Below are 57671 nucleotides of genomic sequence, written 5' to 3' on the forward strand. Positions count from 1 at the left end.
CGATGCAATGAAAGGGATAATCATGATGGCTAAAATCAAAGCAGCGGTGAATAAGCCAATGCCCATTGGCGCACCTTGGAATAAAGTGCCAATCACTGGTACATCACCTAAATATTGAATCATGTGTGGTTGGACGTGTTCACCAAACCAAGGTGCGAAGACAAATAAACCCCACATGCCATAAATGATAGAAGGTACACCTGCCAATAATTCTACCGCTACGCCTAATGGGCGTTTTAACCAAGAAGGACTTAATTCGGTTAAAAAAATGGCAATACCAAAACTCACAGGAACGGCAACCAATAAAGCAATCACAGATGTGACAAGTGTGCCAAATACGGGTGCTAAAGCACCATAATCAGCGGCAACTGGATCCCAATTTTTGCTGGTTAAAAAGCCCCAGCCAAATTTTTCCATACTTGGCATCGCACCTACAATCAATGTGATCATGATGCCAACCAAGCTTGCCAAGACCAAGAAGGCAAACAGTTTGGTCACATTAACAAAGAGCCAATCCAATTTACGCTGTGTTGCCAGCTTTTGCTGTAAATTACTCATAATGTTTTCGTTCTTTATGAATCAATCATGTTTGTTGCTAAAAAACACAGCCCTTCCTTCAGTTTTTTTGAAGAAAGGGTGTGGTTTTCATGAAGTTTGATTACAAGACAGGTTTGCCATTGGCATCCACAACTTGTTTCCAGCTTTCACGAATCAATGCCTTGGTTTCAGCTGGCAAAGGTACATAGTCCAACTTCACAGAAGCATCATCGCCAGTGTTGTAAGCCCAATCAAAGAAACTCAACGCTGCTTTGGTTTTTTCAGCATCAGCTGGCTTGGTGTGCACCAAGATAAAAGTCGCTGCTGCGATAGGCCATGCATTGGCATCGGCTTGGTCAGTCAAAATCAAACCAAAGCCAGGAACTGAGTTCCAATCCGCTTTGGCCGCAGCTGAGAATGTTTCCAAAGAAGGTTGTACGAAGTTGCCTGCTTTGTTTTTCAAAGACACATGTGACATGTTGTTTTGTTTGGCGTAAGCAAACTCAACATAACCAATCGAGTTTTTCACAGTACGAACAAAATTCGCTACACCTTCATTACCTTTGCCTGCTGTACCCGAATTGCTAGAAGCCGTTGGCCATTTCACGGCATTGGCTGCGCCCACAGTGGTCTTCCACTCAGCTGAGACAGCACTTAAATAATTGGTAAAGTTAAAGCTGGTGCCTGAACCATCAGAACGGAATACTGTGGTGATAGTAGCGTCTGGCAAGTTGATATCAGGATTCAAAGCTTTGATTGCGGCATCGTTCCAATTGGTAATTTGACCCAAATAGATTTTTGCCAAAGTATTGCCATCTAATTTCAATTGACCAGGTTGTATGCCTTCGATGTTCACAATAGGCACAACGCCGCCAATCACAGTTGGAAATTGAATCAAACCATTGTGATCCAAATCTTCTTTGGATAAAGGTGCATCGGTGGCGCCAAAATCGACAGTTTTAGAGTTGATTTGTTTGACACCGCCACTAGAGCCAATAGATTGGTAATTGACTTTGACGCCTGTGGCTGCGTTATAGTCTTGCGCCCATTGCGCGTAAATAGGCTGAGGGAATGAAGCACCCGCGCCTGTGATTGTCACATTGCTGGTAGTGCTAGGAGGTGTTGCACCACCTGCTGATTTCGGTGTCACCGGACCTGAAGATTCCCCGCCGCAAGCTGCCAAGCTCAAAGCACCCAATACAACTGCAGTAGATAACATCAAACGCATGGTTTACCCCGTATTTAATCAATAAATGAATGAAGAAAAATTTTGGTGATTCGCATCAGCTATATTTCAGAATGCTCGCAGTTTACAAAGCAAATGTTTCAGCAGTGTGACAATCGATATAAATGAATAAAAAAGTTACAGGCCGCTTGTAACAAGACGTTTTTGATACATAAGTTGTTTTGGGTCATTTTTCATCATGATTGTGCTAGACGGGCTAGAAGCCACTTGCGTACAATGCGGTCGAAATCTTTTGTGGGGGCAGGATATGACAATTCAAAAATGGGTTTTGGGTAACTGGAAAATGAATGGCCGCTTGGCAACAAATGAAGCATTGTTGTCACAATTGGGTCAAATTGACACGGATGAAAAAGTGGCAGTGGGCGTAGCAGTGCCATCTGTTTATTTGTTACCAAGTTTACAGGCCGCTCAAAATGTTTTAGTAGGCGCAGAAGATGTCAGCCGTTTTGCGGCAGATGGTGCTTATACTGGTGAAGTATCGGCTGCGATATTGGCGGATATTGGTGCACAATTTACCTTGATTGGTCATTCTGAGCGTCGTCAATACTTTGCAGAAGATGAAGCCGTTTTGGCGCAAAAATATGCCAATGCGGTGGCAGCTGGAGTATTGCCCGTGTTGTGTGTGGGTGAAACCTTAGAACAGCGTGAAGCCAATCAAGCTCAAGCGGTTGTTGCTGAGCAATTGTCTTGGTTAAAAGATGCTGTTTTGTTGAATCAAACGGTTTTGGTGGCGTATGAACCTGTGTGGGCAATTGGTACTGGTGTGGTTGCAAGCATCGAACAAATTGCACAAATGCATGCTTTTATTCAAGAGCATGTCTTGTCACTGGTTGGCAATGCTGCTAATATTCGCCTCCTTTACGGCGGTAGTGTGAATGCAGACAATTGTGCCGCCATTTTTGCTGTTGCGCATGTAGACGGTGCCTTAGTAGGTGGCGCGTCTTTGAAAGCCGACAGTTTTGCGAACATTATTACAGCGGCCATTAGTGCTGCGAATTGATGCCATGGAAGCCTTTAAAACCATTATCTTTTTGGTGAACATTTTTTCAGCCTTGGCTGTGATTGTATTGGTATTATTACAACACGGTAAGGGCGCGGATGCTGGTGCTGCGTTTGGTTCTGGCAGTGCACAAGGTGTATTCGGTGCAGCTGGCTCAGCCAACTTTTTAAGTCGTGGTACAGCATTGGCAGCAGTTTTATTTTTTGCTTCTTGCTTGGGTTTAGGCTATTTTTCTGCCAACCAAAGCAGCGGCTTGAATTTTGACCAGCCAGCGCCAACAACGCAAAGCGTGCCAGCGCCTGCTGCGGCACCTGCGACTGGTCAAGTCGTACCAGATTAAACAATTATTGCCGACGTGGTGGAATTGGTAGACACGCCATCTTGAGGGGGTGGTGACCGTAAGGTTGTATGAGTTCGAGTCTCATCGTCGGCACCAAAAATAAAAAAAGACAGCTTTTGAGCTGTCTTTTTTTATTTTTAATTTATGTTTATCTAAATGAAGTGATCTTCAATGAAGTGTGGTTTCCTGTGTATATTACAGGACGCTTTTTAAAAAAATCTAAAAAAATCATAATAGTAATTCAAATAATAATCATTATCAACAACTTATTAACAATATGAATTTATTTGAATTTTTTTAAACCGTTATGGGTTGCTTTTCTGCGATTGCTTAAAATTTAAGCAATAAATGTTAGCATAGGTAAATACCATCAAAATACAAGACTTTAAATCACTGATTTAATTAGATACAATAGATAGGATTATCTTGATTTTCGTTTAGGTCGTACAGCCATGCTAGCGAATTACTTTCCAGTATTACTGTTTATAGTCATCGGCCTTGTTGCTGGTGGCGCGTTCATTACTTTGGGTTCTTTATTGGCCCCAAGTCGTCCATATGAAGAAAAACTCTCTCCTTATGAGTGTGGTTTTGAGGCGTTCGAGAACGCCCGTATGCGATTTGATGTGCGTTATTACCTTGTTGCCATCCTGTTTATTTTGTTCGATTTGGAAGTGGCATTCATGTTCCCTTGGGCTGTTGTGTTCAAGGAATTGGGTGCATTTGGCTTTTGGTCAATGTTGGTCTTCCTTGTCATCCTAACAGTTGGCTTTGTTTATGAGTGGAAAAAAGGCGCTTTGGAATGGGAATAGATGGCGTTTTAGAAAAAGGTTTCATCACCACCAGTGCTGATACCGTTTTGAATTACATGCGTACTGGCTCTATGTGGCCAGTTACTTTTGGTTTGGCTTGTTGTGCCGTTGAAATGATGCATGCCGGTATGGCACGTTATGACTTGGACCGTTTCGGTATTATTTTCCGTCCAAGTCCTCGTCAAGCTGACTTGATGATTGTTGCAGGTACTTTGTGCAACAAAATGGCCCCAGCATTGCGCAAAGTATACGACCAAATGACCGAGCCTCGTTGGGTGGTGTCTATGGGTTCTTGCGCCAATGGTGGTGGTTACTACCATTATTCATACTCTGTGGTGCGCGGTTGTGATCGAGTGGTACCTGTGGACGTTTATGTACCAGGTTGCCCTCCGACATCAGAAGCGTTGATTTATGGTTTATTGCAATTGCAAAACAAAATCAAACGTACGCAAACCATTGCGCGTAACTAAGAGGCAGACGTATGACGAAATTAGAAACTTTACAGGCCGCCTTAAAAGAAGCGTTGGGCGAAAAAATCAGCCACATGAAGGCTGATTTGGGTCGTGTGACGATTGAATGTCGTGCTGCTGATTATTTGGATGTGATGCAAATTTTGCGTGACCATCCAAAATTGCAATTTGAGCAATTGATTGATTTGTGCGGTATGGATTACAGCCAATACCGTGAAGAAGCTTGGGATGGTTTCCGCTTTGCAGCGGTGTCTCAATTATTGTCTGTGGCTTTGAATCAGCGTTTGTGCGTGAAAGTCTTTGCTGAAGACGATGATTTGCCTATCGTGGATTCGGTGACTGCCATTTACAACTCAGCAGATTGGTATGAACGTGAAGCCTTCGATTTGTATGGCATTTTGTTCAACAACCATCCTGACTTGCGTCGCATTTTGACCGATTATGGTTTTGTGGGTCATCCATTCCGCAAAGATTTCCCTATCTCAGGTTACGTAGAAGTGATTTACGATCAAGAACAAGAACGTGTGGTTTACCAACCTGTAACCATTGAGCCGCGTGAGATTACCCCACGCATCGTTCGAGAGGAGCAGTACGGTGGCTAAACTTAGAAATTACACCATTAACTTCGGCCCACAACACCCGTCTGCGCACGGTGTGTTGCGTTTGATTTTGGAACTAGAAGGTGAAACGATCGTTCGTGCGGATCCGCACATCGGTTTGTTGCACCGTGGTACTGAAAAATTAGCCGAAACCCGCACTTTCATTCAAAACTTACCATACATGGACCGCTTGGACTATGTATCGATGATGTGTAATGAACAAGCTTATTGCTTGGCGATTGAAAAAATGGCTGGCATTGAAGTGCCAATTCGTGCGCAATACATCCGTGTGATGTTTGCTGAAATCACCCGTATCTTGAACCATTTGATGAATATTGGTGCACAAGGTTTGGACGTGGGCGCGATGACGGTGATTTTGTATTGCTTCCGTGAACGCGAAGATTTGATGGACATGTACGAGGCTGTTTCTGGCGCACGTTTACATGCCGCTTATTTCCGTCCAGGTGGTGTGTACCGTGATTTGCCTGATTTCATGCCTAAGTATGAAAGCAACAAATTCCACAGTGCCAAGCAATTGAAACAAATGAACCAAGCGCGTGAAGGCTCTTTGTTAGATTTCATCGAAGACTTTACCAACCGTTTCCCAGCGTGTGTGGACGAGTATGAAAACTTGTTGACCGACAACCGTATTTGGAAGCAGCGTTTGGTGAATATTGGTGTGGTAACGCCTGAACGTGCTTTGAACAAAGGTTTCACGGGCGTGATGTTGCGTGGTTCTGGCATTGAATGGGATGTGCGTAAAACGCAACCTTACGATGTTTATGCCAATATGGATTTCGACATTCCTGTAGGTGTTAATGGTGATTGTTACGACCGTTACTTGTGCCGTATCCAAGAAATGCGCGAATCTAACAAAATCATCAAACAGTGTATCCAATGGTTGCGTGCAAACCCAGGTCCTGTGATTACCCAAGACCATAAATTTGCGCCGCCTAGCCGTGTTTCGATGAAAGAAAACATGGAAGAGTTGATTCACCACTTTAAATTCTTTACCGAAGGCATGCACATTCCTGAAGGCGAGATTTATGTGGGTACTGAACATCCTAAAGGTGAGTTTGGTGTGTATGTGGTGTCTGATGGCGCTAACAAACCATACCGTTTAAAAATCCGTGCACCTGGTTTTGCACACTTGCAAGGTATTGATGAGATGTCACGCGGTCACATGATTTCTGACGTGGTGGCGATTATCGGTACCCAAGACATCGTATTTGGGGAGGTTGACCGATAATGTTGTCAGCTGAATCGTTAAAACAAATTGACTTTGAATTGGCCAAATACCCGAAAGAACGCAATCGTTCTGCCATTATGGGTGCATTGCGCATTGCGCAAGTAGAATTGGGCTATTTGTCTGTTGAAACCATCGACTACGTGGCTGAATATGTAGGCATTCCTGCAGCTCAGGCTTTGGAAGTGGCGACTTTCTACAATATGTACGACCTGAAACCTGTTGGCGCACAAAAAATTACTGTGTGTACCAATTTGCCGTGCGCTTTGCGTGGCGGTATGGCTGCTGGTGAGTATTTGAAAGAGAAATTGGGCATTGGCTATGGTGAAACCTCAGCTGATGGCAAATTCACTTTGGTAGAAGGCGAATGCATGGGTGCTTGCGGTGATGCGCCAGTGTTGATTGTAAACAATCACAAAATGTGCAGCTTCATGACCAAAGACGCAATTGATGCAAAATTGGCAGAGTGGGGTGTGAAGTAATGGCTATTTTTAAATCTGGTGTGATTTTCAATGGCGTTGATACTCAAGATCCTAACTGTTGGACTTTGGAATCATATGTTGCTCGCGGTGGTTATGAGGGCTTGAAAAAATTGTTGAGTACCGGCATGACTCAAGACGACGTGATTTCTGAAGTGAAAGCTTCAGGTTTACGTGGTCGTGGTGGTGCAGGTTTCCCAACCGGCCTGAAATGGAGTTTCATGCCGCGTTCGTTCCCTGGTGAAAAATACGTCGTTTGTAATACAGACGAAGGTGAGCCAGGTACGTTCAAAGACCGTGATATCATGAAATACAACCCACATGCCTTGATTGAAGGCATGATCATTGCCGGTTTTGCAATGGGTGCGGTTGCAGGTTACAACTATGTTCACGGTGAAATCTTTGAAGACTATGAGCGCTTTGAAGAAGCCTTGGAGCAAGCACGCGTTGCGGGTTTCTTAGGCAAAAACATTTTGGGTTCAGAGTTCAGCTTTGAATTGTATGCTCACCATGGTTATGGCGCTTACATTTGTGGTGAAGAAACGGCATTGTTGGAATCTTTAGAAGGTAAAAAAGGCCAACCACGTTTCAAACCACCATTCCCTGCTTCATTTGGTTTGTATGGCAAACCAACCACCATCAACAATACCGAAACATTTGCTTCTGTGCCATTCATCGTTCGTGATGGTTCAGGCAGCTTCAATCAATTTGGTTTGGAAAACAACTTCGGTACCAAATTGTTCTCGGTTTCAGGCCACGTTGAGCGTCCAGGCAACTATGAAGTGCCATTGGGTACACCATTTTCTGTGTTGTTAGAGATGTGTGGTGGCATGAAAGATGGTCGCAAATTGAAAGCTGTGATTCCGGGCGGTTCATCTTCTCCTGTGATTCCAGGTGATGTGATGATGCAAACCAATATGGATTACGATTCGATTGCCAAAGCAGGCTCGATGTTGGGTTCTGGTGCCGTGATTGTGATGGGTGAAGACGTTTGCATGGTGAAGGCTTTGGAACGTTTGTCTTATTTTTATTTTGAAGAATCTTGTGGTCAATGTACCCCTTGCCGTGAAGGCACAGGTTGGTTGTATCGCATTGTTCATCGAATTGAAAATGGTGAAGGCCGTCCTGAAGATTTGGCTTTGTTGGATTCAGTGGGTAATCAAATGGCGGGTAAAACCATTTGTGCTTTGGCGGATGCTGCTGTGATGCCAGTTCAAGGCATGATGAAGCATTTCCGTGATGAGTTTGAATACCACATTGAACACAAAAAGTGTAAATGCAACCACGAATGGTGCTAAGGCCCGTGTGAAATAGGATTACCTAATATATGTTACAGATTGAAATTGATGGTAAGGAATTATCGGTAGAGCAGGGCAGCACAGTTATTGAAGCTGCTTTGAAATCCGGTACCTATATTCCGCATTTTTGCTACCACAAAAAATTATCAGTTGCTGCCAACTGCCGCATGTGCTTGGTAGAAGTTGAAAAACAACGCAAACCGTTGCCAGCTTGTGCAACGCCAGTGACCGATGGCATGAAAGTATTCACGCAATCGAAAGTGGCGAAAGATGCGCAAAAAGGCGTGATGGAATTCTTGTTGATTAACCACCCATTGGATTGCCCAATTTGCGACCAAGGTGGTGAGTGTCAATTACAAGACTTGTCTGTAGGCTATGGTAAAACCAGCAGTCGCTACGAAGAAGACAAACGTTCTGTTGTTGGCAAAGACATGGGTCCATTGGTGTCTGCTGCTGAGATGTCACGTTGTATTCACTGTACCCGTTGTGTGCGCTTTACTGATGAAGTGGCAGGCTGGCAAGAATTGGCAATGACCAATCGCGGTGAGTTCTCAACGATTGAGCCGATGCGTGGCGCGACTTTGGAAACAGAGTTGTCAGGCAACGTCATTGATTTGTGCCCAGTAGGCGCTTTGACCAGCAAACCATTCCGTTATGACGCTCGTTCTTGGGAATTGTCACGTCGTAAATCGATTTCGGCACATGACGCTTTGGGTTCTAACTTGATTGTTCAAGTGAAATCTCATGTGGTACGTCGTGTCTTGCCTTTGGAAAATGAAGCTGTGAACGAATGCTGGTTGTCAGACCGTGACCGCTTTGCTTACGAAGGCTTGAATCATGCTGATCGTTTGGGTGTTCCAATGATTAAACATGGTGGTGAATGGCATGAAACCGATTGGTCAACTGCGTTGGAATACGTTGCCAAAGGTTTGCGTGGCGTTTCTGCCGATCATGGTGCTGATGCAATATCGATTTTCGCCAATGCCAATAGCACAGTAGAAGATTTGTATTTGGCCAAACAATTGGCGCAAGGCTTAGGTGTGAACAGTATTGACACACGCATGCGTCAACAAGACTTCAATTTAGATGCTGCCCAACAAGGCGCATTGTGGTTGGGTCAAAGCTTGGTTGATTTTGCAGCCAGCGATGCCGTATTGGTAGTCGGTGCAGATTTGCGTCAAGAGCAACCTTTATTGACAGCTCGCATTCGTGCAGCGGTTAAAGAAGGTATGAGCTTGAGCGTGTTGGGTTCGGCAGAGCAAGTATTGCGCATGCCAGCTGCTCAACAAGTATCGCATCCTTACGCTTGGGTGGATGTTTTGGCTCAATTGGCGGCACCAGCTGCAGATGCTTCAGAATTCATTTTGAGTACAGCCAAACAATTGTTGGATGGTGAAAAAGTCAGCATCGTTTTGGGTGCTGAAGCCATGAACCATCCACAGTTTGCGCAAATCTATGCCGCAGCTCAAAGCTTGGCACAAGCAACAGGTGCTACTTTGGGTTTATTGCCACAAGCTGCAAACAGCGTGGGTGCTGACTTGTTAGGCTTTAAAGCCAAAGCAGGTGCAGTGAATCCTGTTAGTGCTTTGAATGGCAGCCAAAAAGCGGTGATGTTGCTCAACATCGAACCTGATATGGATTGGGCTGGTAGTGAGGCGACTCGCCAAGCATTGTTAAAAGCACAAACTGTGATTGCTTTGACACCTTATCAAAGTGAAGCTTTGCGTGAAGTGGCTGATGTGATGTTACCTGTGGCGCCATCAACAGAAACTTCAGGCAGCTTTGTTAGCATGGAAGGTCGTTTGCAAAGTTTCCATGGTGTGGTGAAAGCTTACGCACAATCTCGTCCAACTTGGAAAGTCTTGCGTGTATTGGGCAATCAGTTGGGTTTAAAAGGTTTTGATTACACCTCTAGCGAAGAAGTTTTGGTACGTTCTGGTTTGAACAGCGATACTATCGCCAGTCAATTGAACAACCAAGTGAAACAAGTGAATCCTGTACAAACTTTACAGGCCGCTTCTTTGGTTCGTGTGGGTGGTGTGGGCATTTACCAAACTGATTCTGTGGTACGTCGCTCATTGCCATTGCAAGCAACAGTGCACGCACAAGTGCCAACGGCTTTGGTTCATCCAAATACTTTGGCGGCATTGCAATTGAGTGATGCTGCACAAGCTGTGGTGAAATCGGCTCAAGCACAAGTGATTGTGGCATTGCAAGCAGATGCAAGCGTGGCTGAAAATGTGGTGTCTTTGACATTACATCCACAAAACAAAGCGTTGGGTGCCATGATGAACACAATTGAATTGGTTAGAGGATAATCATGGAAGCTTGGTTTATTGGTTTATTAGGTCCAACTTGGGGCTTTGTGGTTTCATCGTTGGCTAAAATCGTCATCATTTTGGCACCGCTGATTTTGTGCGTTGCCTATATGACGTATTTTGAACGTAAAGTCATTGGTTTCATGCAATTGCGCGTGGGTCCAAATGTGACTGGTCCGTTTGGTTTGATTCAGCCTTTTGCCGACGTGGTGAAATTGTTGATGAAAGAAATCATTCGCCCAACTTTGGCTAATAAAGGTTTGTTCTTGTTGGCGCCAGTGTTGTCATTGATGCCAGCATTTGCCGCTTGGGCAGTGATTCCATTTTCACCAGATTGGTTTTTGACCAATGTAGATGCAGGTTTACTTTATATCATGGCTATCACCTCTTTCGGTGTCTATGGTGTGATTATCGCAGGTTGGGCATCTAACTCTAAATACGGTTTCTTGGGTGCAATGCGTTCTTCTGCGCAAATCATCTCTTATGAAATCGCAATGGGTTTTGCATTGGTTGGTGTGGTGATGGTTACAGGCAGCTTGAACTTTGTGGAGATTGTGAACCAACAAGGTCAAGGCATTGCAGGTGGTTCAGTATTGTCTTGGAACTGGTTGTCTTTATTCCCATTGTTTGTGGTGTATTTGATTTCAGGTGTCGCCGAGACCAACCGTGCACCATTTGACGTGGCCGAAGGTGAGTCTGAGATTGTGGCAGGTTTCCACGTTGAATACTCAGGCATGGCATTTGCCTTGTTCTTCTTGGCTGAATACATCAACATGATTTTGATTGCAGCTTTAACTGCTTTGTTGTTCTTAGGCGGTTGGTTGTCTCCATTCCCAGCAAGTTGGGGCATTATTGGTGCTGCCAGTCCTGTATGGATGTTCATCAAAATGGCGATGGTTTTGTACAGCTTCTTATGGTTCCGTGCAACCTTCCCGCGTTACCGTTACGACCAAATCATGCGTTTGGGTTGGAAAGTATTCATTCCTGTAACTTTAGTGGCGGTCATTTTGTTGGGCGCATGGATGATTTCTCCATGGTCACTGTGGTAAGGAATAAGAGAGTAGAGCAATGGCTAATTTAGTTAAATCATTTTTATTGACAGAGCTTCTCAAGGGTATGTCGATTACGTTGAAAAACTTCTTTTCACCGAAATTGACTTTGATGTTCCCTGAAGAAACCACGCCACAGTCAGTTCGTTTCCGTGGTTTGCATGCACAACGTCGTTATCCAAATGGTGAGGAACGTTGTATTGCATGTAAATTGTGTGAGGCGGTTTGTCCTGCCATGGCCATTTCGATTGAGTCAGAAAAACGTGAAGATGGTACACGCCGTACCACTCAATACGACATCGACTTGACCAAATGTATTTTCTGCGGTTTCTGTGAAGAAGCTTGTCCAGTGGATGCAATTGTTGAGACGCACATCCTTCAATACCATGGTGAAAAACGCGGTGATTTGTATTACACCAAACCGATGTTGTTAGCAGTAGGTGATCGCTATGAAGAAGAGATTGCCCAACGCAAAGCAGCTGACGCGCCATATCGTTAAGGGAAGATCATGTTTCAAACAGTCTTATTTTATATTTTTGCAGCTGTGGTTTTGTTCGGTGCGGTGCAAACTGTCACTACCAAAAGTCCAGTTCATGCAACCTTGTACTTGGTATTGACCTTCTGTACCAGTGCGTTGTTGTGGATGCTAATGCAGGCCGAATTCTTGGGCATTGTATTGGTATTGGTTTATGTCGGTGCGGTGATGGTGTTGTTCCTCTTTGTGGTGATGATGCTGAACATCGACGTCGAAGAAATGCGAGCGGGTTTTTGGAAAAACTTGCCAGTATCAGGTACGGTAGGTGCTTTATTGGCCATCGTGTTGATTTTGGCATTGATTGATCCTAAAACCAATTTGGCTGCATTTGGTGCGATGGAAACCATTCCTGCTGATTACAGCAATGTTCGTGAATTAGGCCGTGAAATGTACACCACTTACTTGTTGCCATTTGAATTGGCGGCGGTATTGTTGGTATTGGGTATGGTTGCTGCGATTGCATTGACCCATCGTCCAAACAAAAATCCACGTTATATTGATCCAGCTGATCAAGTTAAAGTACAAGCCAAAGATCGTATGCGTTTGGTTAAAATGAAGCCACAAGTCGAAGATGCGGCAGAAGCAGACGCAGACAACACAGAGGTGAAATCATGATTTCGATTACTCATTATCTAGTTTTAGGTGCCTTGTTGTTTGGCGTCAGCGCCATGGGTATTTTCATGAACCGTAAAAACGTCTTGGTCATCTTGATGTCGATTGAGTTGATGTTGTTGGCGGTGAATTTTAACTTTGTGGCTTTTTCACAGTATCTCGGCGACATTGCAGGTCAAGTGTTCGTATTTTTCATCTTGACTGTGGCTGCGGCAGAAGCTGCAATTGGTTTGGCTATTTTGGTATTGATTTACCGTAATCGTCAAAGCATTAACGTACGAGATTTGGACAGCCTGAAGGGCTAACATTCACCCAAGAAGAAATCAATCATTATGGATAAAATGAGTTTATATTTAGTGATTGCCCTTGCCCCGCTGGTAGGTTCGATACTGGCGGGTATCTTTGGCAAGGCAATCGGCCGCAAAGGTGCCCATATCGTGACGATTTTGGGCGTGGCCATTTCATTTGTGCTGTCTTGTGACGTCTTGTACGACTTCTGGACAGGCAAAGGTCAAGTCTTTGACCAAAACCTCTACACATGGTTGACCATGGGTGGTATTGATTTTGGCATTGGCTTTTTAGTAGACAGTTTGACTGCGTTGATGTTGGTGGTGGTAACGAGCGTATCTTTGATGGTACACATTTATACCATTGGCTATATGAGCGAAGATGATGGCTACCAACGCTTTTTCTCTTACATTTCATTGTTTACATTCTCAATGTTGATGTTGGTGATGAGTAACAACTTTGTACAGTTGTTCTTCGGTTGGGAAGCTGTAGGTTTGGTGTCTTATTTGTTGATTGGTTTTTACTTCAATCGTGATACGGCAATTTTCGCCAACTTGAAAGCATTCTTGGTTAACCGTGTTGGTGACTTTGGCTTTGTTTTGGGTATTGCTTTGGTATTGGCTTACTTCGGTGGCAGCTTGCACTACGGTGATGTGTTTGCCGCAGCGCCTGCATTGAAAGATGCAACTATTCAATTGATTCCAGGTGTGGAATGGTCTTTGATGACTGTGACTTGCTTGTTGTTATTTGTTGGTGCGATGGGTAAATCTGCACAGTTTCCATTGCATGTTTGGTTGCCAGACTCAATGGAAGGCCCAACGCCAATTTCGGCATTGATTCACGCGGCAACGATGGTAACGGCAGGCATCTTCATGGTGTCACGTATGTCACCATTGTATGAAATGTCGACTGTGGCATTGAATACCATCATTGTGATTGGTTCGATTACTGCGTTGTTCATGGGTTTCTTAGGTTTGATTCAAACCGATATCAAACGTGTAGTGGCTTACTCTACATTGTCACAATTGGGTTACATGACGGTTGCTTTGGGCGTTTCTGCTTATTCAATCGCAATGTTCCACGTGATGACGCATGCATTCTTTAAAGCATTGTTGTTCTTAGCGGCAGGTTCTGTGATCATTGGTATGCACCACGATCAAGACATGCGTAACATGGGTGGCTTGCGTAAATACATGCCAATTACCCACATTACCATGTTGCTAGGTTCATTGGCTTTGATTGGTACACCGTTTTTCTCAGGTTTCTATTCAAAAGATTCGATTATTGAAGCGGTGCATGCATCGACTTTGCCAGCAGCAGGTTTTGCTTATGTTGCGTTGATCATTTCTGTGTTTGTGACTGCTTTGTACTGTTTCCGTCAATATTTCATGGTTTTCTGGGGCAAAGAGCGTTGGCGCGAACACAAAGCTGACCACCATGATCATCATGATGACCACGGTCACCATCATGGTTTGACACCAGATCAAAACCCACACGAAAGCCCATGGGTTGTGACATTGCCATTGGTATTGTTAGCGATTCCATCTGTGTTGGCAGGTTACTTGATTGACCATTTTGTGTATGGCGATTTCTTTAAAGGTGTAATTTACAACAACTTGGAAGCACATCCTGCAATGGGTGTGATGGCAGAGCATTTCCACGGTTGGTGGGCAATGACTTTGCATGGTTTGTTGGCATTACCCGTGATTTTGTCAGCTTTGGGTGTTTTGACAGCTTGGTTCTTGTATATCAAAGCGCCACACATTCCTGCCAAAATTGTTAGCAATATTCAGCCAATTTACAAATTGTTGGAAAACAAATATTTCTTGGACGATATCTATTTTGCAGTGTTTGCCAAAGGTTCACGTGCTTTGGGTACTTTGTTCTGGAAAGTAGGCGACAGCTTCTTGATTGACAACTGCATCGTAAATGGCAGTGCCAAATTAGTGGGCTTGATTGCCAGCGGTGTACGTCGTTTCCAAACCGGTTTTGTTTATACCTACGCAACAGCCATGGTATTCGGTGTGTTGGTATTGGCTGTGTACTGGTTGAAACCATTGATTTTGGGTTAATCAATTTGAATTGGGTTATTTAGGCTAATAATATGTTAGATCATTTACTAAGTTTGGCAATTTGGGTTCCCATCATCGCTGGTATCATCGTGGCGTTGGTTGGCTCAAATGGCGCGCGCGCCAATATTGCGCGCTGGGTAGCCTTGGTGGGAGCCATTGCTGGTTTCTTGGTGACCTTGCCTCTATTCAGCGGTTTCGACCGTTTGAATGGTGGCATGCAGTTTGTCGAGTTTGCCAGCTGGATTCCAGCATTGGGTTTGAACTACCATTTGGGTGTTGATGGTATTTCTGTTTTGTTTGTGATTTTGAATGCGTTTACAACCATTTTGGTTGTAATGGCTGGCTGGCAGGTGATTCAAAAACAACCTGCACAGTATTTTGCTGCGTTCTTAATCATGTCTGGTTTGATTAACGGTGCGTTTGCAGCGTTGGATGCCATTTTATTCTATGTGTTCTTTGAGGGCATGTTGATTCCGATGTACTTAATCATCGGTGTATGGGGTGGTGCTCGTCGTGTTTACGCTTCGATCAAATTCTTCTTGTACACTTTGTTGGGTTCGTTGTTGATGTTGGTGGCTTTGGTTTACTTGTCACGCATGGCAGGCAGTTTCGCCATCTTGGACATGCAAGCCATTCCACAAATTGCACAAACCACGCAAATTTTGATTTTCATCGCATTCTTCATGTCGTTTGCAGTAAAAGTACCAATGTGGCCTGTACACACTTGGTTGCCTGATGCTCACGTGGAAGCACCTACTGGTGGTTCTATGGTATTGGCTGCAATCACATTGAAAATCGGTGCGTATGGTTTCTTGCGTTTTATATTGCCTATCGTTCCTGATGCTGCACGTTTCTTTGCTCCTGTCATCATTGTGTTGTCTTTGATTGCTGTGGTGTATGTGGGTATGGTGGCTTTGGTACAAACCGATATGAAAAAATTGGTGGCTTATTCTTCGATTAGCCACATGGGTTTTGTAACTTTGGGTATGTTCTTGTTTGTGAACGGTTACTTGAATGATTGGGGCTTGAAAGGCGCCATCATGCAAATGATTTCTCACGGCTTCGTATCTGCTGCAATGTTTATGTGTATCGGTGTGATGTATGACCGCATGCACACACGTAATATTGCCGATTACGGTGGTGTTGTGAACACCATGCCTAAATTTGCTGCGTTCATGATGTTGTTTGCCATGGCCAATGCAGGCTTGCCTGCTACGTCTGGTTTCATCGGTGAATTCATGGTCATCATGGGTGCGACCGAGTACAACTTCTGGGTAGGTATGTTGGCTGCCACCACTTTGATTTTCGGTGCTGCTTATACTTTGTGGATGTACAAACGTGTGATTTTTGGTGCGATTGCCAACGAAGAAGTGCGTCAGTTAAAAGACGTCAATGGTCGTGAATTGCTGATCTTATCGATTTTGGCTGCGGCTGTATTGGGAATGGGTATTTATCCTGAGCCGTTTATTGCGGTAGTGCATCAAGCGGCCAATACCTTAATTGAACAAGTCGCACAAAGCAAAATTTAAGGACGTATTGAATGAATTGGGCAGAATTAAATTTAACTCCCGCTATACCTGAAATCACACTCTTGTGTGCTTTGGGTGTAGTGTTGCTGGTTGACTTGTTTTTGACAGACCGCCAACGTGGCATCACTTACGCTTTGAGCTTGGTGAGTGTGGCTTTGGTTGCAGCGGTTCAGTTGGCAATATGGCAAGGTCAACCTGCTGAAGCGTTTAACAACTTGTTTGTGAACGACGGCATTTCTCAAGTTGCCAAATTGATGATGTATTTGGGCGTGTTTTTAGTGTTCATTTACAGCCGCAATTACTTGGCCAACCGTGACATCTTCAAAGGTGAGTTTTACACCTTGACCTTGTTCGCCTTGTTGGGCATGAACATCATGGTGTCAGCGAACCACTTCTTGACCTTGTATGTGGGTTTGGAATTGTTGTCGTTGGCGATGTATGCGATGGTGGCTTTGCGTCGTGACAACTTGCAAGCGACTGAAGCGGCCTTAAAATACTTTGTATTGGGTGCTTTGGCTTCTGGTTTGTTGTTATACGGTATTTCGTTTGTATATGGCGCAACGGGTCATTTGCAATTGAATGCGGTATTGGGCGCATTGCAAGGTAGCGATGTTAACCCTTGGTTGATGACTTTGGGCTTAATCTTCATCGTGGTAGGCGTGGCGTTCAAATTGGGCGTGGTACCATTCCACATGTGGGTACCAGACGTTTACGAAGGTGCACCAACTGCAGTGACTGCTTTTATCGGTTCTGCACCTAAAATTGCAGCGACTGTGTTTGCATTCCGTATTGTCGGTACTGGCTTGCCAACATTGGCTGAAGACTGGAGCCAAATGTTTGCTTTGTTGGCGGTGGCTTCATTGTTCGTCGGTAACTTGGCAGCCATCATGCAAACCAACATCAAACGTATGTTGGCTTACTCAACCGTTTCGCACATGGGTTTTGTGATGTTGGCCTTCTTGGGCGGCTTCCAAAACGGTGGTTATGCAGCGGCTTTGTATTACAGCATTGTTTACATGTTGACTGGTTTGGTAGCATTTGGCGTGTTGATGGCTTTGTCTAACAAAGAACATGAATGCGAAAAAATCAGCGATTTGGCTGGTTTGAACCAAAAAAGCCCATTCTTGGCATTGATGATGTTGTTGGCGATGTTCTCTATGGCAGGTATCCCACCATTAATGGGTTTTTACGCCAAATTAAGCGTGTTGCAAGCTTTGGTTGCTACTGGCGGCGCTTACTTGTGGGTGGCTGTATTTGCAGTAGTGATGTCATTGATTGGCGCATTCTATTACTTGCGCGTGGTTAAAGTGATGTATTTTGACGAACCAGAAAATGACATCAAAGGCGATATGCGTGCTGATGCCATCGTATTCTTGGGCTTGAACGGTTTGGCCTTGTTGGTGTTGGGCATCTTGCCAACATCAGTGGTTGAGTGGTGTGTACGCGCTTTGCAAATGACTTTGTAATTCTCAGCTTCGCATTGAACAAAACGGCAGCCTTTAAGGTTGCCGTTTTTGTATGAGGAATAAATATGACAGTTGCCATGTGGGTTTTGCTGTTGATTGCCATAGTGTGTGCCAATAGTCCATTTTTAACTACTAAATGGTTTGGCATTAAAACCGTTGCACGTAAACATTTTGGTCATCATGTGTTGGAATGGATGACAGGTTTGGTATTGGTCGCTGCTTTGGCTTATGTTTTTGAGGCGCAAACAGGACCTGTACATCAGCAAGGCTGGGAGTTTTTCGTGATTGCCATTACTTTATATGCGGTATTGGCATTTCCTGCTTTGGTGTGGCGTTATTTTTGGAATGTTAAAAGCCCTGATTGAGTGTGTCCTGTAAACGGTGTGAGCTTATATGGTTTGTTGAAATCCATTATAAAAGCGTCCTGTAACCTTACAGGACGCTTTTTAAAGCTTCATACCATCTTGGATTAATACCAATGGGCTTCGCCTTCAGGGCGGGTTTTAAAGCGTTTGTGCAGCCAAAAATATTGTGCAGGCTGTTCGCGCACGCGCGCTTCAATAAAATCGTTCATCCGCTGTGTATCAGCCACCACATCTTCGGATGGAAAATGTTCCCAAGCAGGATAAAAACGCAATTCAAACGTACCATCATTTAAACGCGTCGGAATGGCAGGGATAACTTTGGCGCCTGTCATTTGTGCAATGCGTGACAAACCTGTGATGGTGGCGGTTTGTTGACCAAAAAAGTCTACAAAAATGGAGTCTTTGGCACCAAAATCTTGGTCAGGCAAATACAAAAATGGTGCATCAGGACGCTTGCGCATCATGCGGATTAAACCACGCAAACCTTCTTGGCGTGCCACCAAAAACACATTGTCAAAGCGGTGGCGACCGACACGGATTTGTTCGTCTAAGGCTTGGTTTTTTTGATGCCCATACATGCTGACCAAAGGTACATCTTGGTTAAGTTTGTATACTGCCATTTCAAAAGCGGTGAAATGTGGGTATAGCAAAATCACTTTTTCGCCGCGCTCTAACACCTCATCCAAATGGTGTTTGTCCACATAGCGCACCAATTGTTGCAGGCGCTCAGCTTTGCCATACCAACACACGCCATATTCCAAAATCAAACATGCCATGTGATAAAAATGGTCTTTTAAAATACGATCACGCTCGGTTTGTGACAGTTCAGGATAGCATTTAGCCAAATTGATTTGACCCACTTTGCGGCGAGGTTTGACCAAGTAATAACACAAACGTCCCACCACACGAGCCAACAAATGAATGGCTTGGATAGGAAGCAGTTGTAATACATATAAAAATGCAAAAGCAGCACGCATAATTAATCTTTCAGGACGCTTGAAGGTTTGGGTTCTGCACCCGCAGGGGTTTTAAAACGGTTGTAACTGAATAAATATTGTTGTGGAAATATGCGAATTAATTTTTCGACATTGTCATTAATTATTTGAACATTTTCCAATTTATCCCGTCCTATCTTGCCTTCTAGAGGATAAACATGCAAATCAAAGCCTTGGCCGTTGGGTAAACGCTCACCGACAAAGAACAAAGTGGCGACATCTGACATTTGCGCTAGGCGAGCCGCAAGCGTCATAGAATAAGCGTCTTGACCAAAAAACTTAGCCCAAACACCATCACCGCCTGTGGGCACTTGGTCGGGTAAGACTATGGTGGCTTCTTTATTTTTTAAGGCTTTTAAAATGATTTTGACCCCTTGAGCATTGGCAGGAGCGGTGCGACCTTGGTCGCGTTCACGCCCTGATTGCATGATGGGTTCTAGCCATGACAATTTGGGTGGTCGGTACATGGCGGTCAATGGGAATGGCAAACGTTCAGAAATGAAACGTCCTGCCAAATCATAGCTGCCAATGTGAGGCGTGATGAACAGCAAGCCTTTGTCTTGGGCAATGGCCGCTTCAACATGTTCCCAACCGTGAACTTGTCGAAACAATTTGACCACATCTTGTGAATCACGACACCATGCAATCGGCAATTCCAAACCCGATTTGGCGGTTTCTTGCAGTGTTGATTTGACTAGGCAGTTAATACTTTGATAGTCTTCATTGATTTGACTGATGCGGATGTTTTCTTGAGTGCGGGCGCGTGTTTTCGCGCTGACATAAAAAGTCAACGAACCGAGCAATGTTCCGAGAAAATGCAAAATGGGCAGTGGTAAAGCTGCAAAAAATCGAAAAATCAGCCGAAGCAATAGTTGCATGGGTGTGATCACTTGTAAAAGCAAAGTGGTCATTTTAACACAGGCAAGCTAACAGTTTTTGAATACGAAAGAAGCACAATGGGCGAATATTTATTTACTTCAGAATCGGTTTCTGAAGGTCATCCAGACAAAGTGGCAGACCAAATTTCCGATGCGATTTTGGATGCGATTTTAGAACAAGATCCGACGGCACGCGTGGCAGCGGAAACCTTGGTGAACACAGGTTTGGCCGTTTTAGCTGGCGAAGTGACCACCACAGCAGTGGTCGACTATATCAAGGTGGCACGTCAGACCATTACTGAAATTGGTTACAACAGCTCTGAATTGGGTTTTGATGCCAATGGTTGTGCGGTTTTGGTGGGTTACGATCAGCAATCTCCCGATATCGCTCAAGGTGTGAACGAAGGTGAAGGCATTGATTTGGACCAAGGCGCGGGTGACCAAGGTTTGATGTTTGGTTATGCGTGTGATGAAACCGATACTTTGATGCCATTTGCTATTTATTATTCTCATCGCTTGATGCAACGCCAAAGCGAAGTGCGTAAAAATGGCATATTGCCTTGGTTGCGTCCTGATGCCAAAGCCCAATTAACCGTGGTGTATGACCAAAAAACAGGTCAAGTCAAACGCATCGACACCGTGGTTTTGTCAACGCAACACAATCCTGAAATCGATTACGATACATTGAAACAAGCAGTGATTGAACACATCATCAAGCCTGTATTGCCAGCTGATATGTTGACGGACGAAACCAAATACTTGATTAATCCTACAGGCCGCTTTGTGATTGGTGGTCCTCAAGGCGATTGTGGTTTAACAGGTCGTAAAATTATTGTGGATACATACGGTGGTGCGGCACCTCACGGTGGTGGCGCATTCTCAGGTAAAGATCCTACCAAAGTAGACCGTTCAGCCGCTTACGCAGGTCGTTATGTGGCGAAAAACATTGTTGCGGCAGGCTTGGCAAAACAATGTCAAATTCAAGTTTCATATGCCATCGGTGTGGCTGAGCCAACTTCTATCAGTGTGGACACATTTGGTACTGGTGTGATTTCTGAAGCACGTTTGATTGAATTGGTGCGTGAGCATTTTGATTTGCGTCCTAAAGGCATTGTGAAAATGTTGGATTTGTTGCGTCCGATTTACCGTAAAACCGCAGCTTATGGTCACTTCGGTCGTGAAGAACCTGAATTCACTTGGGAAAAAACCGACAAAGCAGCGGCATTGCGCGCGGCAGCTGGTTTGTAATCTGTAGTTTGTTTGAGTATAAAAGCCACACGGTTTGAGTGTGGCTTTTTGCATATGAAGCGTCCTGTAAAGGACTGTGATGCGGTATTAAATGGTTAGATTGTTAATTATGGTTAATTTTAAACAGATTCTTACCATCAAAACCCAAGTTTTTTTTAATCTTGGGCAGATTGTTTACAATTAATTATTCATTTTGAAATGAATTACCTTTCTTGTGAATGAATATTGCGAAAGTGTGGATTTATTGCATTTAAATTGGCATGATATTGCTGATAATAAATACCATGTAGCAGAAAGAGAAGTTTTCATGTCAGCATCTACCACACAATCACAAGAGGCGCAGCCTCAAAACTCCAAAGCTCGGGTTTTGATGGCGAGCTTGATTGGTACCACCATTGAGTTTTACGATTTTTACATCTATGCCACTGCGGCAGTATTGGTTTTCCCAAAATTATTTTTCCAACAAGGTGATCCAACTTCGGCATTATTGCAATCGTTTGCCACATTTGCGATTGCCTTTTTTGCTCGTCCAATTGGCTCGGCAATTTTTGGTCACTTTGGTGACCGTGTGGGTCGTAAAGCGACATTGGTAGCGGCTTTGTTGACCATGGGTATTTCAACCGTGGTCATTGGTTTATTACCAACGTATGCACAAGTGGGCATTTTGGCACCGTTGTTATTGGCTTTGTGTCGCATGGGTCAAGGCTTGGGCTTGGGTGGTGAGTGGAGTGGTGCGGTATTGATGGCGACAGAAAATGCGCCTGAAGGCAAACGTGCTTGGTATGGTATGTACCCACAATTGGGTGCGCCTATTGGTTTTATTTTGTCAGCCAGCTCATTTTTATTGTTGGGTCATTTTTTGACTGATGAACAGTTTTTTGCTTGGGGCTGGCGTGTGCCGTTCATTGCTTCGGCATTGTTGGTATTCATGGGTTTGTACATTCGTTTGAAATTGCATGAAACGCCAGCATTCCAAAAAGTTTTGGACAGCAAAAAAGACGTGAAAGTCCCATTCACAGAAGTGTTTAAAAATCATTTCCGTACTTTGGTATTGGGTACGATTGCGGGTATTTGTACATTCGTATTGTTTTACTTAATGACGGTTTATGCTTTGACTTGGGGTACTTCGCCTGATGGTGGCAATTATCCGCGCGCAGTGTTCTTAGAGTGGCAATTGTGGGCGATTTTGTGTTTTGCTTTGTTCATTCCTGTGTCTGCCATCATGGCTGAAAAAATGGGTCGCAAAGCCACATCCATGCTGGTATGTGCCATTTGTATCGTATTTGGTTTCTTCTTCCAACCGTTGTTGGCTTCAGGCAATCCTGTGGCAGTGATTGCATTTTTGTGCATTGGTTTGGGTTTGATGGGTTTGACTTACGGTCCAATTGGTACGGTGTTGTCTGAAATTTTTCCAACTTCAGTACGCTACACTGGTTCTGCTTTGACATTTAATTTGGCCAGTATTTTAGGTGCATCGTTTGCACCATTTATCGCAGCGAAATTGAATGCCACATATGGCTTGGAATATGTTGGTTATTATTTGTCGATTGCATCGTTCATTTCTTTGGTGGCATTTTTCTTGTTGAAAGAAACCAAAACAGAAGATGTGAACAATCAAATGTAATCATCATATGATTTAAGAAAGCGACCATCAGGTCGCTTTTTTTATGCTCGCTTAATACAAAATAGATGTGCAAATGTAGACATTTATAGATTATAATCATTCTCGTTTGTATTTAATAACCTATTCACAATTTTGATGCGGAAGGTAAATTATGAGTTTCTTAGCAAAAAGTGCAGTGGCAGCAACTTTGACATTGGTAAGCGGTGCGGTATTGGCATCTTCTTATGCAAATGAAAGCAAGTTTTCAATCAATGGCAAAGACATGCAAGTAACAGAAACTTCAATGCGTTTCTTGTCTACGCCAGACAATACTGCACCTTTGTTGGTAGAAGACATTACCGATGGCTTGGGCAAGAAAACCCCGGGCTTTAAAGTAATGTTGATGACGCGCGCGATTTCAACTGCTTACAATGCACGTCAAAAAGACGATGGCACCGTGGAAGCTTTGAAAACCGTACACCGTGGCGGCAAAGTATTGTTCGGTATTCCAGTGAAAAATGGTCAAATGCAATTGAACGAAGCCAAAGTATTGAGCTTGGGTTTGATTAGCGACGATGGCAAAACTTTCACCATCAATAACAAAGATACCCGTCCATCTGGTGAGCAAAAATTCAACAATGACAGCAAAGTGTCACAATTGTCTTACAAATTGAACAGCTTGAGCTTCCCTAATTTGGTGGCAGGTGAGCGTGTGGGTGGTGGTGTGAATTACCAATTGAGCGTGGTCGTTGATGGTGTCAAATACGATGTGTCTGCCAACACCGTATTCCCAGTGGTAGAACCTAAAGGTCAGCCAAAACATTTGAAAGCGTTCCCTGCTAAAGAAAACGTATTCAAAGCAAATTAATGGTATTTAAAGCGTCCTGTAAGCATTTACAGGACGCTATTTGATATGGAAAACAGTATATGAAAAAATCAGTATTGGCCAGCATTTTAGGCTTGAGCTTGGGTTTGGCATCTTTGAATGCTATGGCATTTTATGACACGGTTTCTTTGACGTATGACAATCAACCATTGGTGATTCAAGAGGTTTCAGGTCGTGTTTTGGGTGATGAAAAAGCCACTCAAGCGGTGTTGGTAGATGATATTTTGGCAGGTCAAGGCAAAAAAGCAGTGCCTGGTTACCGTGTGATGTTCATGAGCCGCACGGCTTCTGTGTTGGTAGAATCTAAAAAGAACAAAGAAGGTCAATTTGCGGATGACCGCATGATTCATCGTGGTGTGAAAGCTGCATTTGGCATTCCTGTTGTGGATGGCAAAATGGATTTTAACAATGTCAAAGTTTTGAACGTGGCATTGATTTCTGATTTGAATAGAGAATTCAAAGAAGAAGACAAAATTCGTCCACGTGGCGAGCAATTGATTAAAAAAGATGCCAAAATCAAAAATGTACAGTTGAAAGTGACTGAGTTGAAAATGCCTCAACCTAAAGAAACTTCTGGCGGTGGCATCACTTATCAATTGAGTTTTGATGTGGATGGCAAAAAAGTGGTTTCTGAGGGCAATTCAACCTTCCGCGATTGGAATATTGCGCCTGCAGCGATGGGCGATCGTTTGTTCAAAGTGGACGAACGCGTCATCAAAGCACAAAAATAATATTTGAATTTAAACAAGCGTCCTGTAACTGTTTACAGGACGCTTGTTTTGATGCTGAGTTATTTCAAGCAGTTTAAGCTTAATGTGCTTGCCATATTTATCGCCTCAATCATTTTAAAATCAAGCGAACGGCTATTCAAACCAACGATAAAGTGGTTTTTATAGCCATTTTGCCTCGTGAAACTTTAATGGTTTGGTTTTATTGCACATTTGAAATGTTGAAATGAGCACCTGTTTTAACCATGTTCTTCAGAAATACCTGTGCGAATGGGGCTGAGTTTTTTGGTTTCTTCTTCGGTAAACAAGCGTGAGCGAATGATAAAACGCACGCCTTCAGGAATTTCCAAAGAAAAACTTGCGCCCCGACCTTCTACCACATCCAAAGTCAAATGCGTGTGTTGCCAATATTCAAATTGCGCCACGCTCATGTAAAACGGCACCTCGCCCACATCACCTAGCCACACATCTGCCGCGCCCACTTTGAATTCCCCCAAAGGAAAACACATTGGTGCACTGCCATCACAACAGCCACCCGATTGATGAAACATTAATGGGCCATGTTGGGCAGTCAGTTTGGCTATCCAATCCAAGGCAGCAGGTGTTGCGGCAATGCGGGCATGGCTCATGATCAGGTTTCCTTTGCAGTATCAATTATAGAGGCTGGCGTCTTTGAACATATCAGAATCTTTACCAATGACCAAAATGGTCGCACCTAAAGTTTGACGACCATCGCCATGATCTTGAGTGATATCGATGTGGTAATCATTGCAGCGATAGACATAACTTTGACCGTGTTTTTTCCAACCGTGTTTTGGCAATTGAAATGTTTGTAACAAGCGGCGGTGAAAGTGTTCTAAAGGCGTGTCCAAAGTGGCAAACTTGCCATCGGTGAAATTCAATCCATAGGATTCAATCCGCTCGTTACGAGGATTGAGCGCAATGTGCATGGCGGAAGTGACACCTTGGCGTTCTAAAGCAGCATCGGTATTCGAATTTGTAAACTCAATGCGCAAATCATTCTTGCCAAAACTTTGTTTTTTGGCGCTAGGATGTTGGCGTTGGAATTGGGCAAAAGAGCCGTTCAAAGCCACGCCTGCTACATTGATTTGTGACATGGGAATTTCACAAGCTTGGCTCCAAACCAATGGGCTGCTGGTCAAAAGTAAGGCTGTTAAGGCTAAAGTTTTCATTTTCATTGGTTTTCAATAAGACGATTCATGATGAAAAATTATAGCAAAATATTGATTTTGTATGTGTTTTGATATGTTGTTTGGATGAATAAGCGTCCTGTAATCTTTACAGGACGCTTATTTTTATTTAGAAAAAGCCTAAGGCTTTGCCAGAATAACTCACCAATAAGCATTTGGTTTGTTGGTAATGGTCGAGCATCATTTTGTGGTTTTCACGTCCAATGCCCGATTGTTTGTAGCCGCCAAAGGCTGCGTGAGCAGGGTAGGCGTGGTAGCAGTTGGTCCACACGCGTCCTGCTTGAATCCCACGACCCATGCGATAAGCCAACGTGCCATTGCGTGTCCACACGCCTGCGCCCAAGCCATACAAAGTATTGTTGGCGATTTCCAAAGCTTCGTCGGCATCTTTGAACGTGGTGACTGCTACCACAGGGCCGAAAATTTCCTCTTGGAAGATGCGCATATTGTTGGTGCCTTTGAACACCGTCGGTTCTACATAAAAACCGTCTGCCAAATCACCTTCCAATTTGCGCTGATGGCCGCCAGCCAACACTTCTGCGCCTTCTTGTTTGCCGATATCCAAATACGACAAGATTTTTTCCAATTGGTCGGCACTCGCTTGCGCACCAATCATGGTATCGGTGTCGAGTGGGTCGCCGCCTTTAATCGCAGCCACCCGCTTAAGTGCTTTTTCGATGAATTGGTCGTAAATCGATTCTTGAATCAACACGCGCGATGGACATGTACACACTTCGCCTTGATTCAAGGCAAACATCACAAAGCCTTCGATGGCTTTGTCCAAATAATCGTCGTCTTCATCCATCACATCGGCAAAGAAAATGTTCGGCGATTTGCCACCCAATTCCAGTGTCACAGGAATGATGTTTTCGGTGGCGTATTGCATAATCAAGCGGCCTGTGGTGGTTTCGCCTGTGAATGCAATTTTAGAGATGCGTTTGTTGCTGGCCAAGGGTTTGCCCGCTTCCACACCAAAGCCATTGACCACATTCAAAACTCCCGCAGGCAACAAATCGCCAATCAATTCCATCAAGTATAAAATCGAAATCGGTGTTTGTTCGGCAGGCTTTAAGACCACGCAATTACCCGCCGCCAAAGCAGGCGCGAGTTTCCATACTGCCATCAATAAGGGGAAATTCCACGGAATGATTTGCCCAACCACGCCCAAAGGTTCGTGAAAATGGTAAGCAACGGTATCATGGTCAATTTCAGAAATACCGCCTTCTTGGGCGCGCACCGCCCCTGCAAAATAACGGAAATGGTCAATCGCCAAAGGAATGTCAGCATTCAAAGTTTCGCGTACAGGTTTGCCATTTTCCCATGTTTCAACGACGGCAATGTTTTCCAAATTCTCTTGCATGCGGTCGGCGATTTTGAGCAAAATATTGCTGCGCTCGGTGCTTGAGGTTTTGCCCCAAGCATCTTTGGCAGCGTGAGCCGCATCCAATGCCAATTCGATGTCTTCGCTGGTGGAGCGGGCGACTTTAGCAAAGGCTTTGCCTGTAATCGGGCAAATGTCGTCAAAATATTGACCTTTGACGGGAGCGACCCATTGACCGCCAATGTAATTTTCATATTGGGCTTTGAATTGAATGGGGCTGTCAGGACTGTTCGGTACGGGATACTTCATGGTGTGCATCTCCTTCATCGAAAAACAGAAAACTTACAAGACTGAATGACATTCAGGACGCAATTAACATAGCATATTGAAAATACAAAAGCTTTTTGCAGTGCAACAGTAAATCATTGATTTGAAGCAAATAGACATCTGTGAAAACAATATATCGAATTTTTAAAGCTTGTGGTGGATGGTTCTAAAAGGTTTTCGATAAAGCCAACATTGAATTTTATCCATTTTTTTCAAATACATTGGGTCAATCAATATTATGATTTCATGATTTTTAAATCAGATGATTGACTTAATTTAACCTGTTTTTTGTCGCACAAATGAAAAAAGCGTCCTGTAAAGTTTACAGGACGCTTTGGATTGGGTTTTAAAATAGGTTAATGGGCTTCATCCCAATTGGCACCAATGCCGACTTCTGCCACCAACGGCACCCGCAATTTGCCTACATTTGCCATCAATTCAGGCAATTTGGTTTTGACCAAATCCATTTCTTCATCAGCCACTTCCAATACCAATTCGTCATGTACTTGCATGATTAAACGGCTGCGCAAATCTGTTTGTTGGAGCCAAGCGGCCACATCTATCATTGCCAATTTAATCAAATCTGAAGCGGTGCCTTGCATGGGTGCGTTGATCGCGGCACGTTCTGCGCCTGCGCGAATGTTGCCGTTTTTATGGTTGATGTCAGGCAAATATAAGCGGCGACCAAATTCGGTTTCTACAAAACCTTGTTCATGCGCACGGTCTTTTGCCGCTTGCATATATTGCGCCACAGCAGGGTAGCGGGCGAAATAGCGGTTGATGAATTCTTTGGCTTCAAATGGCGTAATTTCCAAATTGTTTGCCAAGCCGTATTCGCCCATGCCATAAATCAAACCAAAATTAATCGTTTTGGCATAACGGCGTTGTTCGCTGGTGACCTCGTTTGGCGCCACATGAAACACTTCGGCAGCAGTGCGACGATGCACGTCTTGCCCTTGTTCAAACGCATCAATCAAGGTTTCATCGCCTGACAAATGCGCCATGATTCGGAGTTCCACTTGCGAATAGTCGGCCGACATGATTTGAAAGCCTTCTGGTGCAATAAATGCTTGGCGCACGCGGCGACCTTCAGCGGTGCGAATCGGAATGTTTTGCAAATTCGGATTGTTGCTCGCTAAGCGTCCTGTAATGGCAACGGCTTGGGCATAATTGGTATGCACACGTCCTGTATCGACACGAATCAATTGCGGCAATTTATCGGTATAAGTGGATTTGAGCTTGGTTAAGCTGCGGTTTTGCAAAATCAATTTTGGCAATGGATAATCAGGTGCCAATTTTTCCAACACCGCTTCATTGGTCGATACGCCGCCCGAAGCGGTTTTTTTCAAACCGCTGGTGGAAATGCCCAATTTATCAAACAAAATTTCTTGCAATTGTTTGGGTGAATTCAAATTGAATGGTTGACCTGCCAATTCGTAGGCTTGTTGCTCGAGCGCCCAAAGCTGGCTGCCTAGTTCATGGCTTTGTGCATCCAATTCTTTTTTATCAATCAAGACGCCTGTGCGCTCCATTTGCCACAAAACTTGCGAGACAGGCAATTCAATTGCTTCGTACAAATGGCGTTGTTTTTCGTCCAATTGCGGCAACATCACCGCATTCAAACGCCAAGTGATGTCAGCGTCTTCTGCGGCATAGCGCACCGCATCGTCCAAAGCCACATCCGCAAACGAAATTTGCTTGGCACCTTTGCCACACAAACTTTCGTAAGTCACCGTTTCCATACCCAAATGGCGCATCGCCAATTCGTCCATGCCGTGACCCATGTGGCTTTCGAGTACGTACGACAACAACATGGTGTCCGCCACCACGCCTTGCAACAAAATGCCGTAATTGGCCAAAATGTGTTGGTCGTATTTGATGTTTTGACCGATTTTGCCCAAATCAGGATTTTCTAAAAACGGTTTCAGGACGCTTAAAGTGTCATCCATTGGCAATTGTTCCGGCGCAGCGGTCATGCTGTGTCCCAGCGGAATATAAACCGCATCGCCTGCGCCAAAAGCGATGGAAATGCCAACCAATTGCGCATCCATGGCGTTCAAACTGGTGGTTTCTGTGTCCAAGGCAATCGCTTGTTTGTGTTGTAAAGCATCCTGTAAACGCATTAACAAGCTGGCCAAATCGGCTTGGCTCAAAATGGCTTGGTAATGGGTTTCGATGTGGTTGCCCAAATCGGGAATGTCGATTTTGGGTGTGATGGTTGTGTTGCTTGAATGGCTTTGGTCGCCAAACAAATCATTTTGTGCGTCATGGTTTGGAGCAGTTCGATTGGCTTTTTTCTGTGCTTCGGCCAGCCATCGTTTGAAGCCTAGCTCAGCAAAACGCAGCACCAATTTGTCCCAATCAGGTTCTTGGCGCAATAAATCGTCGATTTTATTGGGCAAATGCTCGCTAAAGTCCATATCGGTTTTGATGGTAATTAAGGCTTTGGACAAAGGCAAATGGCTTAAAGCGGCCTGTAAATGCTCGCCCACTTTGCCTTTGAATTCGGTAGCGTGCGCGATGATATTGTCTAAAGTGTCATATTGCGCCAACCATTTGGCAGCGGTTTTGGGACCGACTTTGTCCACACCGGGCACGTTGTCGACTTTGTCGCCTACGAGGGTCAAATAATCGATGATTTGGTCGGCACGCACGCCAAATTTTTGCACCACGCCCGCTTCATCCAGTACATCGCCATTCATGGTGTTGATGCAAGTGATGTTGGGCGTCACCAATTGCGCCATGTCTTTGTCACCGGTGGAAATGATGACTTTGCAGCCATGCGCTTCGGCTTTGACCGCCAAAGAGCCAATCACATCGTCCGCTTCCACGCCTGCAATGCTTAAAACAGGCCAACCCATGTCCGCCACCAATTCTTGGATGCGCTCGATTTGTGGGCGCAAATCGTCAGGCATAGGCGGGCGAGTGGCTTTGTAATCGGGATACATATCGTTGCGAAATGTGGGACCTTTGGCATCGAAAACACAAGTGGCGTAATCGTGTGGGTAATCGATGTGTAGGTTTTTAAGCATGTTCAACACGCCAAACAACGCACCTGTTGGCTCGCCTGTTGGCGAAGTCAGTGGTGCCATGGCGTGAAATGCGCGGTAAATGTAAGACGTGCCGTCTATCAAAAGCAAGGTTTTCATGGCTGGGTTTCTAAAATCTGTCATGCTAGATTGTAGCCGAAAAACCCTTTTCACGATGTCGGTTTTGAAAACGGATGTCCATATCAAAGTACCAATGTTGTGGTGGATAGGCTTTGAAAACGCCTTCAAAAATAGGCACAGAGGCGATTGTGTGTGCTGGTGTCTTGATGGATAAAATACTCAGATAAGTCATGCGATGTGGTTGCAGCATTTGAAATAGATATCAGTTTACGCTGACTTTAAATCATGGCGTTGCGTGGGGTTTAAGCAGTCAGTGAAAGTGCTCGTTTTTTAAGCATCCTAATGGTTTGGTGTTGGTTTGGGTACAACCGAAAAGAAAGAATTTAGAGGGTTTCCAACCCAATTGCCAAATGCTTCATTCAATTGGTTCAAATCTTTGTTATCCATCCCATCATCCCATTCAATCGTTTTTTGCTGCGGCATGAAAATAGCGGTTGCTGTATGAAGTCTTGGATTGAAGAGAGATTTAACTTCACCAAAAAATTCTGTGCTGAAAAAAGGTTCACAATAGTTAGCCAGATGAATCATGAACATATTGAATATTTCAAACTATTGCGTTAAGTCAAGCATTTAATCCATATTAAGTGATTTAAAAAATATATCTGTTAGAACAATTATGAGGTTTATAGATGCTTCGTTTTTTTGAATAATTTGTCTGCATTTCCGATACGCAGAAGCTTGCGTGCGGATGAAAAATTACAAAATTTCAAATAACTTAAAAGACTATTTTAAGGACATAAAGAAGATGAAAACTCAAGTAGCCATCATTGGTGCAGGTCCATCAGGTTTGTTGTTAGGTCAAATTTTGGCGAAAAGCGGCATCGACAATGTGATTTTAGAGCGTCAAACAGGTGAGTATGTTTTAGGTCGTATTCGAGCTGGCGTGTTGGAAAGCGTGACTGTTGACGGTTTGACCCGTGCAGGTGTGACTAAAAATTTGAAAGAGCAAGGCTTGCCGCACGATGGTTGTAAATTGGTTTTCAACGGTCAAGAATACCGTGTGGATTTCAAAGCACAAGTCGGTCGCAATGTGACTGTTTACGGTCAAACAGAAGTGACACGCGATTTAATGGAAGCGCGTGAAGAAATCGGTGCAACCACTGTTTACGAAGCCAAAAATGTGGCTTTGCATGATGTAGATGGTGAATCTCCATATGTCACTTATGAAAAAGATGGTGAAACCCACCGTTTGGATTGTGATTTCATTGCAGGTTGTGATGGTTACCATGGTGTTTCTCGTCCAACCATTCCTGCCGATGTATTGAAAACTTACGAACGCGTGTATCCATTTGGCTGGTTGGGCTTGCTCGCTGACGTGCCACCTTGCGACCACGAATTGATTTACGGTAAGAGCGACAAAGGTTTTTATTTGTGCAGCCAACGTTCTGAAACCCGCAGCCGTTACTACTTGCAAGTGCCTTTGACTGAAAATGTAGAAGACTGGTCTGATGAGCGTTTCTGGGACGAATTGAAATCTCGCATGTTGCCTGAAGATGCGGCTAAAGTGACCACTGGTCCTAGCTTGGAAAAATCGATTGCGCCACTTCGCAGCTTTGTGTCTGAGCCGATGCGTTACAAAAAATTGTTCTTGGCAGGCGATGCTGCGCACATCGTACCACCGACAGGTGCCAAAGGTTTGAATTTGGCGGCAAGTGACGTTTTGTATTTGGCGGATGCGTTTGAAGATTTCTACCAAAATAACAGCGAAGCAGGCATTGATGGTTATTCTGCACGTTGTTTGGCTCGTATTTGGGGCGCAGAACGTTTCTCTTGGTATATGACGAAAATGTTGCACACCTTCCCAGAAAACGATGCTTGGGACAACAAAATGCAAGAAGCTGAATTCAATCAATTGATCAATTCAGAAAATGGTGCCAAATTGTTGGCTGAAAACTACGCAGGTTTGCCATACTAATTGCAATACAATAAATAAACACACACATTGAAAACCGCTGCTGAGGCAGCGGTTTTTTGTGGGCGCAGGCTTTACAGGACGCTTGAGAATGACTGCGCTACAATGTTTGATTTTGCGGCATAAGAAGCGATTGAGGCAAATGATGGAACAAGATTGGAAGAGTTTGGGCTTGGATGCCCGTTTGGCTTGGGTGGCATCACAAGTGCGCTCTGATGTGTGTGTCATTGATGTGGGTACCGATCACGCACGTTTGCCGATTGCTTTGGTGCAAAGCGGCAAAACTCAGCAAGCGATTGCCGCAGATGTTGCAAAACAGCCATTGCAACAAGCCCAAATACATATTGCCGCTGCCAATTTGTCTGCGCAAATCAGTACCATTTTGAGCGATGGTTTGGCGCAAATTAAGCTGCCTGAACAAGCCGATATTACCATTTGTGGGATGGGTGGCGACACGATTGTGCGCATGATGCAAGCGCAAGCGTCCTTAAAGCAAGCAGGCGTGCGCCTGATTTTGCAGCCACAGACCGAAATCGCTGCATTGCGTCAATATTTGGCGCAACAAGGCTTTGAAGTTGAGGCTGAAACCATTTTGGCAGCCGAGGGACGTATTTACCAAGCGTTGGTGGTGCAATTTACAGGCCGCCCTTATTCACTCAGTTTGATGGAAGCGGAATTAGGATCAATCAATTTGGCGCAGCGCAGCGAAGTGTTGTTGCAATACGTTCGCAAACGTCAAGCAGTGGTGAAAAAATGGCAGCAAGCCAAGTTCAAAGCGGGTCAAGATGCGGCTTGGGAAACCGAATTTATCTTGTTATACCAACAGATTTTGCAATCTTCATAAAAACATGTATTGTAAATATTGTTTTTATGGTTGGATAACGTGTATCGTTAAGATGATTGATTTAAAATCCAATAGATATTTTGCATAAGTTTATGATATTGATTTAAATTTCTTTTATGGGTTGGGGGCGTGAATGAACCATCTTAATCTTTTAAAAGGCACGTGGCCTGAAGCTTATAAGCATGGACATCACGCTTTGCAAGCGGCGAAAACCCAGCGCAATGATGTGGCTTTATTGTGTTTGCGAGCTTATTTGAGCGCCATTGTAGAGCGGGTCTATGAGGTTTTGTATTTGAAAAAGCCTGTGGAAAATACGCTGTTTGCACATTTGAGCAGTCACAGTTTTACCCAATTATTCGATGAAAAAATCATTGCCAGCATGCATCAAATCCGTTTGCATGGCAACAAAGCGGCTCATGCACAAGACATAGGCGACAGTGATATTCAATCATTGTTACAAGAAGCCGACAAATTGGCTTTGTGGTTTGCACAAATTATGTCTAGGCAATTGCCTGTCACTTTGCCCAAATTAGGCTTGCCCAATCAACCCCTTCAAACCGAAACCATGTCTGCAAGTTTGCAGCGTGTATCTGATTTAATGCAAGAAGACGATGAGTTACATGACGCTTCTATTGCCGTACTTAAACCGCCTGTTTCTGAAACCACTGTAACGACATTATTGACACAAACTCAGCAAAATGCCGCAATGCAATACGAATTGTCACAACAATATTGGCAAGACAATCAGTTTTTAAAAGGATTGATTTGGTTGAAAAAAGCAGCTGAAAACCAACATGCTCAAGCCCAATATGATTTGGCAATGCAATATGCCGATGGTCAAAAAATCAAAGCCAATCGTGATTTGTATTTGCATTGGATTGAGCGCAGTGCTGACAGCGGTTATGCCGTGGCGCAATTGGAATTGGGGCGGGTGTATTTAGAATTGGATGCTGTGGCGGATCATTTTGAAGTGGCTTTGTTGTGGTTTCATGAAGCGGCAGAGCAAGATTGCATTGAAGCGCAATTGGAGTTGGCACAAATGTATGCCAAAGGATATGGCATCAATCAAGACTTACAACAGGCGTTTGCCATTTTAAAACAAGCGGCCTTAAGCCAAAACCCCGAAGCTTTATACCAATTGGCTATGATGTATGCCAATGGTGTTGGCGTCAAACAAGATGCTTATGCGGCCTTGGAAACATTGGCGCAAGCAGCTGAGCAAGGCTCGGATAAGGCGATGTATCAATTGGCAAATTGGTATGGGCATGGGCATGTGGTGTTGGAGAGTGTGGACGAGGCTTTGGTGTGGTATCGGCAAGCGGCAGAAAAAGGCCATATCGGCGCACAATATTATTTAGGCTATGCTTATGATGAAGGCGAGGGTGTGGCCGCGGACAGCACAGAGGCGGTGAAATGGTATCTTTTGGCGGCACAACAAGGTCATGCCGATGCCCAATACCGTTTGGCATGTGCATATGATTTTGGTGATGGCGTGCTCACCGATAAAAGAAAATCGGTGTATTGGTATCGATTGGCTGCCGAACAAGGTCATATGGATGCGCAAAACAATTTGGCTTGTGCTTATAACTGGGGCGAGGGGGTAGTAAAAAACCAGCAAGAAGCGGCCAAATGGTACCGCTTGGCGGCCATGCAAGACGATGTAGATGCGCAGTTTGATTTGGGCTGTTTGTATGAGTTGGGCGAAGGCGTGGCACAAGATTTTGCAGAAGCGGTGAAATGGTATCGTTTGGCAGCGGAACAAGATCATGCGGGTGCTCAATACCGTTTAGGGCGTGCATATGATTTTGGGTTGGGTGTGAATGAACATGCCCAACGAGCCGTAGAATGGTATTTGTTGGCAGCAGCTAAAAATCATATGGATGCCCAATTTGATTTGGGTCGCTCGTATAGTTTTGGTGAGGGCGTGGGGCAAAATGCCCAAGAGGCATTGAAATGGTACCGTTTGGCGGCAGAGCAAGGTCATGCCGATGCCCAATATTATTTGGCTTACGCTTATGATACGGGTGAGGGCGTGTTGACCGATGCCAAAGAAGCGATGAAATGGTATCGCTTGGCAGCAGCGCAAGGGCATGAAGATGCTCAATACAATTTGGCATATGCATATGAGTTTGGTGAAGGGGTGAAAGTCAATCGCAAACAAGCACTCAAATGGTATCGTTTGGCTGACAAAATGGGCTCTTGAAATTACACGAATATGGGCATTTAAACAGCAGCGTCCTGTAACTTACAGGACGCTGATTTTTTATCCATTGTTTTAAAAATGCATGAATTGAGGATTTTTATATGCTTATTTTATGATTTTTGTATATTTAAATTGGCGCTTTGTTATGATGCTTATCCAATTGCATACTCATTTTACAGGACGCTTAGCATGAAAATTTTAAACCGCACACAAGCTAAAAAATGGGGACTTGTGGCGATGGTGGCGGTGTTGTTAAGCCAAACAGTGGCGGGCGTCACGTGTTATCAACAAGACATGTTGACTTTGCTCAGCAGCATCGGATTTTTTATTTTGCCACCTTTGCTACCCGCTATTGTGGCTTGGCTTTTTTTGAATCCTTTGCGCGCTGTTGTCGGTTGTGTATTTTTCGTGCCGTGGTTATTGCTGGCATATTACATCGATTGCATCGCCCCGTATGAGGGCGGAGGGGCATCGATGGTATTTGTGGTGGTGTTGTTTGGCGGGTTTGTGACGAGTTTGTTGGGCGTGTTGTTGGGTGCTTGGGTCATGAGAAAATTTGGAATTGTCGTGACCATGAATTAATTGAGTGTTTAAAAGCGTCCTGTAAAGATTACAGGACGCTTATTACATATTGGAAAGCGATTAAAATTCTTCTGTGTCAATTTCTAATTGCGTTGCCGCAGGATAGCGTGTACCTGTCACGGTTTGTTGGTTGATCAGTTTGCCCGCTTGGGTCAAAATGTCAGCTGCAATATTCAATTCAGATACAGCAATATTGTCTGCCAAATGTTGCAATTGGGTGGTGCCCGGAATGGCGACGATGTTGTCTGCTTGTGCCAAAACCCAATACAAAGCCAATTGCGCAGGCGTGCAGCCAGCTTCTTGTGCCAACGCGACGTAAGCAGGCAACAAATTCAAATTGGCAGCAAAATTTTCGCCTTTGAAGCGTGGCATACCCAAGCGAATGTCATTGCTAGGCAAAGTGGCTGTGTCGTGCAACACATTGCCTAAAAAACCGCGTGCGACAGGGCTAAATGCCACCAGCGTTGCGCCTATGTCTTTACAGGCCGCTATCGTGCCCAATTCTGGATTGCGTGTCCACAATGAGTATTCGTTTTGCACGGCGGCAATGGCGTGTTCTTGGTGCGCTTTGTACAAAGTTTCGGCAGAGACTTCCGACAAGCCTAAAAAGCGTACTTTGCCCGCTTCGACCATGCGACCCATTTCGCCAACGCTCTCTTCAATTGGCACGCTTTTGTCAAAGCGGTGCAAGTAATACAAATCAATCACGTCGGTTTGCAAGCGTTTTAATGATTCGTCGATTTGGCGGCGCAAGGTTTCAGGACGCCCATCAATCACACGTTTGCCATCGACGCCGCCCATGCCGCATTTGCTGGCCAAGAAAAATTGTTGGCGTTGGCTTTTTAAAGTGTTGCCAATTAAGGTTTCGTTTTTGCCAAAACCGTAAAGTGTGGCGGTGTCTAAATGGTTGTAACCCAAATCCAAAGCCTTGAAGAGCAAGGTTTGCGCTTCGGATTGTGTCGGTGGGACGCCATAAGCGTGGCTCAAATTCATGCAGCCCAAACCAATAGGGTTAACCTGAGTGTCGGCCAAAGTGCGTGGTGCAAACATGCCAAATCCTTTTGAATGTATGAAGATAAAAAACACCCATTAGGCGACCTGTACGCAACCTAATGGGTGTTTGTTTACACGCTTAAATAAGATTTAAGCCTGTAATTGTTGCTCTAAAGCATGCAAAGTGCGGTAGCAATCCATCACCGATTGAACCGATGAATTTGGCTCACGACCTTCGATAATGGCTGCCACAAATTCGCGGTCTTGCAATTCGATACCGTTGTTGGATACAGTCACGCCTGTCAAATCAATTGGCTCTTCTTTGCCAGTGACCAAATCGTCGTAACGGGCGATGTAAGTGCCGTTGTCGCCGATGTAGCGGAAGAATGTGCCTAAAGGGCCGTCGTTGTTGAACGACAAAGACAAGGTGCAAATCGCGCCGTTTTCAGCTTGCAATTGAATCGACATGTCCAACGCAATGCCCAATTCAGGGTGAATCGGACCTTGTACCGCGTTGGCTTTTACAATGGGAGAGCCTGCTTGGTAGCGGAACAAGTCAACGGTGTGCGCGGCATGGTGCCACAACAAATGGTCGGTCCAAGAGCGTGGTTCGCCTTTGGCATTGATGTTTTTACGGCGGAAGAAGTAAGTTTGCACGTCCATTTGTTGGATGTTCAATTCGCCTGCCGTGATTTTGTTGTGCACGTATTGGTGTGATGGGTTAAAGCGGCGAGTGTGGCCAACCATCGCTACCAATTTGGTTTCTTGTTGCAACGCCAACACTTCTTCAGCACCAGCCAAAGTGTCTGCCAATGGAATTTCCACTTGCACGTGTTTACCCGCTTTCAAGCAAGCCACAGATTGTGCTGCGTGCATTTGTGTAGGCGTACACAAAATCACCGCGTCCACTTGGTCTGAAGCCAAAGCTTCGTCCAAGCTGCCTGAAGCGTTAGGAATACCGTATTGATCGGCAACCACTTGTGCTTTTTCTTTGGAAGAGCCAACGACAAAAGTCACTTCTGCGTTGTCGATGTTTTTCAAGCCATCTAAGTGTTTGATACCGAATGCACCGGTACCGACTAAGGCGATACGTACTTTTTGAGTCATGTCGTCTTTCCTAAATTATTGGTTTTCTAAAATCAAGTGACCCACTGCGGTGTTGGACGCTGGCACATGGTAAAAACGGTGCGTCACTTTTGGCGCTTTGTCTTCGTCCATGGCACCGCGAGCGATCAACCACATCACCAATTCCACGCCTTCAGAACCTGCTTCACGCAAATATTCCACGTAGTTTTTCTCAGCCAACTCAGCAGGCGTGTTGATCAAATCGTCCAAGAATTGGTTGTCCCATTCTGGATTGATCAAACCTGCGCGAGGGCCTTGCAATTGGTGGCTCATACCGCCTGTGCCCCAAATGTGTACGTTCAAATCTTCGTCGTAAGATTCAACCGCGCGGCGAATGGCTTTGCCCAATTCGTAGCAACGGCGGCCTGAAGGAATCGGGTATTGCACCACGTTCACGTGCAAAGGAATCACTTTCACTGGCCATTGTTCAACATCGCCAAACATCAAGCTCATTGGCACGGTCAAACCGTGGTCCAATTTCATTTTGTTGCACAAAGTCAAATCGAAGTCTTGCGTGATCACAGAATGCGCAATGTGTGCCGCCAAATCAGGTGCACCTTCAATATCAGGTACAGGACGCGGGCCCCAACCTTCGTCGCAGGTTTCAAAATTGGCAGCGGTACCCAACGCGAATGTTGGAATCAATTCCAAGCTGAAATTGTTGGCGTGGTCGTTGTAAACCAAGAATACCACGTCAGGCTTGTTGTCTTTGTGCCATTGTTTGGAAAACTCATAACCATCGAACACTTTTTTCCAATAGGGTTCTTCGTGTTTTTTCAAGTCCCAAGCCGCGCCGATTGCTGGCACGTGTGAGGTGTACACGCTTGCAGTGATTTTAGCCATTATTTGTCTTCCTTTGCTTTGTCTTCCCATTCATGGATGTAACGGTTGCCGTCAATTTTGCGACCGCCACCGAGCATCATGTCGCGGTATGCTTCTTCGCTCATACCGGTCATAGAGCCTGCCATTTGTTGGAAAGAATGACCATCGGTTGCACCGATTTTGGCCAAAAAGTAAATGTTGCCACCCAAGTCCATGCAGCGGTTCAAATCGCGCGCCAAAACCGCTTGTTTTTGGTCTTCGCTCATTGGCCATTCGTCCAAATACGCACGCTCATCGGCTTTGAAGCGCGCACGGTTCTCTGCACTCATCAACGACATGCAAAATTGGTTCAAATGGTAACCTTTGCGTGATTGCTCAGAGTCAAACACGATGGTACCTGGAATGTCTTTATACGGTTTTTCAATTGCCATGGTATCTCTCTTCTATATAAAACACAGTGTTTTAAGCGACTTCTTCAGGCCAGTACAAACGCATCGGATTGTCGACCAACAATTGTTGGCGTTCAGTCTCGGTTGGTGCAATTTGTGCAATGTATTCCACCAACAAACCGTCGTCTGGCATGTGGTCTTTTAAGTTAGGATGCGGCCAATCTGTGCCCCACAACACGCGCTCTGGGAACAATTCCATCAAGCGACGGGCAAATGGTGCCACATCTGTGTAAGGACGGGTTTCACTATCCAAAGCCTTAGGACCGGTCACGCTCAAGCGTTCTGGGCAAGACAATTTCGACCAAATGTTGCTGTGCTCGCGCATCAACTTCACGAACAATTCAAATTCTTCGCCGTTCACATCTTTGCTCACGTCAGGGCGACCCATGTGGTCTACCACGACTGTTGTTGGCAAGTTGGTGAAGAAGTCCCACAGCTCAGGCAAATCTGGGGCTTCAAAGTAAATCACAATATGCCAGCCGAACGGTGCAATTTTAGCAGCAATCGCTTCCAAATCCGCTTTGGGCATGAAATCTACCAAGCGTTTGACGAAGTTAAAACGCACACCACGCACGCCAGCGTCATGTAAGGCTTGGATTTCTTCGGTGGTGATGTTCACACCAACGGTGGCTACGCCACGCGCTTTGCCGTTGGATGCAATCAGTGCGTCTACCAAAGCGCGGTTGTCTTTGCCGTGGCAGGTTGCTTGCACAATCACGTTGCGCGCAAAACCCAAATGGTCGCGCAAAGCAAACAATTGGTCTTTGGAGGCATCGCAAGGCGTGTATTTGCGTTCAGGTGCGTAAGGGAATTCGTCGCCTGGGCCAAACACGTGACAATGTGCATCTACTGCGCCTACTGGCAATGTCAAAGAGGGTTTGGTTGGACCTTGGTACCAGTCTAACCAACCGGGAGTTTTTTCAAATGTTGTGCTCATGATGTGTCCTTTGCTTAGTCGATGTATTTCAAGCCAGCTTTTTCCAAAGGCTCACGCATTTTGTACATGTCCAAGCCCAATTCGCCTGCTTCAAAACGTGCGCGTTTTTCGCCTTCGAACGATTCGCGTTTTTCAGCCGCGTCAGCGACTTCTTGCGCGCGTTCACGCGGCACCACGACCACGCCGTCTACGTCAGCAACCACCACGTCGCCTGGATTGACCAACATGCCTGCACAAACAACTGGCACGTTTACCGAACCCAAAGTGGCTTTGATCGTGCCCTTAGCATGAATGGCTTTGGCAAACACAGGGAAACCCATTTGCTCCAAATCCGCCACGTCGCGCACGCCACCGTCAATGATCAAGCCCTTCGCGCCGCGCGCTTTGAAAGAGGTCGCCAACAAGTCGCCAAAAAAGCCATCGGCGTTGTCAGTAGTACAAGCAGCCACAGCCACGTCGCCCGGTTGCAATTGTTCAGCGGCAACGTGCATCATCCAGTTGTCACCTGGTTGCAACAATACCGTTACCGCCGTGCCACAAATTTTCGCGCCGTTGTATACAGGACGCATGTAAGGTTTCATCAAGCCAATGCGGCCCATCGCTTCGTGGATGGTTGCCACGCCAAAGCGTGATAATTTTTCAACTGCAGCAGCATCCGCACGTTCAATATTGCGTTTAACCACGCCCAATTGGTTTAAAGTCACTTCCATGATTACAATCCTTTCGCTTTCAATTGCGCATCCAAACGTGGGAACACACGACGGGTGTTGGCTTCGTAAATATTGTGTTTTTCTTCAGCGGTGATTTTGGCTTTTTCGATGTATTGTTTGGTGTCATCGAAGTAATGACCTGTGCGTGGGTCAATGTCGCGCACCGCACCAATCATTTCGGATGCAAACAACACGTTTTTGTTTGGAACGACATCGAGCAACAAATCAATGCCAGGCTGATGGTAAACGCAAGTATCGAAGAAGATGTTGTTCATCAAATGTTCTTCGATTTCTGGTTTTTTCATAATCATCGCCAAGCCGCGGAAACGACCCCAGTGGTAAGGCACTGCGCCACCGCCATGAGGAATTAAGAAACGCAAGGTTGGGAAGTCGCTGAACAAATCACCTGTCAAACATTGCATGAAGGCCGTGGTGTCTGCTGCCAAGTAATGCGCGCCTGTGGTGTGGAAGGCTGGGTTGCAGCTGGTGCTCACGTGTACCATCGCAGGGATGTCGTGCTCGACCATTTTTTCGTAAATGGGATACCAGTATTTGTCGGTCAACGGCGGCGATGTCCAATGACCGCCTGATGGGTCTGGATTCAAGTTCAAGCCCACATTACCGTATTCGTTCACACAACGGTCTAATTCAGCGATACACGTCTCAATCGGTACGCCAGGAGACTGTGGCAACATCGCAGCAGGCACAAAACGGTCTGGGTACAATTGAGAGACGCGGTAGCACAATTCATTACAAATGGCCGCCCAAGTGGCAGACACTTGATAGTCACCAATGTGGTGTGCCATGAAGCTTGCGCGTGGTGAGAAAATCGTCAAGTCCGAGCCACGCTCGTTCATGAATTTTAATTGGTTGGATTCTAAAGTTTCGCGGATTTCATCGTCACTGATTTTCAAATCAGCCACTTTAGGCATTTGACTTGGGCTGTTAACCGCAGCGATTTGTTTTTCACGCCAGTCAGCCAAAGCTTTAGGAGCGGTCGTGTAGTGACCGTGACAGTCAATGATTAAACTCATGTTCTCTTCAACCTTTTATTGTGAATGTGTGCTCGTTGTGTGGACAACGGGCAAACTGAAAGAAGCGTTATCTTGCTGATTTTTATTTGGAAAATAACCGACTAAGTGTCTGTTGTAATAGAAAAATCGAGCATGAACGAAGCTAGCTGATATTAGCCGCAAACAAAGCTTAGAAAAAAGAAGACGATGCGACTACTAGATATGCTGAAATGACATAGAACCGTTTGCATAATTCATGCAAACGGTTCCATTTTTTGAGATAACTTTTACAGGACGCTTTATGCCAGTCGGTTTGGAATCATCACTTCGCCACGCATAATCAAGCGGGCAGTGCGAAGCAAGGCTGCACTCAAAACATTGGTGGAATCGTTGGCATCAGTGGTCAATTCCACGCTGAATTCGCCGCTTGGGTGTTCAATTGACATCAAGCTGCTGTTACCAGAAACTTGTCCTGCCACGGCCAAACCATCGGCAACCGAGTTAGGCAACACGCAAGCGGTTGCCACAGTCACTGCCGCCAACACGCCAATGGCATCGTGGCACACATGCGGAATATAGCAACGGGTGTGAATCGCGCCGCCGTTAATAGGATGGTTGAGCAAACACATTTTCGGATAATTTTTGCCTGACACATCGCCCAAACCCATTTTCAAAGCGGCCTGTAAACGCAATTGTTCGATTTTGGCTTTCAAATCGGCATCTTGGTTTAAATCTGCCACGCTTTCATACGCAGTGCGTTTAACATCAGCTGCGCGTACCAAAACCATTGGCATGCCGTTGTCGATACAGGTCGCTTCCAATGCGCCAATGCCGTCAATGTCAAATGTGTCGATGACATTGCCCGTTGGCAACAATGAACCTGCTACCGAGCCTGCGGTGTCCAAGAAATTGATTTTGATTGGTGCATTGGTGCCCGGTGCGCCATCAATACGTGCATCGCCTTCGTAAGCAATTTCGCCATTAGGCGTTTGTACGGTGATTTCAGCGACCATGCCAGTGTTGACGGTCAAAACTTTCACCGTGGTGGTGTCGCCTTGCGCCTGAATCAAGCCTTTTTCTAACGCAAATGGCACGACTGCTGCAAGCATATTGCCGCAGTTAGGCGTGGTGTCTACTGTGTCTTTTTCAGGTTGTAATTGGGCAAACAAAAAGCTCAAATCCGCGTCCGAGCCGTCATGTAAATCCACAATGCCGACTTTGCTGGTCAACGAATGCGCGCCGCCCAAACCATCAATTTGGCGTTTGTCAGGCGAGCCGACCGCAGCCAATAAAACCGCATCGCGTTTGGCAATGTCGCTAGGCAAGTCTTTGGCGTAGAAAAAAGGACCTTTTGAGGTGCCGCCACGCATGAACAGGCAAGGCACAGCAGTTTGATTGGCCATCTTCGATTGCTCCAATGTAAGTTTATTGCATCAATATCATTTATAATGTTGCAACGATGCCGTTTTGTAAGGCGGAACATGCAGTCGCAACGATTCTATCTTGTATTATCAAAGGTGGCTGCTTGGCAAAACAGCACAGTGACAATCTATTTGTTATGTATTTTTGTTATAGAAAGTGGTGGTGAGCGGTGGAGCTGAAGCAACTTAAGTATTTCATGCACGTGGCAGAATTGGGGAGTTACACTCGTGCGGCAGAGGTGATTGATGTGGCGCAGCCTGTGTTGAGCCGCCAAATTCGCCAATTGGAAATTGAGTTGCGTCAAAATCTGCTCATTCGTCATGGTCGTGGTGTGGTGTTGACCGATGCAGGACGCACTTTGTTGCAACACGTCAATGTCATTATGGATCAAATCGACCAAGCGTATGAAGACTTGAGTTTGTCTGATGGCAAATTGTCAGGACACATCACCATCGGCTTGCCGCCAACAGTCGCCAAGCTCATTGCCATTGATTTGGTGCGTTTGTTCAAACAGCGTTTGCCTTTGGCGAGCTTGACCATCGAAGAAGGTTTGACGGTGCACATTGAGGAAAATTTGGGTTTGGGGCGCATGGATATTGGTTTGCTCAACAATCCGACTTTCTCTCCCCATATCGATACCAGATTGATTGTCGAAGAAGAGCTGTATTTGATTGCTCAAAAAGGTGCTTTCCCACAAGAACAAGAAGTGATTGATTTGAAAGATTTGGCCAATATTTCGTTGATTATGCCGACATTGCCCAATCCATTTCGAGTATTGGTGCAAGCGCAATTGGCAGAAATCGGCTTAAAGCCAAAAATCGATTGGGAAATTAACAGCGTCGGCACCATCGTCAAATTGGTGAATGAAGGTGTCGGTTGTGCGGTGTTGTCGAAATATTGTTTGGCCTTGGTGAAAAATGGCGACGATATGATGGCGGTGCGCATTCAAAATCCTAGCTTGGTGAATCGTTTGTACGTTGGCTATTCTGCCAAACGTTCGACCACACGTTTGCAAAAAGAAACGCTCAAAATATTAGAAGAAATTTGTCAGAAGTATTTTTAATTCAACATATTTGTCATCTGGTTTACAGGACGCTTAAAGCGTCCTGTAATTTTTTGGGTGGGTGAATGTGCTTGTTGTGTGATGGTGGTGCCTTTTTTGACTACGATGTCATGGATAAAGAGAGTAACATCTTTGTTATGATTCATTTGTCCTGATGGATTTCAATATGCCTTGGCAGTCTTTGTGGGAAGCCACGCAATTTTCTTTGTCGGTGACTTTGCCCAATTTGATTTTATTGAGTTTGGGCTTGTGGTTGCGTTATCGCCAACAAGTTGACCATCACTTTTGTGCCCAAGCATCGAATTTGGTCTTCAATTGGTCGTTGCCATTGTTGATGTTTTTCAGCATTGTCGGTTCGGATGCCGATTACCGCTCTCAAGTGGATATGGTCATTGCGGGTGTGATTTGTGCGTTGATTTTGTTTTTTGCATGTGAATGGTTGGCGAAAAAAATCATTCCCGAAGTGCGAGACCGTGGAGTGTTTGTGCAAGGCGTGTATCGAGGCAATACGGGCATTGTGGGTTTGGCATTTTGTGCCAATGCTTATGGTGCAGAAGGGATTGCTATCGGTGCGGTGATGACTGGAGCCATGACTTTTTTGTACAATATTTTGGCGGTCATTACCTTAACCCGTTCGCTAAACCCCGGTAAAAAAGTGCAATGGGGACACATGTTGCTGCAAATGGTGAAAAATCCGCTGATTTTATCGATTTTGATAGCGATTGTTTGGAAATATTTTGCCGTTCCTGTGCCAATGGTATTGAATCAAACAGGACATTTTTTGGCATCGATGGCATTGCCTTTGGCCTTGCTTTGCGCAGGAGCGGCATTTGATGTCAAATCGGTGCTGAAAGTCAGTGGCGTGTCACAATGGTCTAGCGTGGGGCGTTTGGTCGCAGCGCCTGTGTTGGCGGTAATGGTTGGCAAAGCGATGGGCTTGGAAGGCGTGCAGTTTGGCGTGTTGTTCATGATGAGCGCCACACCTGTGGCGGCAGCCAGTTATGTGATGGTCAAAGCGATGGGCGGCAACGATGTGGCCGCTGCCAATATTGTCGGTATCACCACGTTTGGTGCGATGTTCAGCGCAGCCATTGGTTTGGGCTTGATGCGACCTTTGGGTTGGTTGTAAAAAATGGTTATCCAATTAAAACAAGCGTCCTGTAAACCGTTTACAGGACGCTTGTTTGTAAATATCCAACAAGGTTTAAGCTTGGAACGACCACGCTAAAATGTGCGTGTGTTTTTGTCCTTGTGACATTTCCAAAACTTGAATGTGCGGCACTTTGCGCTTTTTCAATTCTTTTTTCAATGGCGGCACATGGTTGAGGTTAGACACGATCGAGGTGAACCAGCCGACTTGTTTGGCATAATGCACGCTTTCGTCAATCATGCTGCGCAAAAAGGCCAATTCGCCACCTTCGCACCACAATTCTTGTTGTTGACCACCAAAATTGCGCACGCTAGAAGATTTTGCGCCTTTCAGATTGCGCCATTTGCGCGCTGCTTGGGCGTTGGCTTCATCTTGCGACCTGAAAAATGGCGGGTTACACAGCGTGATATCAAAATATTCGCCTGTTTGAATGATGCTATTGAAAATGTGTTCAGGCCGCTTTTGTTGGCGCAATTGTATGTTTTGCAATAATGGATGCGCATCAATCAATTTTTGAGCGTGTTTGAGTGCGCTTGGGCTGACTTCGCTGCCAACCATTTCCCAATTTAAAGCTCGATGGGCGATGATGGGATAAATCAAATTGGCGCCTGTGCCAATATCCAAAGCCTTAATTGGCAAGGCTTGGCGGTTTACAGGACGCTGTTGTAATAAATCAGCGATGTGGTGAATGTAATCGGCACGTCCCGGAATCGGTGGGCACAAAAATCCTTGTGGCAGCGTCCATTGGTCGATGCCATAAAAATGTTTGAGCAAGGCTTTGTTCAAACACACCACCGCTTTGGCATTGGCAAAAGCTATACTGGCTTCGCCTTTGGGTGTTTGGATGATGAAGCCTTTTAATTCAGGCAAGGTTTTGACCAACGCAGCCAAATCATAACGTCCGTGATGCGGATTGTTAGGGTGCAATGTATTGGTTTTGGCTTGAGGTGGCGTGTTGTGCGCAGAGGTTTGAGCAGGTTTCATGGTCAGTTTGCAAATCGATTAAGGCTTTATTTTAGCATGGATGCGTGTTGGCTTCGTTGACTTACTGCGAGGCGAGCGCTTTGGCATTGGGTTTGCATGTATGGCTTGGTTGAGATGGATGTGATTGAAAGTATACAAAAATGCAGTGGTTTTGGATGGAATTGATTGCCGTGAGTGTGACAGCATTGCAAGGCTATGTGTTGCAACAATATGCACAATCATTAGAGCCAGAAACATCGACTCAAAACACGAATGGTAAGCCGTGGTTGGGTGTGGGTATTTCGGTTGTGTTGTTGTCGGGCTTGGTGTGGCTGTTACAGCAAGGTTGGTTGGAATGATGGTGTTGGGATTTGTTTAGCCCATGAAAAACAGCGTCCTGTAACTTACAGGACGCTGTTTGATGTGATTTGATTTTATTCTGATGCAGATGGTGTGTCGGTATCGATGACATCATCGTTGTCGGACACAACAGGCAAAGCATTAAACCAGCTTTGTACGGTTTGTTCCACTTCTTCGATGCCTTGTTTTTTCAGGCTAGAGAACAATTGCACCGTCACTTGTTGGCGTTCCATATAAGGTTTCAACGCTTTTTTGACCACGCCCAAAGCTTTGATTTGTTCGTTTTTAGATAATTTGTCGGCTTTAGAAAGCAAAATGTGGACAGGTTGACCCGTTTCGGCAAAGAAATCCAACATTTTTTTGTCCAATTCTTTCAATGGATGGCGCACATCCATAATCAAAATCAGACCAATCAAACTTTCGCGTGTTTGCAAGTATTGACCGAGTAAACGCACCCAATGCGCACGCACATCTTCAGGCACTTGCGCATAACCGTAGCCGGGCAAATCCGCTAAAAAATAACCATTGCGCAACTCAAAAAAGTTGATGTGTTGCGTGCGTCCCGGTGTTTTGGACACGTAAGCCAAACGCACATGGTTGGTCAAAGTGTTGATAGCACTGGATTTGCCAGCATTCGAGCGACCCACAAAGGCAATTTCTGCCTTGGTGTAAGGCAAATCTTTTAAGTGGTTCACTGTGGTAAAAAATTGGGCGTTTTGGAATAAAGACATAGTGAGGTATATACCAATCAAACAAGGCATACAGTTTAGCACGTTTTAACCCTGTGATAATTTTGACTTTATTGTAAGTGTGCTGGCAAAAGGCGGCGTGGTCGCGGTTTTGAAGGGCAATAATGGTAAACTGCCGCCGATTGTGATGAAAAACATATTGTTGCTATGGCTTGAGTTAGGATGAAAACAGGCAGCAAACGCTGCTCAAACAGACTGAATGTGATGAAGAAAAAAATACCTTTGAGGCACCGTCCATGGTTTGAATTTTTAAGTTCCATGCGTTTTGCGGTGGCTTTGCTAACTTTGTTGGCGATAGCGTCCATGATAGGCACTGTGTTGCAACAAAATCAGCCTATGACAGATTATGTGGTCAAATTTGGTCCATTTTGGTTTCCCATCTTCAAAACTTTGGGCTTGTTTGATGTGTATGCTGCGCCTTGGTTTGTGGTTATTTTGTTGTTTTTGGTGGTGTCTATCAGTTTGTGCGTGTGGCGGCACACGCCTGCATTTTTGCGTCAAATGCGCTCTTTTCGTTTGAATGCTAGTGCCAAATCCTTGGCAGCCATGAAACACACCGTTTTGTTAGAAGGTGAATTGCCTGTGGCGGTATTGCAGCGTTATTGGCAAGTGCAAGGATTTCAAGTCAAAACCCAAGCCCATGCAGATGGCAGCGTGATGGTGGCAGCGAAAAAAGGCAGCGCCAGCAAACTCGGTTATATATTTGCACACGTTGCGATTGTGGTGATTTGTATTGGCGGCTTGATAGACAGCAATATGGATTTGAATTGGGGGCGTTTGCTTGGGAATATTGTGCCTGACAATCAAACCATCCTAGCCAAAGATTTCGCGCCTGAAGCTCGTTTGGATGCAAAAACTTTGTCGTTTCGTGGCAATGTCACCATAGCGGAAGGGCAAGCCACCGATGTGGTGTTTTTGAATGCGGGCGATGGTTTGGTGGTGCAGGATTTGCCATTTGTCGTCCAATTGGAACGGTTTCATGTGGATTTTTATGAAACAGGCATGCCTAAAAACTTTGCCAGCGATTTGTTGATTACCGATAAACAAAGCGGTCAAACCGAACAGGCAACAATCAAAGTCAATCAACCGTTTATTCAAGATGGCGTGGCGATTTTTCAATCCAGTTTTGGCGATGGCGGTTCAGATTTGGTTTTGCAAGCTTGGGATGTGCGCAGACCTTGGGCAAACTCGGCAAGCGTCCAAGCCAAATCATTGCAAAACTTGCCTTTGGTTTTGGACAATCAAGATTATCAAATTGAATTGGAACAATTGCGGGTTTTGAATGTAGAGGATGCCAATGATACGCCAGCAAGCGTCCTGAAACCTGTCATGCACGATGTGCGCAATGTCAATTCAGCGCAAACGCTGCACAATGTGGGTCCCACTATCACATATAAGGTGCGAAATACCACAGGAGTGGCGCATGAATATTTGTCTTATATGTTGCCGCTTACGCGTGAGGGTGAGCGATATTTTGTGATTGGTGAACGGGCATCGGTGGCAGAGGATTACCGTTGGGTGAAATTGCCAGCCGACCAAGAGGGTGAATTGAAAACGGTAATGTGGTTGCGCCAAGGCTTTGCCAATCCAGCGGTGCGAGACAAAGCGGTGGCGGCGGCATTACAAGACATGGACACAGCGACAGCGGCAAGATTGAAACCTGTGGTCGAACAGGTGTTGCATTTGTTTTCGCAAGGCGGTTATGTGGCGTTGAATGGTTTTGTTGCGACGAATTTTACTGCAACAGAACAGCCGCACATGCAAAAATTATTCACCGACATTTTGCAAATCAGCAGTGTGGTGGTGTTGAATGAAGTGTTGCAAGCCAATGGTGAGGCAGCTTGGCAAGATACGCCTGAACGGGCGCATTTCATGGCGATGGCTTTGGAAGGATTGACCGATTTTAGTCAAATGCAAGCACCGATTTATTTGCAATTGACTGATTTCAAGCAAGTTCAAGCATCTGGTTTGCAAATGGCCAAATCTCCAGGACGCTATTGGGTATATTTAGGCTCGCTGTTGTTGATTTTGGGAACGGTTTGTATGTTTTATGTGCGTGAAAAACGGGTTTGGGTATGGATTGCAAAGGGATCGATGCGGGTGGCGATGAGCGCGAATAAAGACAGCGGTACAGAAATTCAATTGGCTGAGCATGTGCAGCGTTTGCAAAAATTACAGCAGGATTTGTCATCATGAAGCCTGATTTGATGCTTGAACACGAGTATTTACAACAAAAACGTTGGTGGCAGCGTTTGCAAGTGCAAGATGTGGTGTTTGCGTGTGCGGTATTGTTGGTGGCAGTGTGGGTGCAATGCTTTGCAGGCAATGTTCACATGGATGTTTATGACGCAGGCGTGTTGTGGTTGTCGGTTATTTCAGGCATTGCTTTGGCATGGTTTTTCAGGCCGCTACAAGCTTTTGCGCTAGCGTGCACATTGTTATTTGGCTTGGCTTGGTATGCGTATGGCGGGGATTTTGAACGCTCACAAACGGCGTTTGTATTGCAATATTTTGTAGCCAGTCAATCGGCGATGATGTGGTTGTGTGTGTGTAATGTGTTGGCGTTTGTGTGTTATGTGTTGGCTTTGTTGCAAGCTGCGTGGCGGCCTGTAAACCAAAATACGTTGTCTTTGAGTTTGGCGATTGCTTTGTCATGGGCTGGAGCAGTTTTTGGGATGGTGGGTTTATTGGTGCGTTGGCATGAAAGTTATTTGCTGCGTCCTGAAGCTGGTCACATGCCTGTTTCAAATTTGTACGAAGTGTTTATTTTGTTCATGGTGATGATGGCGTTGATGTTTTTGTATTACGCTCGTCGTCATCAGGCTGAGAAATTGGGCGCATTTGTGTATGCTTTGATGGTGGTTTTGGTGGCGTTTGTGTTGTGGTATAGCGCAGTGCGTGGCGCACATCAAATTCAGCCTTTGATTCCTGCCTTACAATCTTGGTGGATGAAAATCCATGTGCCCGCCAATTTTGTCGGTTATGGTGCTTTTTGTATTGCGGCGGTTTTGGGTGTGGCGCAATTGTGGGTTTTGAAGCGTCCTGAACAAACCATCTTGCCTGATGCCAACGTGATTGATGAAATCATGTACCGCGCCATTGCAGTGGGATTTTTGTTTTTCACGATTGCCACTGTTTTGGGTGCTTTGTGGGCGGCCGAGGCGTGGGGGCGTTATTGGTCTTGGGATCCCAAAGAAACTTGGGCTTTGATTGTGTGGCTTAATTATGCAGTATGGCTGCATTTGCGTTTGGTGTCAGGTTGGCGTGGGCGCTTATTGGCTTGGTGGGCGATTGTTGGTTTTTTTATCACTGCGTTTGCTTTTTTGGGTGTGAATATGCTTTTAAGTGGCTTGCATTCTTATGGTAGTTTGTAAAGTTATCCCAAAACTTGCTTAAATTGAAAACAAGCTGTTACACTTCTAAACATGATTATTACATGGGAGGTGACAGCAATATGAACGAAGATGGTTCGAGTCGACAGACGATACGAGCAGTTTTCTTTTATTTTTTTGTTGTTGCGCCCTAACTATTTGCAGGCAACCTAATCTATGTGATTAGGTTGCCTGTTTTTGTTTATTTTTATTTGGAATAAATACACATGGATTTAAGTTGGGTATTGGAACCTGCGACACTGGCAGGCTTCTTCACCTTATTGATTTTAGAAGTGGTGCTGGGCATTGATAACTTGGTGTTCGTGGCGATTTTGGCGAACAAAGTCAAACCCCAACACCGAGACAAAGCCCGTTTGATTGGTTTGGGCTTGGCCGTCGTAATGCGCGTTATCATGTTGGGTTTGATGGCGTATGTGATGACTTGGCAAGAGCCTCTATTTACAGTGTTGGGCAATGAAATTTCTGGCAAAGACCTCATCATGCTTGGTGGTGGTTTGTTCTTATTGTACAAAGCGACAACCGAGTTACATGAGCGTTTAGAAGGCCATGCTGAATACGCAGATGTGAAACAAAAGAAAGGTCATGCTTCTTTCGGTTCTGTAGTGGCACAAATTGTCATCTTGGATTTGGTGTTTTCTGTCGATGCGGTGATTACCGCTGCGGCGATGGTAGAGCACATTACCATTGCGATGGCAGCTGTGATTGTGGCGATGGGCATCATGATTTGGGCATCTAAACCATTGACCGATTTTGTCAACAAACACCCAACTGTCGTGATGTTGTGTTTGGGCTTCTTGTTGATGATTGGTTTCAGTTTGATTGCCGAAGGTTTGGGCTTCAAGATTCCTAAAGGTTATTTGTATGCGGCGATTGGTTTCTCTATTTTGATTGAAATCTTCAATCAAGTATCGACTAAAAACCGTAAGAAAAATGATTTTTCGGTTAAAACTTGGCGCTCTCGTGCTGCTGACAATGTTTTGGGTATGATGGGCATTCGTGAAACTTTACTGGCCAAAGACGGTGCGGTTAATGGTGATAGCAGCCGTTTTGAAGATAATGAAAAATGGATGATTAAGAGCGTGTTGACCTTGGCTGAGCGTCCGATTTTGGGCGTGATGACACCGCGTCCTGAAATCGAGCGTTTGGACATTTCTCAAAGCCAAGAGCAACAAAATACCCAATTGCAAAGAACACCGTTCTCTCGTTTGATGGTGGTGGGTAAGGCTGGTATTGATGAACCTTTGGGTTATATCAATAAAAAAGATTTGTTGGCACAAGTGTTGAGCGATGGCGCTTTCAGTGTGCACAAAGCTTTGCGTCAACCCTTAATTTTGACCGAAAACGCAACCGTCCTGAATGCCATGGAATTGTTCCGAGCGCAAAGTGCTGATTTGGCTTTGGTGGTCGATGAGTTTGGTGCGATTTTGGGTATGGTGACGATGAAAGATTTGATGGAAACCATCGCAGGTGATTTTCCGGAAGAATACGAGCGTGAAGATTCACCGAGCTTGGAAGAGCATGAAGACCACAGCTTCACCGTTGACGGTAGTTTGGAATACACCACCTTGGCACAGCAAATTCAATTGCCGCCTTTGGATGATTCTGTCGATTACCACACGGTCGCAGGCTTGATGATGGATGAATTGCAAGCGATTGCCAATGTGGGCGACAAAGTCGATTACCACCAATACCGTTTTACTGTGTTGGAAAAAGTCGGTCAACGCATTGAGCGCATCAAAGTGGAACGCATTTCTGACGAAGAGTGGTTTCAAAACAACGAATGATGCAGATGTAAAACATTGGCATCTATCTATAACAGGCGGCTGAGGCTGCCTGTTTTTTTGTGAGAACTACAGATGTCTGAAAACACAGAGTGGATAGTGAAAAAATGGTGTGTTTATTTGATTGAATGTGCCAATGGTGCTTATTATTGTGGCATTACGACCGATGTAAAGCGTCGTTGGCAGCAACATTTGGCTGGCAAAGGTGCCAAATACACCCGAGCCCATCGACCTGTGGCTATGAAAATGTTACAGGACGCTTTGAGCCACACAGACGCTTTGCGACAAGAATACCGTATCAAGCAATTGCCACGTGCGCGCAAGCAGATATTGTGGAATGCTGCGGTATGGTGTTTTCAATCCATTCTTAATAGGAAGAATTTTATGTACCAAGTCCATCAAGTGAACCAAAGTGGTTTGCTAGCGGTATCCGACACCCATCAAATGTATTGGGAAGATTGTGGCAATCCCAACGGTAAACCGGTGATTTTTTTGCATGGTGGCCCCGGTGGTGGTTCGTCACCTGCTACTCGTGGTTTTTTCAATCCTGAGGTATACCGCATCATTCAAATTGACCAACGTGGTTGTGGTCAGTCTTTGCCGCATGCATGTGTAGAGGACAACGATACTTGGAAGATTGTGGCTGATATTGAGGCTTTGCGTGAGCATTTGGGCATTGATAAATGGATGGTGTTTGGCGGCTCTTGGGGTTCCACTTTGTCGTTGGTATATGCTCAAGCGCATCCTGAGCGGGTAACCGAATTGGTGTTGCGTGGTATTTTCTTGTTCCGTGATTTTGAAAGCGATTGGTTGTACAAGCGTGGCGGGGCTTCACAAATTTTCCCTGAAGCATGGGAAGCATTTGAACAATTCATTGCGCCTGAACATCGTGGTGATTTGATCAAAGCGTATCACGATATTTTGTTTGGTGAGGGTGTGTCAGCGAGTTTGAAAATACAGGCCGCTCGTCAATGGTGCGAGTGGGAAGAGCACATTGTGTTTTTGAATCCTCGTGAGCCTGATTCTGATGATGCGCATGTATTGGCCATTTCGAGCATGGAAAACCACTATTTTTATCATCAAGGTTTTATTGGTGAGGACAAAATCATTTTGAACCACATCGATAAAATTCGTCACATTCCGACCATTATTGTGCAAGGTCGTTACGACATTTGTACGCCTATACGCTCGGCTTATGATTTGAAGCAAGCGTTTCCTGAAGCCAGTTTGCGCGTGGTCATTGGTGGGCATTCTAGCTTTGATACTGAGGTGAACAAGGCATTGGTAGCGGCTACCGATGAGTTTGCGCAACATATTTAAATTCAATATGGTTTAACCATTTTAAAGCGTCCTGTAAATTTTTACAGGATGCTTTTTGTATATAAATAAAGATTTTATAAATGAATGGTAAATTTGACGCAATCGGTTTGTTGCGCCAATTCATTGTACAAATCAAGGTTGGCTGGGCGGTGTTTGGATGATGCGTGCCAATACACCAAGCAGCAATTGCGTTCTTGTGCCAACAGCCTTGTTGCCGTAATCAACGCTTTTTCCAATGGTAAAGCGTCGCTGTCACTGGCTGCATGAACATGTAAATCTTCTACATAACAACAATCTCGTGCATCCCAAGTATTGTGATGAAACACCAAGTGGGCGAAACCTTGTAGCTTGTTATTGGCATACACACCCAAGCCAATTAAATTGGTTTCATTGGCGCTTAAAATGTATTTCCAAGTATTTAATGTGGTGTCATGAGACAGATTGGCTTGGTGAGTTTGTAGATATTGTTGCCAAAGTGTTAGCCAGTCGTTGTAGTCGTGTAGTTGTAAGGCTTGCGTTTGTATCATGATGGCGGCTCTTTTTTGAAATGGGTTGGTGTTTCTTTAAGGCGCAAACCATCTGCCAAAAGTTCCAAGGTTGGACGGCAATATGAAGCGTATAGGGATAGAAATGGCGTTTGGAAAAATTTGAATTTGAGGCAGTTAAATGGAATTTTTAAACAGAAATTTTTTGGCGGTTTGGTGTCAATTAAATAATTGATTTTATTATTTAATTCAATCTTAATGAGCTGAATGTATCAACCATATACCATATGACATATTTTTATATATGTCGAGCTGATAATACAAATGAACTTAATCATAAAAATCAATCAAAAATATGACTTGTGAGTTTGATTTTTAAGTCATATATTTTTAGTATGAGCTCCATCAAACAAAATTGTTTTAATTGTTTTTATTGGTAAAAAACCTTTCTGTAGGTCAGATAATCAGGTTATCTTGATGAGTCCAAAAGGTTGTTTTATTGGTAGTGAACACATTTCCTCATAATTCACGGAGTTTTAGAGATGACTGATCATTCAAAAGCCAACGGTTGCCCATTCCAAAATGGTGCCCAAACGACTCAAGCCGCTCCAGACAATGCATTTTGGTGGCCTAATGCCTTAAATTTGGATATTTTGTCGCAACATGACAAAAAAACCAATCCACTAGATCCAGATTTCAACTATGCACAAGCGTTCCAATCTTTGGATTTGGAAGCCATTAAAAATGACCTTCGTGAGTTGATTAACAGCAGCCAAGATTGGTGGCCATCTGATTATGGCAGCTATATCGGTATGTTCGTGCGTACTGCGTGGCATTTGGCAGGCTCTTACCGCAAGCAAGACGGTCGTGGTGGCGCTAATACGGGTAATCAACGTTTTGCACCACTGAACAGTTGGCCTGACAATGTGAACACTGATAAGGGTCGTCGCTTGTTGTGGCCTATCAAGAAAAAATATGGCAACAAGATTTCTTGGGGCGATTTGATTGTGTTGGCGGGTACGGTCGCTTATGAAGAAGCAGGTTTGAAAACCTATGGTTTTGCGGGCGGTCGTGAAGACATTTGGCATCCTGAAAAAGACATTTACTGGGGTACTGAGCGCAAATGGTTGGATGAAACCAAAAACCGTTATGACGATGTAGACAATCGTGACACTTTGGAAAATCCTTTGGCTGCGGTGCAAATGGGTTTGATTTATGTGAATCCAGAAGGTGTGGATGGTGTACAAGACCCATTGCGTACGGCACAAGACATGCGTGTGACCTTCGATCGCATGGGTATGGATGATGAAGAAACTGTGGCCTTGACCGCAGGTGGTCATACGGTTGGTAAGTGTCATGGCAATGGTAAGGCTGAAAACTTGGGCGCAGACGTTGAAGGTGCCGATGTTGAGTTTCAAGGTTTGGGTTGGCACAATCCTGAAGGCTCAGGCAATGGTTCAAATACCATGGTCAGCGGCTTGGAAGGCGCTTGGACGACGCATCCAACCAAATGGGACAATGGTTTCTTCCATTTGTTATTGAGTTATGAGTGGGAAAAAACCTTGAGTCCAGCCGGCGCCAAGCAGTGGGAACCTGTGAACATCAAAGAAGAAGACAAACCTGTTGATGCTCACAATCCAGACATCCGTCGCAACCCAATGATGACGGATGCGGATATGGCGTTAAAAATTGACCCTGAATACCGCAAAATTTCTGAGCGTTTCCATCAAGACCCAGCTTACTTCTCTGAAGTGTTTGCACGTGCTTGGTTCAAATTGACTCACCGTGATATGGGTCCTAAATCTCGCTACTTGGGCGCAGATGTACCTGCTGAAGATTTGATTTGGCAAGACCCGATTCCTGCGGTGGATTACACTTTGTCAGACAGCGACGTGGCAGAATTGAAAGCCACTTTGTTAAATAGTGGTTTGAGCACGGCTGAATTGGTGGCGACGGCTTGGGACAGCGCGCGTACCTTCCGTGGTTCGGATTTCCGTGGTGGTGCCAACGGTGCGCGCATTCGTTTGGAGCCACAACGCCAATGGCAAGGCAACGAGCCTGAGCGTTTGAACAAAGTATTGGCGAAATTGGAAGAAATCCAAGCGAGCTTGCCTAAAAAAGTCAGCATTGCCGATTTGATTGTTTTGGGTGGTACGGCTGCGGTTGAAAAAGCCGCCAAAGCTGCGGGCGTTGACATTGTAGTGCCATTCACCGCAGGTCGTGGTGATGCGACACAAGAGCAAACCGATGTGTATTCGTTTGAAGATTTGGAACCTAAAGCAGACGGTTTCCGTAACTTCATCAAAGCCGATTACGTGGTGCAGCCTGAAGAAATGTTGTTAGACCGTGCGCAATTGCAAGGTTTGACTGCGCCTGAAATGACAGTGTTGGTAGGTGGTTTGCGTGTATTGGGTGCCAATTATGGCGATTGCAAACATGGTGTGTTCACTGACAACGTCGGCGTTTTGAGCAATGACTTCTTTGCAGTGTTGACCGACATGGCTTATAACTGGAAACCAACGGGCAAAAACTCTTACAACATTGTTGACCGTGCTTCAGGCGCAACCAAATACACCGCTTCTCGTGTGGATTTGGTGTTTGGTTCTAACTCAATTTTGCGCTCTTACGCTGAAGTGTATGCACAAGACGACAACAAAGCGAAATTTGTGAAAGACTTTGTTGCCGCTTGGGTCAAAGTAATGGATGCAGACCGTTTTGATGTATAAGTCAACATAGCACAATCCATCAACCGTCCTGTAAAGGGCGGTTTT

General features: G+C 45.0%; 53 protein-coding genes, 1 tRNA gene and 1 pseudogene (1 of these 55 only partly in view). 35 read left to right on the plus strand and 20 right to left on the minus strand.

The window, feature by feature from the left end:
- Positions 1–558, minus strand: the 5' portion of a protein-coding gene (pstC, locus tag H150_RS0104765) for a phosphate ABC transporter permease subunit PstC (protein WP_019957912.1). It extends 393 nt beyond the left edge of the window; only the first 558 of its 951 coding nucleotides appear in the window; its start codon is at positions 556–558; its stop codon lies off the left edge, out of view.
- 100 nt (positions 559–658) lie between these two features.
- Complete coding sequence (gene pstS, locus H150_RS0104770) at positions 659–1765, minus strand: phosphate ABC transporter substrate-binding protein PstS (RefSeq protein WP_019957913.1); 1107 nt, start codon at positions 1763–1765, stop codon at positions 659–661.
- A gap of 265 nt (positions 1766–2030) precedes the next feature.
- Between pstS and tpiA the strand changes: the two genes are divergently transcribed.
- The 18 genes from tpiA (at position 2031) to H150_RS0104860 (ending at position 18258) form a co-directional block, all read left to right on the plus strand.
- Positions 2031–2783, plus strand: a complete 753-nt coding sequence (gene tpiA, locus H150_RS0104775; RefSeq protein ID WP_019957914.1) for a triose-phosphate isomerase — start codon at positions 2031–2033, stop codon at positions 2781–2783.
- A 4-nt stretch (positions 2784–2787) separates the two neighbouring features.
- The gene (gene secG, locus H150_RS0104780; protein WP_019957915.1) at positions 2788–3123 is read left to right on the plus strand and encodes a preprotein translocase subunit SecG; all 336 of its coding nucleotides are present in this window, start codon (positions 2788–2790) and stop codon (positions 3121–3123) included.
- A gap of 9 nt (positions 3124–3132) precedes the next feature.
- A tRNA-Leu gene (locus H150_RS0104785) sits at positions 3133–3219 on the plus strand.
- Between the two features lie 356 nt (positions 3220–3575).
- Positions 3576–3932 (plus strand): NADH-quinone oxidoreductase subunit A, encoded by a 357-nt coding sequence (locus tag H150_RS0104790; protein ID WP_019957916.1) that lies wholly within the window; start codon positions 3576–3578, stop codon positions 3930–3932.
- Positions 3923–4402 carry a NuoB/complex I 20 kDa subunit family protein gene (locus H150_RS0104795; protein ID WP_019957917.1) on the plus strand — a complete coding sequence of 160 codons (480 nt, stop codon included), beginning with the start codon at positions 3923–3925 and terminating at the stop codon, positions 4400–4402. The genes H150_RS0104790 and H150_RS0104795 overlap by 10 nt, the downstream gene beginning before the upstream one ends.
- A gap of 11 nt (positions 4403–4413) precedes the next feature.
- A complete protein-coding gene (locus tag H150_RS0104800) occupies positions 4414–5004 on the plus strand; it encodes an NADH-quinone oxidoreductase subunit C (protein ID WP_019957918.1) in 591 nt (196 codons plus the stop codon).
- A complete protein-coding gene (locus H150_RS0104805) occupies positions 4997–6250 on the plus strand; it encodes an NADH-quinone oxidoreductase subunit D (protein ID WP_019957919.1) in 1254 nt (417 codons plus the stop codon). The genes H150_RS0104800 and H150_RS0104805 overlap by 8 nt, the downstream gene beginning before the upstream one ends.
- Entirely contained in the window at positions 6250–6729 is a 480-nt protein-coding gene (gene nuoE, locus H150_RS0104810; protein ID WP_019957920.1) for an NADH-quinone oxidoreductase subunit NuoE, read from the plus strand. The genes H150_RS0104805 and nuoE overlap by 1 nt, the downstream gene beginning before the upstream one ends.
- Positions 6729–8024 carry an NADH-quinone oxidoreductase subunit NuoF gene (gene nuoF, locus H150_RS0104815; RefSeq protein WP_019957921.1) on the plus strand — a complete coding sequence of 432 codons (1296 nt, stop codon included), beginning with the start codon at positions 6729–6731 and terminating at the stop codon, positions 8022–8024. The genes nuoE and nuoF overlap by 1 nt, the downstream gene beginning before the upstream one ends.
- A 29-nt stretch (positions 8025–8053) precedes the next feature.
- The gene (nuoG, locus tag H150_RS0104820; protein WP_019957922.1) at positions 8054–10342 is read left to right on the plus strand and encodes an NADH-quinone oxidoreductase subunit NuoG; all 2289 of its coding nucleotides are present in this window, start codon (positions 8054–8056) and stop codon (positions 10340–10342) included.
- A 2-nt stretch (positions 10343–10344) separates the two neighbouring features.
- Positions 10345–11391: an NADH-quinone oxidoreductase subunit NuoH gene (nuoH, locus tag H150_RS0104825; RefSeq protein ID WP_019957923.1), complete on the plus strand. Its 1047-nt coding sequence runs from the start codon at positions 10345–10347 to the stop codon at positions 11389–11391.
- A gap of 19 nt (positions 11392–11410) precedes the next feature.
- Positions 11411–11890 (plus strand): NADH-quinone oxidoreductase subunit NuoI, encoded by a 480-nt coding sequence (gene nuoI / locus H150_RS0104830; RefSeq protein ID WP_019957924.1) that lies wholly within the window; start codon positions 11411–11413, stop codon positions 11888–11890.
- 9 nt (positions 11891–11899) lie between these two features.
- Positions 11900–12541 carry an NADH-quinone oxidoreductase subunit J gene (locus H150_RS0104835; RefSeq protein ID WP_019957925.1) on the plus strand — a complete coding sequence of 214 codons (642 nt, stop codon included), beginning with the start codon at positions 11900–11902 and terminating at the stop codon, positions 12539–12541.
- On the plus strand, positions 12538–12843 hold the full coding sequence (nuoK, locus tag H150_RS0104840; RefSeq protein WP_019957926.1) for an NADH-quinone oxidoreductase subunit NuoK: 306 nt from the start codon (positions 12538–12540) through the stop codon (positions 12841–12843). The genes H150_RS0104835 and nuoK overlap by 4 nt, the downstream gene beginning before the upstream one ends.
- A 27-nt stretch (positions 12844–12870) precedes the next feature.
- Positions 12871–14898, plus strand: coding sequence for an NADH-quinone oxidoreductase subunit L (gene nuoL, locus H150_RS0104845; protein WP_019957927.1), 2028 nt, complete (start codon positions 12871–12873; stop codon positions 14896–14898).
- A 32-nt stretch (positions 14899–14930) separates the two neighbouring features.
- Complete coding sequence (locus tag H150_RS0104850) at positions 14931–16427, plus strand: NADH-quinone oxidoreductase subunit M (protein WP_019957928.1); 1497 nt, start codon at positions 14931–14933, stop codon at positions 16425–16427.
- Positions 16428–16438: 11 nt separating this feature from the next.
- Positions 16439–17893 (plus strand): NADH-quinone oxidoreductase subunit NuoN, encoded by a 1455-nt coding sequence (gene nuoN, locus H150_RS0104855; RefSeq protein WP_019957929.1) that lies wholly within the window; start codon positions 16439–16441, stop codon positions 17891–17893.
- Between the two features lie 65 nt (positions 17894–17958).
- Entirely contained in the window at positions 17959–18258 is a 300-nt protein-coding gene (locus tag H150_RS0104860) for a DUF2818 family protein (RefSeq protein ID WP_019957930.1), read from the plus strand.
- Positions 18259–18362: 104 nt separating this feature from the next.
- Here H150_RS0104860 and H150_RS0104865 read toward each other — a convergent pair whose 3' ends face one another.
- Positions 18363–19235, minus strand: a complete 873-nt coding sequence (locus H150_RS0104865) for a lipid A biosynthesis lauroyl acyltransferase (protein ID WP_019957931.1) — start codon at positions 19233–19235, stop codon at positions 18363–18365.
- Positions 19236–19237: 2 nt separating this feature from the next.
- Positions 19238–20131 carry a lysophospholipid acyltransferase family protein gene (locus tag H150_RS0104870; protein WP_026353483.1) on the minus strand — a complete coding sequence of 298 codons (894 nt, stop codon included), beginning with the start codon at positions 20129–20131 and terminating at the stop codon, positions 19238–19240.
- Between the two features lie 78 nt (positions 20132–20209).
- Between H150_RS0104870 and metK the strand changes: the two genes are divergently transcribed.
- The 4 genes from metK to H150_RS0104890 all read left to right on the plus strand — a co-directional run bounded on the left by metK (position 20210) and on the right by H150_RS0104890 (position 24599).
- Entirely contained in the window at positions 20210–21379 is a 1170-nt protein-coding gene (metK, locus tag H150_RS0104875; RefSeq protein WP_019957933.1) for a methionine adenosyltransferase, read from the plus strand.
- Between the two features lie 307 nt (positions 21380–21686).
- On the plus strand, positions 21687–23003 hold the full coding sequence (locus tag H150_RS0104880; RefSeq protein WP_026353484.1) for an MFS transporter: 1317 nt from the start codon (positions 21687–21689) through the stop codon (positions 23001–23003).
- 151 nt (positions 23004–23154) lie between these two features.
- Positions 23155–23850: a hypothetical protein gene (locus H150_RS13760; protein WP_019957935.1), complete on the plus strand. Its 696-nt coding sequence runs from the start codon at positions 23155–23157 to the stop codon at positions 23848–23850.
- A 59-nt stretch (positions 23851–23909) separates the two neighbouring features.
- Positions 23910–24599: a hypothetical protein gene (locus tag H150_RS0104890; RefSeq protein WP_019957936.1), complete on the plus strand. Its 690-nt coding sequence runs from the start codon at positions 23910–23912 to the stop codon at positions 24597–24599.
- 236 nt (positions 24600–24835) lie between these two features.
- On the opposite strand, the gene H150_RS0104895 is transcribed toward H150_RS0104890, so the two are convergent.
- From H150_RS0104895 to H150_RS0104920, 5 genes are all read right to left on the minus strand, one after another.
- The gene (locus H150_RS0104895) at positions 24836–25225 is read right to left on the minus strand and encodes a DUF779 domain-containing protein (RefSeq protein ID WP_019957937.1); all 390 of its coding nucleotides are present in this window, start codon (positions 25223–25225) and stop codon (positions 24836–24838) included.
- A 21-nt stretch (positions 25226–25246) separates the two neighbouring features.
- Complete coding sequence (locus H150_RS0104900; protein WP_019957938.1) at positions 25247–25795, minus strand: hypothetical protein; 549 nt, start codon at positions 25793–25795, stop codon at positions 25247–25249.
- A 121-nt stretch (positions 25796–25916) separates the two neighbouring features.
- The gene (adh, locus tag H150_RS0104905; protein WP_019957939.1) at positions 25917–27446 is read right to left on the minus strand and encodes an aldehyde dehydrogenase; all 1530 of its coding nucleotides are present in this window, start codon (positions 27444–27446) and stop codon (positions 25917–25919) included.
- A gap of 365 nt (positions 27447–27811) precedes the next feature.
- The gene (gene polA / locus H150_RS0104910) at positions 27812–30604 is read right to left on the minus strand and encodes a DNA polymerase I (RefSeq protein WP_019957940.1); all 2793 of its coding nucleotides are present in this window, start codon (positions 30602–30604) and stop codon (positions 27812–27814) included.
- Positions 30605–30904: 300 nt separating this feature from the next.
- Positions 30905–31159: a hypothetical protein gene (locus tag H150_RS0104920; protein ID WP_019957942.1), complete on the minus strand. Its 255-nt coding sequence runs from the start codon at positions 31157–31159 to the stop codon at positions 30905–30907.
- Between the two features lie 211 nt (positions 31160–31370).
- On the opposite strand from H150_RS0104920, the gene pobA reads away from it, so the two are divergent.
- The 4 genes from pobA (at position 31371) to H150_RS0104940 (ending at position 36166) form a co-directional block, all read left to right on the plus strand.
- A complete protein-coding gene (gene pobA, locus H150_RS0104925) occupies positions 31371–32540 on the plus strand; it encodes a 4-hydroxybenzoate 3-monooxygenase (protein ID WP_019957943.1) in 1170 nt (389 codons plus the stop codon).
- Between the two features lie 139 nt (positions 32541–32679).
- Positions 32680–33381 (plus strand): class I SAM-dependent methyltransferase, encoded by a 702-nt coding sequence (locus tag H150_RS0104930; RefSeq protein ID WP_169708868.1) that lies wholly within the window; start codon positions 32680–32682, stop codon positions 33379–33381.
- A 133-nt stretch (positions 33382–33514) separates the two neighbouring features.
- Positions 33515–35584, plus strand: a complete 2070-nt coding sequence (locus H150_RS13765) for a tetratricopeptide repeat protein (protein ID WP_019957945.1) — start codon at positions 33515–33517, stop codon at positions 35582–35584.
- Positions 35585–35773: 189 nt separating this feature from the next.
- Positions 35774–36166, plus strand: coding sequence for a hypothetical protein (locus H150_RS0104940; RefSeq protein WP_019957946.1), 393 nt, complete (start codon positions 35774–35776; stop codon positions 36164–36166).
- A 60-nt stretch (positions 36167–36226) separates the two neighbouring features.
- On the opposite strand, the gene H150_RS0104945 is transcribed toward H150_RS0104940, so the two are convergent.
- The 8 genes from H150_RS0104945 to H150_RS0104980 form a co-directional block, all read right to left on the minus strand.
- Entirely contained in the window at positions 36227–37216 is a 990-nt protein-coding gene (locus H150_RS0104945; protein WP_019957947.1) for an aldo/keto reductase, read from the minus strand.
- A gap of 93 nt (positions 37217–37309) precedes the next feature.
- Positions 37310–38266 (minus strand): Gfo/Idh/MocA family oxidoreductase, encoded by a 957-nt coding sequence (locus H150_RS0104950; RefSeq protein WP_019957948.1) that lies wholly within the window; start codon positions 38264–38266, stop codon positions 37310–37312.
- A gap of 15 nt (positions 38267–38281) precedes the next feature.
- Positions 38282–39127 (minus strand): class III extradiol dioxygenase subunit beta, encoded by an 846-nt coding sequence (locus H150_RS0104955; protein ID WP_019957949.1) that lies wholly within the window; start codon positions 39125–39127, stop codon positions 38282–38284.
- Positions 39127–39537 carry a protocatechuate 4,5-dioxygenase subunit alpha gene (gene ligA, locus H150_RS0104960; RefSeq protein ID WP_019957950.1) on the minus strand — a complete coding sequence of 137 codons (411 nt, stop codon included), beginning with the start codon at positions 39535–39537 and terminating at the stop codon, positions 39127–39129. The genes H150_RS0104955 and ligA overlap by 1 nt, the downstream gene beginning before the upstream one ends.
- A 31-nt stretch (positions 39538–39568) precedes the next feature.
- Positions 39569–40492, minus strand: a complete 924-nt coding sequence (locus tag H150_RS0104965) for an amidohydrolase family protein (protein WP_019957951.1) — start codon at positions 40490–40492, stop codon at positions 39569–39571.
- A gap of 14 nt (positions 40493–40506) precedes the next feature.
- On the minus strand, positions 40507–41202 hold the full coding sequence (gene ligK, locus H150_RS0104970; protein WP_019957952.1) for a 4-carboxy-4-hydroxy-2-oxoadipate aldolase/oxaloacetate decarboxylase: 696 nt from the start codon (positions 41200–41202) through the stop codon (positions 40507–40509).
- 2 nt (positions 41203–41204) lie between these two features.
- Entirely contained in the window at positions 41205–42236 is a 1032-nt protein-coding gene (locus H150_RS0104975) for an amidohydrolase family protein (protein ID WP_019957953.1), read from the minus strand.
- A gap of 278 nt (positions 42237–42514) precedes the next feature.
- Positions 42515–43618, minus strand: coding sequence for a 4-oxalomesaconate tautomerase (locus H150_RS0104980; RefSeq protein ID WP_019957954.1), 1104 nt, complete (start codon positions 43616–43618; stop codon positions 42515–42517).
- Positions 43619–43806: 188 nt separating this feature from the next.
- Between H150_RS0104980 and H150_RS0104985 the strand changes: the two genes are divergently transcribed.
- Positions 43807–44700: a LysR family transcriptional regulator gene (locus H150_RS0104985; RefSeq protein ID WP_026353486.1), complete on the plus strand. Its 894-nt coding sequence runs from the start codon at positions 43807–43809 to the stop codon at positions 44698–44700.
- A gap of 166 nt (positions 44701–44866) precedes the next feature.
- On the plus strand, positions 44867–45829 hold the full coding sequence (locus tag H150_RS0104995) for an AEC family transporter (RefSeq protein WP_040755685.1): 963 nt from the start codon (positions 44867–44869) through the stop codon (positions 45827–45829).
- Positions 45830–45904: 75 nt separating this feature from the next.
- Here the strand turns inward: H150_RS0104995 and rlmF are convergent, their stop codons facing one another.
- Positions 45905–46834: a 23S rRNA (adenine(1618)-N(6))-methyltransferase RlmF gene (gene rlmF, locus H150_RS0105000; RefSeq protein ID WP_019957958.1), complete on the minus strand. Its 930-nt coding sequence runs from the start codon at positions 46832–46834 to the stop codon at positions 45905–45907.
- Between the two features lie 140 nt (positions 46835–46974).
- Here rlmF and H150_RS0105005 point away from each other — a divergent pair, with 140 nt between their 5' ends.
- The gene (locus H150_RS0105005) at positions 46975–47172 is read left to right on the plus strand and encodes a hypothetical protein (protein ID WP_019957959.1); all 198 of its coding nucleotides are present in this window, start codon (positions 46975–46977) and stop codon (positions 47170–47172) included.
- 75 nt (positions 47173–47247) lie between these two features.
- On the opposite strand, the gene yihA is transcribed toward H150_RS0105005, so the two are convergent.
- On the minus strand, positions 47248–47904 hold the full coding sequence (yihA, locus tag H150_RS0105010; protein ID WP_019957960.1) for a ribosome biogenesis GTP-binding protein YihA/YsxC: 657 nt from the start codon (positions 47902–47904) through the stop codon (positions 47248–47250).
- A 222-nt stretch (positions 47905–48126) separates the two neighbouring features.
- Between yihA and H150_RS0105015 the strand changes: the two genes are divergently transcribed.
- From H150_RS0105015 to pip, 5 genes and pseudogenes are all read left to right on the plus strand, one after another.
- Positions 48127–50118, plus strand: coding sequence for a cytochrome c biogenesis protein ResB (locus tag H150_RS0105015; protein WP_051082997.1), 1992 nt, complete (start codon positions 48127–48129; stop codon positions 50116–50118).
- Positions 50115–51296, plus strand: a complete 1182-nt coding sequence (gene ccsB, locus H150_RS0105020; protein WP_019957962.1) for a c-type cytochrome biogenesis protein CcsB — start codon at positions 50115–50117, stop codon at positions 51294–51296. Before H150_RS0105015 ends, ccsB begins: the two co-directional genes overlap by 4 nt.
- 224 nt (positions 51297–51520) lie before the next feature.
- Positions 51521–53098 carry a TerC family protein gene (locus H150_RS0105025; protein WP_019957963.1) on the plus strand — a complete coding sequence of 526 codons (1578 nt, stop codon included), beginning with the start codon at positions 51521–51523 and terminating at the stop codon, positions 53096–53098.
- Between the two features lie 72 nt (positions 53099–53170).
- Positions 53171–53401 (plus strand): annotated as a pseudogene (locus tag H150_RS15205) (GIY-YIG nuclease family protein); the annotation flags it as partial.
- 78 nt (positions 53402–53479) lie between these two features.
- Positions 53480–54415, plus strand: a complete 936-nt coding sequence (pip, locus tag H150_RS0105030; RefSeq protein WP_026353490.1) for a prolyl aminopeptidase — start codon at positions 53480–53482, stop codon at positions 54413–54415.
- A gap of 74 nt (positions 54416–54489) precedes the next feature.
- Here the strand turns inward: pip and H150_RS14730 are convergent, their stop codons facing one another.
- Positions 54490–54942, minus strand: coding sequence for a hypothetical protein (locus H150_RS14730; RefSeq protein WP_019957965.1), 453 nt, complete (start codon positions 54940–54942; stop codon positions 54490–54492).
- Positions 54943–55442: 500 nt separating this feature from the next.
- Here H150_RS14730 and katG point away from each other — a divergent pair, with 500 nt between their 5' ends.
- On the plus strand, positions 55443–57626 hold the full coding sequence (gene katG / locus H150_RS0105040; protein ID WP_019957966.1) for a catalase/peroxidase HPI: 2184 nt from the start codon (positions 55443–55445) through the stop codon (positions 57624–57626).
- Positions 57627–57671: the final 45 nt, after the last annotated feature.

This window comes from Vitreoscilla stercoraria DSM 513, assembly GCF_000382305.1.
In the GTDB taxonomy this organism is placed as follows: domain Bacteria; phylum Pseudomonadota; class Gammaproteobacteria; order Burkholderiales; family Neisseriaceae; genus Vitreoscilla; species Vitreoscilla stercoraria.

Coding starts and splice junctions, on each gene's coding strand:
- H150_RS0104850 (WP_019957928.1), top strand. CDS start 14,931: ATGTTAGATCATTTACTAAGTTTGGCAATTTGGGTTCCCATCATCGCT.
- H150_RS0104965 (WP_019957951.1), bottom strand. CDS start 40,492: ATGAGCACAACATTTGAAAAAACTCCCGGTTGGTTAGACTGGTACCAA.
- pip (WP_026353490.1), top strand. CDS start 53,480: ATGTACCAAGTCCATCAAGTGAACCAAAGTGGTTTGCTAGCGGTATCC.
- H150_RS0104930 (WP_169708868.1), top strand. CDS start 32,680: ATGATGGAACAAGATTGGAAGAGTTTGGGCTTGGATGCCCGTTTGGCT.
- H150_RS0104870 (WP_026353483.1), bottom strand. CDS start 20,131: ATGCAACTATTGCTTCGGCTGATTTTTCGATTTTTTGCAGCTTTACCA.
- H150_RS0104950 (WP_019957948.1), bottom strand. CDS start 38,266: ATGACTCAAAAAGTACGTATCGCCTTAGTCGGTACCGGTGCATTCGGT.
- ligK (WP_019957952.1), bottom strand. CDS start 41,202: ATGGAAGTGACTTTAAACCAATTGGGCGTGGTTAAACGCAATATTGAA.
- H150_RS0104975 (WP_019957953.1), bottom strand. CDS start 42,236: ATGAGTTTAATCATTGACTGTCACGGTCACTACACGACCGCTCCTAAA.
- pstS (WP_019957913.1), bottom strand. CDS start 1,765: ATGCGTTTGATGTTATCTACTGCAGTTGTATTGGGTGCTTTGAGCTTG.
- H150_RS0104865 (WP_019957931.1), bottom strand. CDS start 19,235: ATGCGTGCTGCTTTTGCATTTTTATATGTATTACAACTGCTTCCTATC.
- yihA (WP_019957960.1), bottom strand. CDS start 47,904: ATGTCTTTATTCCAAAACGCCCAATTTTTTACCACAGTGAACCACTTA.
- metK (WP_019957933.1), top strand. CDS start 20,210: ATGGGCGAATATTTATTTACTTCAGAATCGGTTTCTGAAGGTCATCCA.
- tpiA (WP_019957914.1), top strand. CDS start 2,031: ATGACAATTCAAAAATGGGTTTTGGGTAACTGGAAAATGAATGGCCGC.
- H150_RS0104890 (WP_019957936.1), top strand. CDS start 23,910: ATGAAAAAATCAGTATTGGCCAGCATTTTAGGCTTGAGCTTGGGTTTG.
- pobA (WP_019957943.1), top strand. CDS start 31,371: ATGAAAACTCAAGTAGCCATCATTGGTGCAGGTCCATCAGGTTTGTTG.
- H150_RS0104880 (WP_026353484.1), top strand. CDS start 21,687: ATGTCAGCATCTACCACACAATCACAAGAGGCGCAGCCTCAAAACTCC.
- nuoE (WP_019957920.1), top strand. CDS start 6,250: ATGTTGTCAGCTGAATCGTTAAAACAAATTGACTTTGAATTGGCCAAA.
- ligA (WP_019957950.1), bottom strand. CDS start 39,537: ATGGCAATTGAAAAACCGTATAAAGACATTCCAGGTACCATCGTGTTT.
- nuoL (WP_019957927.1), top strand. CDS start 12,871: ATGGATAAAATGAGTTTATATTTAGTGATTGCCCTTGCCCCGCTGGTA.
- nuoI (WP_019957924.1), top strand. CDS start 11,411: ATGGCTAATTTAGTTAAATCATTTTTATTGACAGAGCTTCTCAAGGGT.
- H150_RS0105005 (WP_019957959.1), top strand. CDS start 46,975: ATGCAGTGGTTTTGGATGGAATTGATTGCCGTGAGTGTGACAGCATTG.
- H150_RS0104920 (WP_019957942.1), bottom strand. CDS start 31,159: ATGTTCATGATTCATCTGGCTAACTATTGTGAACCTTTTTTCAGCACA.
- rlmF (WP_019957958.1), bottom strand. CDS start 46,834: ATGAAACCTGCTCAAACCTCTGCGCACAACACGCCACCTCAAGCCAAA.
- H150_RS14730 (WP_019957965.1), bottom strand. CDS start 54,942: ATGATACAAACGCAAGCCTTACAACTACACGACTACAACGACTGGCTA.
- nuoK (WP_019957926.1), top strand. CDS start 12,538: ATGATTTCGATTACTCATTATCTAGTTTTAGGTGCCTTGTTGTTTGGC.
- H150_RS0104900 (WP_019957938.1), bottom strand. CDS start 25,795: ATGAAAATGAAAACTTTAGCCTTAACAGCCTTACTTTTGACCAGCAGC.
- H150_RS0105025 (WP_019957963.1), top strand. CDS start 51,521: ATGGATTTAAGTTGGGTATTGGAACCTGCGACACTGGCAGGCTTCTTC.
- H150_RS0104980 (WP_019957954.1), bottom strand. CDS start 43,618: ATGGCCAATCAAACTGCTGTGCCTTGCCTGTTCATGCGTGGCGGCACC.
- ccsB (WP_019957962.1), top strand. CDS start 50,115: ATGAAGCCTGATTTGATGCTTGAACACGAGTATTTACAACAAAAACGT.
- H150_RS0104835 (WP_019957925.1), top strand. CDS start 11,900: ATGTTTCAAACAGTCTTATTTTATATTTTTGCAGCTGTGGTTTTGTTC.
- H150_RS0104800 (WP_019957918.1), top strand. CDS start 4,414: ATGACGAAATTAGAAACTTTACAGGCCGCCTTAAAAGAAGCGTTGGGC.
- polA (WP_019957940.1), bottom strand. CDS start 30,604: ATGAAAACCTTGCTTTTGATAGACGGCACGTCTTACATTTACCGCGCA.
- nuoG (WP_019957922.1), top strand. CDS start 8,054: ATGTTACAGATTGAAATTGATGGTAAGGAATTATCGGTAGAGCAGGGC.
- nuoH (WP_019957923.1), top strand. CDS start 10,345: ATGGAAGCTTGGTTTATTGGTTTATTAGGTCCAACTTGGGGCTTTGTG.
- H150_RS0104860 (WP_019957930.1), top strand. CDS start 17,959: ATGACAGTTGCCATGTGGGTTTTGCTGTTGATTGCCATAGTGTGTGCC.
- nuoN (WP_019957929.1), top strand. CDS start 16,439: ATGAATTGGGCAGAATTAAATTTAACTCCCGCTATACCTGAAATCACA.
- H150_RS0104795 (WP_019957917.1), top strand. CDS start 3,923: ATGGGAATAGATGGCGTTTTAGAAAAAGGTTTCATCACCACCAGTGCT.
- H150_RS0104940 (WP_019957946.1), top strand. CDS start 35,774: ATGAAAATTTTAAACCGCACACAAGCTAAAAAATGGGGACTTGTGGCG.
- H150_RS0104945 (WP_019957947.1), bottom strand. CDS start 37,216: ATGTTTGCACCACGCACTTTGGCCGACACTCAGGTTAACCCTATTGGT.
- H150_RS13765 (WP_019957945.1), top strand. CDS start 33,515: ATGAACCATCTTAATCTTTTAAAAGGCACGTGGCCTGAAGCTTATAAG.
- H150_RS0104995 (WP_040755685.1), top strand. CDS start 44,867: ATGCCTTGGCAGTCTTTGTGGGAAGCCACGCAATTTTCTTTGTCGGTG.
- H150_RS0105015 (WP_051082997.1), top strand. CDS start 48,127: ATGAAGAAAAAAATACCTTTGAGGCACCGTCCATGGTTTGAATTTTTA.
- H150_RS0104955 (WP_019957949.1), bottom strand. CDS start 39,127: ATGGCTAAAATCACTGCAAGCGTGTACACCTCACACGTGCCAGCAATC.
- katG (WP_019957966.1), top strand. CDS start 55,443: ATGACTGATCATTCAAAAGCCAACGGTTGCCCATTCCAAAATGGTGCC.
- nuoF (WP_019957921.1), top strand. CDS start 6,729: ATGGCTATTTTTAAATCTGGTGTGATTTTCAATGGCGTTGATACTCAA.
- secG (WP_019957915.1), top strand. CDS start 2,788: ATGGAAGCCTTTAAAACCATTATCTTTTTGGTGAACATTTTTTCAGCC.
- H150_RS0104895 (WP_019957937.1), bottom strand. CDS start 25,225: ATGAGCCATGCCCGCATTGCCGCAACACCTGCTGCCTTGGATTGGATA.
- adh (WP_019957939.1), bottom strand. CDS start 27,446: ATGCACACCATGAAGTATCCCGTACCGAACAGTCCTGACAGCCCCATT.
- H150_RS13760 (WP_019957935.1), top strand. CDS start 23,155: ATGAGTTTCTTAGCAAAAAGTGCAGTGGCAGCAACTTTGACATTGGTA.
- H150_RS0104790 (WP_019957916.1), top strand. CDS start 3,576: ATGCTAGCGAATTACTTTCCAGTATTACTGTTTATAGTCATCGGCCTT.